General features: G+C 72.2%; 41 protein-coding genes. 13 read left to right on the top strand and 28 right to left on the bottom strand.

The features are described from left to right. Positions 1-187: 187 nt before the first annotated feature. The 7 genes from ACFT41_RS22045 to ACFT41_RS22015 all read right to left on the bottom strand — a co-directional run bounded on the left by ACFT41_RS22045 (position 188) and on the right by ACFT41_RS22015 (position 16,457). On the bottom strand, positions 188-718 hold the full coding sequence (locus ACFT41_RS22045) for a hypothetical protein (RefSeq protein WP_377586845.1): 531 nt from the start codon (positions 716-718) through the stop codon (positions 188-190). Between the two features lie 166 nt (positions 719-884). Beyond that, positions 885-1,154, bottom strand: a complete 270-nt coding sequence (locus ACFT41_RS22040) for a hypothetical protein (RefSeq protein ID WP_377586844.1) — start codon at positions 1,152-1,154, stop codon at positions 885-887. Positions 1,155-1,675: 521 nt separating this feature from the next. Then, positions 1,676-2,266, bottom strand: a complete 591-nt coding sequence (locus ACFT41_RS22035; protein ID WP_377586843.1) for a hypothetical protein — start codon at positions 2,264-2,266, stop codon at positions 1,676-1,678. Continuing rightward, a complete protein-coding gene (locus tag ACFT41_RS22030) occupies positions 2,263-8,874 on the bottom strand; it encodes an RHS repeat-associated core domain-containing protein (RefSeq protein WP_377586847.1) in 6,612 nt (2,203 codons plus the stop codon). The genes ACFT41_RS22035 and ACFT41_RS22030 overlap by 4 nt, the downstream gene beginning before the upstream one ends. Positions 8,875-9,029: 155 nt before the next feature. Next, positions 9,030-15,506: a carboxypeptidase regulatory-like domain-containing protein gene (locus ACFT41_RS22025; protein ID WP_377586842.1), complete on the bottom strand. Its 6,477-nt coding sequence runs from the start codon at positions 15,504-15,506 to the stop codon at positions 9,030-9,032. A 282-nt stretch (positions 15,507-15,788) separates the two neighbouring features. Further along, positions 15,789-16,052: a hypothetical protein gene (locus tag ACFT41_RS22020; RefSeq protein ID WP_377586841.1), complete on the bottom strand. Its 264-nt coding sequence runs from the start codon at positions 16,050-16,052 to the stop codon at positions 15,789-15,791. Between the two features lie 144 nt (positions 16,053-16,196). Continuing rightward, positions 16,197-16,457: a GntR family transcriptional regulator gene (locus tag ACFT41_RS22015; RefSeq protein ID WP_377586840.1), complete on the bottom strand. Its 261-nt coding sequence runs from the start codon at positions 16,455-16,457 to the stop codon at positions 16,197-16,199. A gap of 272 nt (positions 16,458-16,729) precedes the next feature. On the opposite strand from ACFT41_RS22015, the gene ACFT41_RS22010 reads away from it, so the two are divergent. Then, positions 16,730-16,921, top strand: coding sequence for a hypothetical protein (locus tag ACFT41_RS22010; protein ID WP_377586839.1), 192 nt, complete (start codon positions 16,730-16,732; stop codon positions 16,919-16,921). Positions 16,922-16,982: 61 nt separating this feature from the next. Here ACFT41_RS22010 and ACFT41_RS22005 read toward each other — a convergent pair whose 3' ends face one another. The 3 genes from ACFT41_RS22005 to ACFT41_RS21995 form a co-directional block, all read right to left on the bottom strand. Beyond that, entirely contained in the window at positions 16,983-18,650 is a 1,668-nt protein-coding gene (locus ACFT41_RS22005) for a fumarate hydratase (RefSeq protein WP_377586838.1), read from the bottom strand. Between the two features lie 102 nt (positions 18,651-18,752). Next, on the bottom strand, positions 18,753-20,177 hold the full coding sequence (locus ACFT41_RS22000) for a PQQ-binding-like beta-propeller repeat protein (protein WP_377586846.1): 1,425 nt from the start codon (positions 20,175-20,177) through the stop codon (positions 18,753-18,755). Positions 20,178-20,312: 135 nt separating this feature from the next. Then, the gene (locus ACFT41_RS21995) at positions 20,313-20,819 is read right to left on the bottom strand and encodes an Lrp/AsnC family transcriptional regulator (RefSeq protein ID WP_377586837.1); all 507 of its coding nucleotides are present in this window, start codon (positions 20,817-20,819) and stop codon (positions 20,313-20,315) included. Positions 20,820-20,956: 137 nt separating this feature from the next. On the opposite strand from ACFT41_RS21995, the gene hppD reads away from it, so the two are divergent. From hppD to hisC, 4 genes are read left to right on the top strand one after another with little or no spacing between them, the layout of a single operon-like run. Beyond that, positions 20,957-22,162 carry a 4-hydroxyphenylpyruvate dioxygenase gene (hppD, locus tag ACFT41_RS21990; protein WP_377586836.1) on the top strand — a complete coding sequence of 402 codons (1,206 nt, stop codon included), beginning with the start codon at positions 20,957-20,959 and terminating at the stop codon, positions 22,160-22,162. A 21-nt stretch (positions 22,163-22,183) separates the two neighbouring features. Further along, positions 22,184-22,909, top strand: coding sequence for an RDD family protein (locus ACFT41_RS21985; protein ID WP_377586835.1), 726 nt, complete (start codon positions 22,184-22,186; stop codon positions 22,907-22,909). Continuing rightward, the gene (locus ACFT41_RS21980) at positions 22,906-23,904 is read left to right on the top strand and encodes an RDD family protein (protein ID WP_377586834.1); all 999 of its coding nucleotides are present in this window, start codon (positions 22,906-22,908) and stop codon (positions 23,902-23,904) included. The genes ACFT41_RS21985 and ACFT41_RS21980 overlap by 4 nt, the downstream gene beginning before the upstream one ends. Further along, positions 23,901-25,004, top strand: coding sequence for a histidinol-phosphate transaminase (hisC, locus tag ACFT41_RS21975; RefSeq protein ID WP_377586833.1), 1,104 nt, complete (start codon positions 23,901-23,903; stop codon positions 25,002-25,004). The genes ACFT41_RS21980 and hisC overlap by 4 nt, the downstream gene beginning before the upstream one ends. Positions 25,005-25,087: 83 nt before the next feature. On the opposite strand, the gene ACFT41_RS21970 is transcribed toward hisC, so the two are convergent. From ACFT41_RS21970 to ACFT41_RS21935, 8 genes are all read right to left on the bottom strand, one after another. Further along, positions 25,088-26,161 (bottom strand): hypothetical protein, encoded by a 1,074-nt coding sequence (locus ACFT41_RS21970; RefSeq protein ID WP_377586832.1) that lies wholly within the window; start codon positions 26,159-26,161, stop codon positions 25,088-25,090. Between the two features lie 40 nt (positions 26,162-26,201). Continuing rightward, positions 26,202-26,744 carry a hypothetical protein gene (locus ACFT41_RS21965; protein ID WP_377586831.1) on the bottom strand — a complete coding sequence of 181 codons (543 nt, stop codon included), beginning with the start codon at positions 26,742-26,744 and terminating at the stop codon, positions 26,202-26,204. Positions 26,745-26,802: 58 nt separating this feature from the next. Next, complete coding sequence (locus tag ACFT41_RS21960) at positions 26,803-27,336, bottom strand: hypothetical protein (protein ID WP_377586830.1); 534 nt, start codon at positions 27,334-27,336, stop codon at positions 26,803-26,805. A 57-nt stretch (positions 27,337-27,393) separates the two neighbouring features. Next, positions 27,394-28,647, bottom strand: coding sequence for a PQQ-binding-like beta-propeller repeat protein (locus ACFT41_RS21955; protein WP_377586829.1), 1,254 nt, complete (start codon positions 28,645-28,647; stop codon positions 27,394-27,396). Between the two features lie 110 nt (positions 28,648-28,757). Further along, complete coding sequence (locus ACFT41_RS21950; RefSeq protein WP_377586828.1) at positions 28,758-29,240, bottom strand: SRPBCC family protein; 483 nt, start codon at positions 29,238-29,240, stop codon at positions 28,758-28,760. Positions 29,241-29,356: 116 nt separating this feature from the next. Then, a complete protein-coding gene (locus tag ACFT41_RS21945) occupies positions 29,357-29,566 on the bottom strand; it encodes a DUF397 domain-containing protein (RefSeq protein WP_377586827.1) in 210 nt (69 codons plus the stop codon). 180 nt (positions 29,567-29,746) lie between these two features. Beyond that, positions 29,747-30,943, bottom strand: coding sequence for a fumarylacetoacetase (fahA, locus tag ACFT41_RS21940; protein WP_377586826.1), 1,197 nt, complete (start codon positions 30,941-30,943; stop codon positions 29,747-29,749). After that, positions 30,940-31,923: a hypothetical protein gene (locus tag ACFT41_RS21935; protein WP_377586825.1), complete on the bottom strand. Its 984-nt coding sequence runs from the start codon at positions 31,921-31,923 to the stop codon at positions 30,940-30,942. Before ACFT41_RS21935 ends, fahA begins: the two co-directional genes overlap by 4 nt. 149 nt (positions 31,924-32,072) lie before the next feature. On the opposite strand from ACFT41_RS21935, the gene ACFT41_RS21930 reads away from it, so the two are divergent. Together ACFT41_RS21930 and ACFT41_RS21925 are read left to right on the top strand one after the other, a co-directional pair. Next, on the top strand, positions 32,073-33,239 hold the full coding sequence (locus ACFT41_RS21930; protein WP_377586824.1) for a homogentisate 1,2-dioxygenase: 1,167 nt from the start codon (positions 32,073-32,075) through the stop codon (positions 33,237-33,239). Between the two features lie 62 nt (positions 33,240-33,301). Next, a complete protein-coding gene (locus ACFT41_RS21925) occupies positions 33,302-34,240 on the top strand; it encodes a hypothetical protein (RefSeq protein ID WP_377586823.1) in 939 nt (312 codons plus the stop codon). A gap of 117 nt (positions 34,241-34,357) precedes the next feature. Here the strand turns inward: ACFT41_RS21925 and ACFT41_RS21920 are convergent, their stop codons facing one another. From ACFT41_RS21920 to ACFT41_RS21905, 4 genes are read right to left on the bottom strand one after another with little or no spacing between them, the layout of a single operon-like run. Beyond that, positions 34,358-35,389 carry a tetratricopeptide repeat protein gene (locus ACFT41_RS21920; RefSeq protein WP_377586822.1) on the bottom strand — a complete coding sequence of 344 codons (1,032 nt, stop codon included), beginning with the start codon at positions 35,387-35,389 and terminating at the stop codon, positions 34,358-34,360. 11 nt (positions 35,390-35,400) lie between these two features. Beyond that, a complete protein-coding gene (ispF, locus tag ACFT41_RS21915; protein WP_377586821.1) occupies positions 35,401-35,883 on the bottom strand; it encodes a 2-C-methyl-D-erythritol 2,4-cyclodiphosphate synthase in 483 nt (160 codons plus the stop codon). 16 nt (positions 35,884-35,899) lie between these two features. Beyond that, positions 35,900-36,595 (bottom strand): 2-C-methyl-D-erythritol 4-phosphate cytidylyltransferase, encoded by a 696-nt coding sequence (gene ispD, locus ACFT41_RS21910; RefSeq protein WP_377586820.1) that lies wholly within the window; start codon positions 36,593-36,595, stop codon positions 35,900-35,902. 53 nt (positions 36,596-36,648) lie between these two features. Then, positions 36,649-37,134, bottom strand: a complete 486-nt coding sequence (locus tag ACFT41_RS21905) for a CarD family transcriptional regulator (RefSeq protein ID WP_013288937.1) — start codon at positions 37,132-37,134, stop codon at positions 36,649-36,651. Positions 37,135-37,462: 328 nt separating this feature from the next. On the opposite strand from ACFT41_RS21905, the gene ACFT41_RS21900 reads away from it, so the two are divergent. Further along, the gene (locus tag ACFT41_RS21900) at positions 37,463-38,194 is read left to right on the top strand and encodes a hypothetical protein (protein WP_377586819.1); all 732 of its coding nucleotides are present in this window, start codon (positions 37,463-37,465) and stop codon (positions 38,192-38,194) included. Positions 38,195-38,215: 21 nt separating this feature from the next. Here ACFT41_RS21900 and ACFT41_RS21895 read toward each other — a convergent pair whose 3' ends face one another. The 3 genes from ACFT41_RS21895 to ACFT41_RS21885 all read right to left on the bottom strand — a co-directional run bounded on the left by ACFT41_RS21895 (position 38,216) and on the right by ACFT41_RS21885 (position 40,979). Further along, the gene (locus ACFT41_RS21895; protein WP_377586818.1) at positions 38,216-38,869 is read right to left on the bottom strand and encodes a hypothetical protein; all 654 of its coding nucleotides are present in this window, start codon (positions 38,867-38,869) and stop codon (positions 38,216-38,218) included. A gap of 174 nt (positions 38,870-39,043) precedes the next feature. Continuing rightward, positions 39,044-40,102 carry a type III polyketide synthase gene (locus ACFT41_RS21890; protein WP_377586817.1) on the bottom strand — a complete coding sequence of 353 codons (1,059 nt, stop codon included), beginning with the start codon at positions 40,100-40,102 and terminating at the stop codon, positions 39,044-39,046. An 85-nt stretch (positions 40,103-40,187) separates the two neighbouring features. After that, positions 40,188-40,979: a methyltransferase domain-containing protein gene (locus tag ACFT41_RS21885; protein WP_377586816.1), complete on the bottom strand. Its 792-nt coding sequence runs from the start codon at positions 40,977-40,979 to the stop codon at positions 40,188-40,190. On the opposite strand from ACFT41_RS21885, the gene ACFT41_RS21880 reads away from it, so the two are divergent. The 4 genes from ACFT41_RS21880 (at position 40,978) to disA (ending at position 45,596) form a co-directional block, all read left to right on the top strand. Then, positions 40,978-41,868 carry a UbiA family prenyltransferase gene (locus ACFT41_RS21880; protein WP_377586815.1) on the top strand — a complete coding sequence of 297 codons (891 nt, stop codon included), beginning with the start codon at positions 40,978-40,980 and terminating at the stop codon, positions 41,866-41,868. The genes ACFT41_RS21885 and ACFT41_RS21880 overlap by 2 nt on opposite strands. A 135-nt stretch (positions 41,869-42,003) precedes the next feature. Beyond that, positions 42,004-42,735 carry a hypothetical protein gene (locus ACFT41_RS21875; protein WP_377586814.1) on the top strand — a complete coding sequence of 244 codons (732 nt, stop codon included), beginning with the start codon at positions 42,004-42,006 and terminating at the stop codon, positions 42,733-42,735. Positions 42,736-42,826: 91 nt separating this feature from the next. Continuing rightward, positions 42,827-44,269 (top strand): DNA repair protein RadA, encoded by a 1,443-nt coding sequence (gene radA / locus ACFT41_RS21870; protein ID WP_377586813.1) that lies wholly within the window; start codon positions 42,827-42,829, stop codon positions 44,267-44,269. Positions 44,270-44,411: 142 nt separating this feature from the next. After that, positions 44,412-45,596 carry a DNA integrity scanning diadenylate cyclase DisA gene (gene disA, locus ACFT41_RS21865; protein ID WP_377586812.1) on the top strand — a complete coding sequence of 395 codons (1,185 nt, stop codon included), beginning with the start codon at positions 44,412-44,414 and terminating at the stop codon, positions 45,594-45,596. A 70-nt stretch (positions 45,597-45,666) separates the two neighbouring features. On the opposite strand, the gene ACFT41_RS21860 is transcribed toward disA, so the two are convergent. The 3 genes from ACFT41_RS21860 to ACFT41_RS21850 all read right to left on the bottom strand — a co-directional run bounded on the left by ACFT41_RS21860 (position 45,667) and on the right by ACFT41_RS21850 (position 47,641). Beyond that, positions 45,667-46,413 (bottom strand): hypothetical protein, encoded by a 747-nt coding sequence (locus ACFT41_RS21860; protein WP_377586811.1) that lies wholly within the window; start codon positions 46,411-46,413, stop codon positions 45,667-45,669. A 158-nt stretch (positions 46,414-46,571) separates the two neighbouring features. After that, the gene (locus ACFT41_RS21855; protein ID WP_377586810.1) at positions 46,572-47,132 is read right to left on the bottom strand and encodes a peptide deformylase; all 561 of its coding nucleotides are present in this window, start codon (positions 47,130-47,132) and stop codon (positions 46,572-46,574) included. After that, positions 47,129-47,641, bottom strand: a complete 513-nt coding sequence (locus ACFT41_RS21850) for a glycine cleavage system protein R (protein ID WP_377586809.1) — start codon at positions 47,639-47,641, stop codon at positions 47,129-47,131. Before ACFT41_RS21850 ends, ACFT41_RS21855 begins: the two co-directional genes overlap by 4 nt. A 95-nt stretch (positions 47,642-47,736) precedes the next feature. Here ACFT41_RS21850 and ACFT41_RS21845 point away from each other — a divergent pair, with 95 nt between their 5' ends. Then, positions 47,737-48,648: an A/G-specific adenine glycosylase gene (locus ACFT41_RS21845; protein ID WP_377586808.1), complete on the top strand. Its 912-nt coding sequence runs from the start codon at positions 47,737-47,739 to the stop codon at positions 48,646-48,648. Positions 48,649-48,900: the final 252 nt, after the last annotated feature.

Here is a 48,900-nt window from a genome sequence, read left to right as displayed (position 1 = left end):
CGTCTACTCCGGACAGTCGGCCCGGGTCACGGCCACCCCCGCATCTCACCCAACGTGACATCCATGGGCATCGACCGACTTTTGAAAGACCTTCCACCATGCCCAGAACCATTCGACATTGACAAACAGCGATCAGGAACGCCGGGCCGAAGAAGCCGGCGTCAGGCGCGAATCATCGAGGGTAGCACTATGGCAACTGATCCAGAAGCGTCATCCACTTCCCGATAGCTTCCTTGCCAACTGCATCGGAGATTAGGGCCTCGGCACCCACAAGGGGGGTAAGTAGATTCCTAATAGAGCGAAGGCGTCTAATATCTTCCTGGCTTGCCCGGCGCCAATTGGCCACGAGAGCCGATGCCTCATTGAATTCCATCGGCAACGCACCAAGGAATATAGCCATCGCAGCGTCGGGGTTCCGCAACGAATCGGAGGACGGCCCAACGGCGGCCATCAGCGCACTCATCAAATTTATCTGCCTTACCGCCGATTCAGTCGGATCGAGGTCCGCCGACAGCATTGCCCTGTCCAGCGCGCCTGCTAGTCCGTTCCATTCGTCAGGGCCTACATCTTCAGCTTCCTCCACCAGTCGACTAGAGAAAATCTCCACCAACCCGCGGCCTTCTTGCTGACCTAGGTTTACAATGTTGCTTTCAGATCGAATCCATGTAGCCAGAGTCCGCAGGTCCATGTGGACCAGGTCCTCGAAAAGCGGTGTCATCAGAACCCTATCCCGAACATAGCGAACGCATCCTTCCCTATCTGCAAACTAGTAGCCGACGGCAGGAAGTGCCCGCTGTGGAAATTGATATCAAGACCATAGTATCCAGACGAAGACGAACCGGCAATCTCAGCCTCACCAGCGGCTGCCACTGATGCGCCCCGACTTAGGACTGCGTGCGATACTCAATTCCATTCACATACTTCGGAATCACGACGAGGGTTCCGTCTTCCAAGACAACCCACTTTACAGTACCGGATTGGACTGCAGCGTCAAATTCGGGTGTGCCAGGTCGCGCTGGCTTGACACCCAGCTTGTCTGCTTTGGCGAGTTCTTGCAGCAGCGCACCTTTCATTTGATTCGGGAACAATGGCGCATCTGCTACATTTTCCCGCACCTGCCGTTGCCAGATGATGCCGATGATCGCGCGTTCCACCTCATCCCGATCAGTGGGTCTGTCAAACGAACGGCTCTGGCTCACTTTCGGTGGTGACATTCTGTAGCGGCATCGCAGGCACATGCGGGAGCCCCTGACGTCGGAACCTCAGGGCTGGCCGGCTTCGTGTGAAGGCTGCAAACCATGGATTCGCTACGCCTTTTGCCCCAATAATGCAGACTTATACAGGGCTGCCGTCTAGCCGACTGGTCCGCTACTCTCTGCTACCACCGAATATGAGCCAGAGCCGTTCGTTTTACAGTCCCCACGCCCACCAACACCGAACCGCCCAAGCGGGAAGTTCCGGCCCAGCGCTGGGCCGTGACAATCCCTTCACCGCCACCAGCACGGCGACCGCTTCCGGGATCGACCGCACCGCTAACGGCACGCCGCCCAGCGGCCGGGCTTCCCGCTGATCTCGACCGACGGGCGCCCATCGATAAACTTACATGCGAGGCCAGCCGTGACGGCAACCCTGACGGCAACGCAGGCCGACCTTCGCGCACCCGGGGGACCGATGGCTACTCTGCGTGCGGCACAACTTCACCCCACGCAGGTTGAAGACCGTCGGCGATTTCATAGCCTCTAGCTGCAGCCTCGTTCAATATAACGACGATATTGTCCGGCAAGTAACGAATGAAATTGCCCTCGGTCTCACCGAGTGCGACTGTTACTGATGATCCATTCGAGAGTCCGACCCGGACGGACCACGGCCTGACCGATAAGTCGTCGCTATGGATGCAGAAGGAAACGGCGACCATTTCCACAAAACTGCCGATGATGCCCAACCAGTCCTGATGCCCGCTAACATCAACGAGGTCAACGAGGTCACTTGAAATCCGTTCTTCTTCGCGGCCTAGCGTCAGAGATAATCCTTCTTTGCGACCTGGCGTCGCCCACGACAGTTCCAGACCGAGTCCCGTCTCCGTGACTAATTCGACTCCCATGCCGACGTCATGAACACCTTCGATATCACTGTAGTTTGACCAGCCAGTACCGGCCGGAGTCACATACCGCGCACCAACCAGCCGTTGGCCAGCAAGTGTCCCCGCCAGCTCGCTGAGTCGGCCATCATCCGCTCTATGCAACGTGGCTGGCTCTATAGTGATCACGAGAATTTCCCGAAGTACTGGAATACACCGTTACTGTCGAAGGCTGCGCCGGCGCCATCCGGGCGAATGTAATAGTTTCCGCCATTGAAGCTGCCACCATTGATGGGCACACGCCGCGTCCCAGGCGTCGTCAGGATATCGTCCAAATAGTCCTGGCCCGCTGTGTCCAGTTCTTTTCCTGGCACCTTCGGAAGTTCCCCTCTACCCATGTGCTTCTGGTATTCCCGACCGGCGTGGGTCAAACCACCCTTGGCAGGACGCGCCCCAGTTGCCGAGAGATCATCCAGACCGGGCCAGCATCCGTTCGTGTTGTGCACCAACACCGGTACGTTGCCGGCGAGCACATAGTACGTGTGGAGGCCGTTGACGCTGAGGTTGTAGGCAGTGCCGCGCCTCGACAACCCGTCCGCAGGCCTGTCGACCAGCGCTCCGGTGCCGGTGGGCGTCCTCAGCAGATCACCCTTGTCGAGGTCGGCTGCCGGCTGCCACTGTTGGTCGCTGGCGTTCCAGAAGGGGTGATCCTCCGTGGTGGTGAGGTCGGCGCCGTCGACGGACAGTGCGACGAGTTCGTCTTCATGGATCCACAGGTGGGTGACGACTCGTGGGCCCTGCTCACCCGTCACCGGATCAGTCGCCAGGACCTCGTCGCCGACCTTGATCTCCTTGATCGGCTTGACGGTCCCGTCTGCCAGGAGGACGTCCGTGTCCCCGGCAAAACTGCAGAATCCGGATTCCTGCCACGCCGGCGTGACACCTCTCTGCGTCGGCAACTCGGCACCGGGCGGCAGAACCGCACGCCCCAGCGACGTCATGCCCACTGGCAGCGCAAGGCCATCCTCGTCCGGCAGCGGCTCCATGGTGGCCCAGTAGCCGGGCCACAACACGTCCTGTATCCACTTGCGGCAGGCCGCGTCGTCGATGACCCCGCACACCTGCATCGCCAGCTCGAATTCCTGATGCATCACCTGGCCCGGGTCCCACCCCTTGGCGGCGCCTATGACGTCACCATGGGAGTCATTCCAGAGTTGGGTGAACCGGTCGATGTCGATGGCCTCGGGAACCAGGATGACGTGGCCGAGGGTCCTCGGATCGTTCCATTTCATCGTGCTGGAGCACCTGATCGGCCAGCAACTGTTCTTCTGTTTGCTCCTCCGGTTTGCCTGCTCATTGCCTGGCTTGTATTCGGAGCAGCCGCCCGCGACCTTCGCGCAATCCTCGTCGATAAGGCCGCTGGGATCGCTGAACGTCGTTGGGTTGTTGTGGGAGTAGGTGTAGCCGTGCCACTGCTGGGGATCAGCCAGGTCCTGGAGTGGGTCGACGCTAATGAAGCGCCCGGTGGCGGGGTCGTACTCGCGGGCACCGAGGTGGGTCAGCCCGGTGTTGTCGACGGTCCCGCCGACAAAGCCCTTGTCGTTGGGCCAACTCACACCGGTCCCGCGGTCCTGGCCGTACGGCAGCTGCCGGCGGATGGTCGCCTGCTGTGATATAGCGGCCACGCTGACCTGGGCGGTGCCATGGTGGTCGTTGGACAGCCAGTTCAGCCCCGTGGCATTGCGGGAGGCGATCGTGGCGCCCGCGTGGGAGTAGTAACGGGTGCAGGTGGTGGCACCGGTGGCGGTGGTATAGCGGAGTTCCTGGCCGGGCAGGTAGAGGGTGGAGCCGGTGGGATCGCGGCGGATCAGCCGGTTGCCGTCGGCATCGTAGATGTACCTGGTCGTCCCGGTGGTGTCCGTGGAGGTGTCCAGGTGACCTTCAGCGTCCCAGGTCAGGGTCTGGACACCCGAGGAGTTGGTGGGGCGGGTGAGAGTGTTGCCGGTCTGGTCGTAGGTGTAGGAGCCAGTTTGCGCGCCGCTGGTGCCGGTGAGGGTGTGCGGCTGCGGGCTGCCTGCGGCGGGATAGGTGTAGGTGGTGGTGGCATTCCCGGCGCTGGTGTGTTCGGTCTGGGTCTGCCGGTTGCCGACGGTGTCGAAGGTCCAGCTGTGCCAATAGGGCGCTGGGCCACCGAGGGCGGCGACGGTCGACGCGGTGGCGCAGTCCCCAGTGGTGGGGGTCCATGCCTGGGTGAGCCGGCGGAGGTGGTCGTAGCCGAAGCACTGGGTGTCGTCGACCGGGGCCGGCGCAACATCCTGGGCCTTGACGATGTTGCCGGCGGGGTCGTAGGTGTAGCGGACGTCGGCGAGGATGTACGGGGCGGTCGAGTCCCGGTCGGTGCGGATTCCGGTGAGCCGGCCGGTCTCCAACTCCCGGGTGAACGCCTGCTGGACGCGTCCTCCGCTGCCCGTGTACAGGTGGTACTGACTGGTCTGGCCGAGGGCGTTGTAGTCGGTGCCTTCGACATAGGAAAGGTTGCTCGACCCCCCGTAGATCGTGTCGAGGGTGGTGGGCAGGCCGAGGTCGCTGTAGCCGTACTGGAGGGTCTCGCTGGGCAGGTCGCTGTTGGTGGACGAGAAACTGGTCGAGGCCAGCGAGCCGTCGCGGTTCCAGCCGTTGAAGGAGTTGTAGGTGCCGCCGAGCCCGGTTTCGGACGTGGGGATGAGGGCCTGAGTACCGGTGGGCTGGTAGAGGTCCGTGTAACCGGTGACCTTGACCTGGTACATGGCGCCGCCGATGAAGCGGGTGCTGAATGTGAGCTGACCCTTGGCGATGGTGTCATACCCCCACTGGCCCCGAATGGTGCCGCCGATCTGGTCTTCGTAGGCGCCACGCTTGCGGTCCAGCGGGTCGTATAGGTAGGCGAGTTTCTCGCCACGGGCGTCTTCGGTGGCGGTGACGCGACCTGCGTTGTCGTAGGTGAAGGTGGTCACGCCCTTGTCGGGGTCGTCGGTCGTCGTCTTGCGGCCCCGGATGTCGTAGGTGGATGTCCAGTCGTTGCCCGCCGGGTCGGCGAAGGCCACCAGTTGGCCCTTGCGGTCGTAGGTGTAGGTGCTGGTGTCCCAACTGCCGGCGGTCCCCGGGGTCGGCGTCGTCCCGTGGTACTGGCGTAGCTGGACGGTGCGGCCTCGGGCGTCGGTGACGGTCGAGGTGGCGGTGCCGCCAGCCGGTGGTGTGACGTCGGTCCGGTCGCCGGCATAGTAGGTGCTGGTCCGCCAGCGCTCGGTGTCGTAGGGCTGGAAGATCGATGCGGTGGCACGGCCGGCGCCGTCGTAGGCGGTCCTGCTCTGGGTGGGCACGAAGGCCTGCTCCGTCGCGGTCACCAGCGTGGTGCCCGGCGTGCCGGCGGCATGATACGGGTCGAACGCCTTCACCTGCCGCCCGGCGGTGTCGTAGAACGTGTCGGTAAGCAGCCGACCGCCGGACGGCGACGGCGCCTGGGTCTGCCGGGGCCGCAGCAGGCCGTCGTAGAAGGCGTAGGTGGTGACGTAGTTGCCCTGCGCGTTCAGCCTGGCGGTCGTGACGACGGTGGCGGCGTCGTTGCGGACCTGGTACGCGAAGGTCATGTCGGCGCTGTCGGTGCCTTTCGTCCGACCCGGCAGCCACACGGAGGTGAGCCGGCCCAGCCCGTCGTGGGACAGGTCAGTGCGCTTGCCATTCGCGTCGACCGTCGCCGTCGCCGTGCCCCAGGCCGGCTCAAGCGTCGTGGTCGCGACATGCAGCAGGGGGTTGGTCACGGTCGTCGCCGTGACCGGGCCGCCACTGGCCGGGGTGTACGCGGTCTTCGTCTCGTAGTTCATCGCGTTACGCGAGGAGACGACCCGGCCCTGCACGTCGTACCCGGCCTGGACGACGGTGGTGAAGGTCGGCGCGCCAGCGTTCCAGGCCGCCATCACCTCAGTACGCGTGGTCAGGCCCCGGGTGGGTGTCGCCTCGAACGCGTTGCCGTCATACGAGGTCCGGGCCTCGCCGATGACGTCGTCCTCGCCCAGCGAGGTGGGGGTGGCGGCATCGGCGCACTTCACCGCGTAGCTCTGCACCCGGTGGACCCGGTCCATCAACCAGACGCTGGTGTTACGCGGCGTGTAGTCCGTCTTGGCGCACTGCTCATCGCCGGCGACATTGTCGTCACCGAAGTCGTCCACGCTGACGGGCATCCCGTACGCGTCGAAGCTGGTGGTCGTCCTGGTTACCCGCTCCCCACGACCCGCGTCCAGCGCCGTGTAGCTGCGGGTCGTGCCGATCCTGGTGAACCGGGCAGTGACGGTGTCCCCGTTGACCGTCCGGGTGGCGGTCGCCGCGGATGCCCACGGATCGCTGGTCCCCCGGGACACCACCGGGCCGCCCGGCCCGTTGAACGTCTTGGACTCCCGGACCGTGCCGGCATACCAGTCCTCGTCGGCGATCCCGTCGACGGTGACCGACCTGGTGCCGCCCGTCGGCGTCGCCCGGTCGCCGTTCATGCCCCGGAAGTAGCGGGTTTCGGCATAGGTCTGTTCGCCGGGATCACCGACGGTCACCCCGACCCGGCCGTAACCGCGAAAGTCCGACCAGGTCTTGTGCTTGCTGTCGATGATCCCGTCGTCGTCGTTGTAGTGCCACGCCGCACCGTCGAGGTAGCTGTACGAGTAGGCGACGCGCGGGCTGCCCTGTGGGACGACCCCACCGGTGTTGTTGTTCTCGAAGATCGTGGTGACGACATACTTGTGGAACCAGTCCGTCACCGGATCCTGATAGCCCTCCGGGGTCCAGATCACCGGATAGCAGCGGCGGGTGTTCGTGTGCGGCGTGGGCGTCTGCCCGGCGACGCAGTCCGGTGCAGAATAGGTGACACTCGTGGTGCCGCCCGACTCGGTGCGGATCTTCGTGATCCGCATCCAGTTCATCGCTGCGGCGAAGTCCCCCGTGTCGACCCGGTTGGACAGCTGGACCGAAGTGAACTCGATGTCCGGCACGGTGGTGGTGGCACCCACCAGGCCGGTGTGGGAGATGCGGTCGAGCCACAGTCCGGCGCGGGTGCCGTCGCCGGGATCGGGGAAGGTGTGCGTGAGGGTCCATCGCTCGACGTCGCGATAGCTGCTGCCGTCGCGCACCTGCGTGGTGATGGAGGCGAGCCGCTTGGTCGTCCAGAACGTCGGCGCGAAGTTGTCCGTGCAGGAGGTGCCGGTGCATTCGCTGTCCCACGGCGTGTCGGGCCAGTGGGTCTCGTCGTGTGTGGCGCAGCCGCTCAGGCACCGGTCCGCGACGGTGAAGTCGACCCGCAGCGGAGCCGGCGAGTCGAGCGCCGACTCGACGCCGCTGTCTCTCCGGGTGCCGTAGTCGATCCGGTCCAGCCAGCCACCCCGGTCGTAGCTGGCATCATCGTCCGCGTCCCGGTTACGGCCGTACTTGTTGGTCTCCTTGACGTACCAGTACGAGGCCGAGTTGCCGTGCAGGTCCACGATGTAGTCCAGGTTCCACCGCCACGCCTGCACGCAGTCGGAGTCGGCGAACGCGGTCGCGTGACACGGCTCCCCGGGATCGTTGCCGAACACCGGCATCGTCCACGTCGAGTTGGTCACCGGATCGCCAGACGCCCAGCCCGGCAGGCGCTGGGCACCGAACCAGTACTGCATGCCGTCGGTGGTGGTGACCACCCAGTACTCGCCGTCGTTGTCCCCGTTGGCCGCCCCGGTCTTGCGCTCGACGCGGGACCCGTCGTCGTTGCGTAGGTGCCAACGGTCTTCCGACGAGTTGTAGATCAGCTCACCGGAGTGGCCGTTGAGCGACAGCGTGGCGTTGTCGGTCTCCCAGCACCGGTCGCCGGTCTCCAGGTCGTTGTTCGCCGAACCGTCCATGTCCTCGGCGCAGGCCCGGTAGCGCCGCTCGATGTGCCCCCCGGGCCAGGCCTCGAAGCCCTCACCCACCCACGACGGCTGGTTGTTCGACGCCGCGTGTCGGCCGTCGACCGACTGGGACGAGTAGTTCAGTGCCAGCTGCGGCGCGGGCCCGCCGGGTGCCGGGGGCACCCGCATCGGGTAGGACCACGTGAAGGCACCCGAGTTGCCTCCCGCCGACCACGTCGATGACGGCTGCAGCGGCGTGGCCGAATAGTCTCCGGCGGGCCCGGACGGGGCAGCCGTCACCGCGACCAGGCTGGTGGCCGCATCCACCGGCACGGTAGCTGTCACCGTACGGGCAGCGAGATCGTTGCGGGACGGCAGTGGCGTACCCGCGCACTGCCTCTTCTCCGGCGTACGCAGCGCGCACTCCGGCAGTGACACCAGCCGCAGCCGACTCGACCAGTCAGCCCCGTACCCGGTGGCGAAAGAGCGGTAGTCCACCGTGACGTCGACCCGACCGGCACCAGCCGCCCTGTCCGCGCGGCCGATCGACAGCAACACCCCCCGCACCTGAGCGCGATGTGTTGCCGCCCGGTCCAGGACCTCCAGCCGCACCCGCTGCGGATCAGTCGCAGCCGAGCGACCCGTCCCAGATGCTGGCCTGAGCCGTACCGGCGAACCGCCCGCGCGGACCGGCTTGCCCGGCTGCGCGGACGTCAGGTCGACCACGGCCGCGCCCGGCGCCGGCCACACCGGTGCCGGCTTGGCACTCGCCGCCCGGGGTTGTTCGGTCTGATCGTCCGGGCGAGTCTTGACCGCGCTCACGGGCACTGTAGGCACCGATTTGGCTGCTGGTCTGGTGGGCCTAGCGGCCTCCGCAGCCGGGGCTGGAACCCCCATCAGGTTGGCCAGCATGACGACGGCAACACTCACTGCCACACCGGAGCGGCGCACCGTACGACGGCGGACCCGCCGCATCGGCGAGAGATCGGGGACGGCGGGCAGGTTGGACATCACCGAGGGCCTCCGGAGGGTCCGAGATTCAGGGGCTGGGCGCGGTCGAAACAGGGTCATGGCGTGAGCGGGTCGAACCTCAGCCCCAGCCCGGGGCGAAGGACAGGTTGGCGATGTGTGTACTGGATCGCGGAAGTGCCGTCGGCGTTCTCGATGCCGACGGTGGCGGCACCGCCGCGCTCGAGGAAGGTTCCGTCGTTGTCGGTGTAGGCGAAGCTGTAGCCACCGGCTTCGTCGAGGATGGCCTGGAAGGTGATCCGGGTGAGGGGATCCTCGTAGGAGTGGACGTTGCGCCATTCGATGACGAACTGCCGGTTGGGTGCGCTGCCGCGCACGGCGGTGCGGACGCTGGCATTGCTGTCGACGACCCAGTCGTGCCAGAGCGGATAGAGCGCGGCGTTCGGCTCCTCCGGGCTGGCCGGCGAGGGGATCGGCCAGGCGTCGGGCGAGGGTTCGCCGGGGTCGACGAAGCTGACCACGCCGTTGCTGTCCACCCAGCCGGTGCTGTAGCTCTGCCCGTAAAGATTCACGGGGAAGGGCAGGGCGACCGAGGTATACGCGTCGTCCCCCGTGACCGGCAGCACGGTGGTGTTGGCGGGGACGTACGCCACGGCCTGCTCAGCCAGCGTGTACCCACCGCCGGCGGGCGTGGCGGCCCGGGCGAAGTCGGCGGTCGCCTGGGTGCTGGTTCCGACCACGACCTGCCGCACGTCGGAGCCCTTGCAGGTGCCGCTGGGCACGGTGGCGATCGCCGCCCAGGATCCGGCCGGCACGGCGGTGACCTGGTAGGTGCCGTCCGCTGCGGTCGTCGCCGTCGCGCCGGCAACCGCGACGCTCGCCCCGGCGACGGGGGTGCCCTGGCAGGTGATCGTGCCGGTGACGCTGCCCAGGCCCGGCGGGTTGGGCTTGAACGTCACGCCCTGGCCGCTGGCCAGCCAGTTCTCCCGGTGCAGGTACTGGAAGCCGATGGACCCGTCGGCGTTCTCGATGCCGACGGTGGCCTCGCCGCCCCGCTCGATCGGCTTGGTGGGATCGATACCGCTGTACGCCAGGGTGACGTCGCCACCCTCGCTGAAGATCACCTCAAAGGTGGTGCGGGTGTTGGTGTCGCCGTAGGCGTGGACGTTGCGCCACTCCACGACCCACTGCCGGTTGGGGGCGGTGCCGCTGATCTTGGTGGCGATCGCCGCCTGCGTGTCGACCACCCAGTCGTCCCAGTGGACGTAGACGGCGGCGTTCGGGGAGCCCTCGGCGGCCGGCGACGGCAGGGTGCCCGGGATGGAGCCGATCCAGCCGAAGTAGGCCGGGTCCTTGAAACTGATCAGACCGTTGGCGCTGATCCAGGCCGAGGTGTAGGACTCCCCGTAGAGCTTCACCGGGAACGGGGGGTTTTTCTGCCACACCGTCTCGTCGCCGGTCCAGCCCTCCGTCACGTTACCGGTGACGAACGCCGTCGCCCCGGTAGTGCACTTGTAGCCGAACTCGTCGCCGTCGACCATCACCGACAGGTCCACGTCGGACGTACCGCCGGGATGGTCGACGGTTTCCTTGGCGTACTGGCCGGCGCACCGGCTGTCGCCGGTGGCTGCGGCGACCGCGTACTCGCCCACCGGCACGGTGGTGAACTGGTAGCTGCCATCAACGCCCGTGGTGGCGCTGCGGTTGCCCGGGTTCAGGGTGACCGTAGCCCCCGCGACCGGCTGCCCGGTCACGGCGGTGGTGAGGACGCCCCTGACGGTGCCGGTGGGGGCCGGCGTGTAGGTAATGGAAGTGTTGCCGGTGAGCGCTGCCTCCTGGAAGGAATAGAGCGCGGCCACCGTGCCCGAGCCGTTCTCCAGGCCCACGGTCGCGCCCGCGCCCTGCTGGACCGGGGTCGACATGGCACCGTAGTGGAACGCGATCCGCCCGTCCTCGTGGAAGATCACCTCGAAGGTCAGCCGCCCAGTGCTGGGCGGACGGAAGTTGACGTTGCGCCACTCGACCACGTACGACCGGTTCGGGGCCGCGCCGAAGGTCTGCGTCCGCACGCTGGCCGACGCGTCCACCTCGAAGTCGTCCCAGAACGGGGCCACCACGGCGTTGGGGGCCGTCGCCGTCGGCATCGTCGGGTTGGCCCACGTGTCGGGCTCACCCGAGACGCTGCCGAAGCTGACCAGGCCGTTCGTGTGCACCCGGCCGGTGGTGTACGACTGCCCGTGGAACTGCACCGGGAAGGGCAGCGTCACCGACGTCGCGGCGTCGTCGCCGGTCAGGGCAAGGACCGTGGACGCCGCCTGAAAGCCGGACGCGCCGGTGGCGCAGGCATAGCCCAGGCCACCGTAGTCGGGGCCGAGCTGAAGGTTGCGGACGATGTCAACAGAGAGCTCCACCTGGGCGCGGACCGCGACACCGCACCGGCCGGCGAGCTTCGCCGACACGGTGTAGCTGTCCGCGACCAGACCGGTGAAGGTGTACGCCCCGCCAGCGCCGGTGGTGGCGCTCACGCCGGTCGGGTCGAGCGAGACCGTGGCACCCACGACGGGGGTGCCGGCCGCGTCGGTCAGCACGCCGGAGAGGTTGTGCGTCTCCAGCCCACCCGCGACGTCCGGGCGGACGAAGGTGATGGCCCTGGTGCTGGCCAGCACCGGCTCACCGATCGAGTACGACAGGCCGTCCTCGCCCGCGTCCGCCTCGATCCCGACGATCGCGTTGGCGCCCTTCTCCGCATTGCTGTCAAGCTGGTCGTAGTTCGTGGTCACCGTGCCGTCCGGCGCGAGCACCGCCTCGAACGACAGCCGCGCAGTGGTGTCGCCCTTACGGTGCACGTTGCGCCACTCGACGACGAACCGCTGATCCGCGCCAGTGCCGGTGGTCGCGGTCCGCACACTCGCCGACCCGTCGACCACCAGGTCATCCCAGAACGCAGCGACGAGGGCATTCGGGTCCGCCGGGGCCGGCAACTGCCCACCACCGGTGTACGGGTGCGAGCCTCCGGGGTCGGTGAACGACAGCAGACCGTTGGTGTCCACCCAGGCGCTACGGTACGCCCCACCGTAGAACGGGAACGCGAACGGCAACTGCACCGCGGCCACGGCGTCGTCACCAGTCAACGCCAGCGTCGTACCGGCGGCGGTAAACGCCGTGGTCTGCTCGGTACAGATCGTCCCCAGGTCGTCACTGATCGCGGCGAGGAAGATGTCGAGGGTGTGTCCCCCGCCCTCAATCTCGACCGCATCGCTGAACGCCAGGCCACACCGGCCGCCGAAAGCAGCGGTAACCGTGTACGAGCCGGTCGGGAAGTTGGTCAGGGCATAGCTGCCGTCGATCCCGGAGCTGGCCTGGTATCCACCCGGTTCCAGCCGGATGACGGCACCGGCTTGCGGCACGAAGTTGGGATCCCACACGGTGCCCGACAGGCTCGCCGGAGGCGACACTGCGAACGGCTTCTCCGCCACACCGCTGGGCCGGTTGCCATCGTCCACAGCAGCCGCGTAGACGCGCCGCTCACCGGTGACACTGCCCACGTTGATCGTGACGGTCGCCGTGCCACCCGCAGTGGTGGCGTTCACGGTGGCGTTCAGGCCGTCGTCGTTGACGCTGTATTTGAACTGCGTGACGTTCGTGTCGCCGCCCGCGTCGAACGTAACCGTCAGTTGACCACCTGCGAGGGCCTCGGCCCCGTCCGGGAAGGTGATCGTCGGGGGCAGCGGCACGGCCAGCGACGCCAGGTTGGCCGGGGTCTCGATGAAGTTGTAGAACCGCACGTCGTCGACCGCCCCGGTGAAGTAGCTGTCGTACGCGCCGTTCCACTTGCGCTTGCCGACCGCCACCTCGGCGGTGGCGTCGAAGCCACCCGTGATGGTGGTCGTGGCGGTCTGGGCCACGCCGTTGACGTACAAGGTCATCTTCTTCGTCGACCCGTCGTACACGCCCGCGAGGTGGGTCCACTTGCCCGCCGCGGGCGCCGCGTCGGACAGCACGCTGTAGAGCGTGGCGTTGTCCGAGTCGGCGGCGGCCATGGTGAACCGCCAGCGCTGGCTGCTGCCGGCGTAGCCGAGGTGGTATGCGGACATGCGGGAGCCGCTGGTGCTGACCACGGTCTGCACCCCGGCGCCCGCCGTCGAGCTGAGCTTGGCCCATGCGGCGACGGTGAAACTCGCGTCCGTCCGCACCGGGGTGGAGACACCGGTGTCCGGGTGCGGGGTGTTGAGCGTGCCCGTCAGGGTCGCCGCAGTAGTACCGGACAGCGACAACGCCGAGCCCACGCCGGAGCGCCCGGCGACCCGGCTGGCCGAGCCCATGGCCAGGGTGTTGCCGTGGCCGGTGGCATCCGTGGCGGTGGCGCCGGTCTCCTCGAACGTCCACTGCGCCGCCGGGCCGGAGCCCGCGCTGACGCTGAACGTGTACGTCACCGGGGTGGAGAACCGCCCCGCGTGGTCCTTCGACCACACGTACAGCGTGTTCACCCCGTCGTGCAACGGGGGCAGGGTGATCGATGCCCCGTAGTCCGTGGACCGAGCCGGCACGGTCTTCGCCGCGGTCAGCACCCCGGAATCGAGGCTGTAGGCGTACTCCTTCACCTCGTACGGCCGGGTGCCGGGCGCGGTCACGGCGAACGTGCCGGCCAGGCCCACCCCGCCGTGCGCCACCCCGTCATCGGTGTAGTCCGTGGACGCGACGTCCGCCGGCGCCGGCGGCGGTGTCGCGTCGACCGTGAACTCACACGTGCCGGACCAGGCGCTGTTGTGCGAGCCGTCCCACGTCCGGGCCTGCCACACGTAGCTCGCCCCGTCGGTCAGCCTGCCCGCCGGGATCGTCGGCCCCACCGGTCCGGGGTTGCCGTTGGCCTGGGAGATCTTGTCCGTCTCGTTGCGCGAGCCACCCACCGGCCACCAGTAGAACCAGGTGGTCAACGACTGCTGCGACACGTCCGGGTCGGACTGCTTCGCCGCCAGCGCCGGCGTCGTGGTCAACACGTACGGCCGCGACGTGCCGGTGAGGCAACCCTTGCCGTCCGAGCTACGGTCAGCCGGCGCGTTCGGGTCCGTGTTGAAGGTGATCGCAAGCTTCGGCGAGGCGTGGTTGAACCGCTTCCACTGGTCCTTCGTCCCCTCGTCGACCGCGCGCAGACCCACCGTCAGGTTCGACCACTTGCTCGCCGCCGCCTTCGCCACCATCGACGTCACGTTGAACTCGATCGTCCCGGTGCCCAGACAGCCGTGCGCGGCACCGTACTTTCGGTTCCCGACCGCCTGCGAGGTGTAGTTGCTGTACCAGGTCGGCTGATTGTTCCAGGTCGTGCCCGACGAGATCGCCCCCGTCATCCACACCTTCGCGTTCGACTTCGGGCTGCACGTCCACGACCACCGTTGCTCCACCCGGAACTGGGCGCTGAGGATGTGCGTGCCCGCGACCCTGGCGGTGTTCATCCGGAACAGCGACCGGATGATGTGGTCGGCGCAGCCCGAGCAGTCCTCGGTACGCCCCGCACCCGCCGACCCGACCGTCTTGCCGTTGTAGAGCGCCGTGGAGTTCTGCCAGAAGGAGCTCGACTTGTACTTGCTCCACACCGACGTCCACGCGTTGCTCGCGATCCCGCCGGTCCACGACGGGTCGATGTAGATCGGCAGCTTGGCCCGCTGATCGGCCAGCATCGCCTTGTCCGGGACCAGCGTCATCGTGTCGCCGTCGACCCGCACAGGCATCACGGCCCGTCGGGCACCCTCAGGTGCGTCGTCCCGGCCCGCCGCAGTACCGTCGGTCCTGGCACCCACGGCTCCGGCCTCGGCCGCTGTCGGCTTGCGCGACGGGCCGGCAGCCTGCCCCCTGCCCTTCTCCAGAGTTCCACCCACAGGATCCCCGGCCTCGGAGGAGTCCCACATCAAGGGAGCCGGGGCAGCAAAGACGATGCCGCCCTTGTTGTCCCGCGCGGCGAGCCCGCCACCGGAGGACGGGCCGACCGTGACGCCCTTCGTCTCCACACCGAACCGCAGCGTCGCCAGCTTCGGGTTCGCAGCGGCGGCGCGGGTCTTGACGACCAGCACCTCCGAGAAGCCGAGCGGCTGGGCTGTCACCTGGAGGTCCACGTCGGGCAGGACGTCCCGGTAGGTGGCCGTGGAGCCGTTCACGACCGGCGCGGGCAGCTTTCCCGGCCAGGAGACCTCGATTCGACGGGACCCGTCGCGCAGCGTGGCGAACGGACCGTCGCCCCCCTTGGCGGAGAAGACCATCGGCAGCACCGTGGCCCGGGGCGCGATGCCCCCGGCGGTGGCCTTGAGCGTCGTGTCCACCGGCACCCATGACCCGCCCTTACGCACCCGAGTGGGCTCGATCGTCTGCTCGAGCGTCTGCGAGCCGTCGACGTTGGCGAACGTCTGCGACCACTCCGTGCGCTCGGAGAGGATCTCCACCCGCCGACCACAGGTCGCCACCATCCGCCGGGCCGCATTCCCGTTCGGCTGCTCCTCGACACACGCGCCCTTCGGCGGCGCGGCAGCGGCAGCGGCAGCGGCCGGCACGCCGAGAGCGGTGACCACGGAGGCCGCGGCCGTCACCCCTGCCAGCCAGCGCCGGAAGAACCCTGAACGGCCCCGCGAAATGTACGCAGGCGTACGCCAACCAGCCATCGGCCAAACCCCCGTGATCACGCCTGACGGTGCGTTCAGACAGTAGAGATGAGAGTTGTTCGATGTAAAGGTCGACTACAACTTGCCAACACAAGACGGACAACCGCATCGCAAAACAACCGAGCCGACCACCGTGAGTGATTGCTCGTACATGCGGGTTGCGGCGGCGGGAAGGCCAGCGGCGGCTGCGGTGAGTACGGGCTTGGCGACCTAAGCGTCAGGGCTGCCGGTGCCCTCGGACTCCACGCCGTTGGCCCGCAAGATTCGCCGGACCTGCTCACGGCCATAGCCGGCGACTCGGGCGACCTCGCCAACCCGCCGACCGCCCCGGTATGCCGTCACGATCGCGGCGGCCAGCCGCTCGCGCACCTTGGGCACATCAGCACGGGCCGAGGCGACTTCCGCGAGCCCATCCTGTACCCGCTGGAGCGCCGCTCGGTACGCCTCCGACGCCGCCTCAAGGTCGCCCGCCATGTGGCCAACTCTGACACGCGCACCGCATCCCACCTCAAGCCGGCTGCGCCCCGGCCGTCGCTGGCCGACAGTTGATCACCCGAGGCGGCACCTACGCGGGCAGGGTCAGGCAACGCTCGTTCGCTGACGACGTTGCCGTGACTCCTATGCGTCAGGGCTGCCGGTTGCCTCGGGCGGGACGTGCCAGCCCACCCCGGGAACCATGACGGCCAGACGCTCGGCCGCCAGTGCGTCCATTGCCTTGGAGGCGGTCTCGCGCGCCACCCCGTAGGTCTGGGTCAGCGTCTTCTCGGACGGGAGCCGGCTCCCCGGCGGGTAATCGCCGACCTCGATCGCCTTTCGAAGGATCGCGGCGAGTTGCCGGTATCGCGGCACCGGCGACATCGGGTCGATCCTCGCAGTCATGGCTTCATCATGGCGGGCAACAGGAGCACCCACGGCAATAGCGGCGCCCAGGGCACCCTAGGCAGCCTATGCACGAGGACGATAGAGTCCCTGGCATCCCTCGGGGGCTTGGCGGGCCGCACCCCCTCGAAGCGTCCGAGGGCCTCCAAAAGAAGCGGCCCCCGGCAGGCGCAGCCACGCGAACCGGGGGCCTTGATCGGACATCGGAGGTCCGACCCGATGAACAGTTTCCCTGACCGCCTCCAGCCGCCCCGCATCGGAAGGCGCGCCTCATGACGATCCTGGCGATCGGCCCACGGGAGCTACCGGACGGGGACACGGTAGAGGTGTGGTTCGACGCCGGTAGCGGGACGACAGGCCAGCGCGTCATGGTTCCCGTGCAGCGGCTGACCCTCTCCGGCCGGGATCGCGGAGAGGGCGCGACGGCCCTGTACGAGTACGAGTCGCACTACTGCCGGGGCTGACCCGAGCACCCGACACCAAGGAGCCCCGGCCAGCCGACCGGGGCTCCTTGGTCTGCGTGGGTCAGCGGCGGCCGACGGTGAGCACCGGCTTGGTGACCTCGGCGAAGAAGTCGTTGCCCTTGTCGTCGACGACGATGAAGGCCGGGAAGTCCTCCACCTCGATCTTCCAGACCGCCTCCATGCCCAGCTCCGCGTATTCGAGGACCTCGACGTGCCGGATGCAGTCCTGCGCGAGGCGGGCGGCGGGGCCGCCGATGGAGCCGAGGTAGAAGCCGCCGTGCTGCTGGCAGGAGCGGGTCACCTGGGCGGACCGGTTGCCCTTGGCGAGCATCACCAGCGAGCCGCCGGCGGCCTGGAACTGCTCCACGTACGCGTCCATCCGGCCGGCGGTGGTCGGGCCGAACGAGCCGGAGGCGTACCCCTCGGGGGTCTTGGCGGGGCCGGCGTAGTAGACGGCGTGGTCGCGCAGGTACTGCGGCATCGGCTCGCCCGCGTCGAGCCGCTCGGCGATCTTCGCGTGCGCGATGTCCCGGGCGACGACCAGCGGGCCGGTCAGCGACAGCCGGGTCTTCACCGGGTATTTCGACAGCTCGGCGCGGATCTCGGCCATCGGCCGGTTCAGGTCGACGCGCACCACGTCGGAGGCGTCGAGGGTCTCGTCGGTGACGTCGGGGAGGTAGCGCGCCGGGTCGGTTTCGAGGCGCTCCAGCCACACGCCCGACGGGGTGATCTTGGCGACGGCCTGCCGGTCCGCCGAGCAGGACACGGCGATCGCCACCGGGCAGGACGCGCCGTGCCGGGGCAGCCGGACGACCCGCACGTCGTGGCAGAAGTAGCGCCCACCGAACTGCGCCCCGATGCCGAAGTTGCGGGTCAGCTCCAGCACCTCCGCCTCCAGTTCCAGGTCGCGGAAGCCGTGCGCGGTCATCGAGCCCTGCGTGGGCAGCGCGTCCAGGTACTTCGCGGAGGCGTACTTGGCGGTCTTCAGTGCGTATTCCGCGCTGGTGCCGCCGATGACGATCGCCAGGTGGTAGGGCGGGCAGGCGGCGGTGCCGATCAGCCGCAGCTTCTCCTCCAGGAACTGCATCATCCGCGTCGGGTTCAGCAGCGCCTTGGTCTCCTGGTAGAGGTACGACTTGTTGGCCGACCCGCCGCCCTTGGCCATGAACAGGAACTTGTACGCGTCGGGGTGCCCGTCCGGGTCCTCGGCGTAGAGCTCCACCTGCGCCGGCAGATTGCTGCCGGTGTTGCGCTCCTCCCACATGGTCAGCGGGGCGAGCTGCGAGTAGCGCAGGTTCAGCTTCGTGTACGCCTGGTAGACGCCCCGGGAGATCGCCTCCGCGTCGCCGCCGTCGGTCAGCACGTGCCGGCCGCGCTTGCCCATCACGATGGCGGTGCCGGTGTCCTGGCACATCGGCAGCACCCCGCCGGCCGCGATGTTCGCGTTGCGCAGCAGGTCCAGCGCGACGAACCGGTCGTTCGGCGAGGCCGCCGGGTCGTCGATGATCGCCCGGAGCTGGGCCAGGTGGGCGGGGCGGAGAAAGTGGGCGATGTCGTGCATCGCCTCGGCGGTCAGCGCGGTCAGCGCGGCCGGCTCCACGGTGAGGAACCGGCGCCCGCCCGGACCGTTGACGACGTCGACGCCCTCGTCGGTGACCAGGCGATACTCGGTCTGGTCGGCACCGGTCGGCAGCAAGGGGGCGTAGGAGAACGCGGCGGCACTGCTCATGAGCGGAAAGCCTAGGGCAGACCGGTCGATCGATCGCAACCGACGGGGGCCTGAAGGGACCTCGCTCTCCACACCGCTCTCAGCGCCCCGGCCGCACGGCTCTCAGCAGAGCTCCTGCTTCGGGCCGCAGCGGTCCTCGTCGGCCGGCCCGTCGCCACCACCGGGCGTGTCGCCGCCCGGGTCGCCGCCGCTGCTGCCGGGGCCGGGAACACCGGCGTCGCCGCCGGGCGCGGGGGCGGTGCCGCCCGCGCCGAAACGGACGTACCCGATCTCGCGGCCCTCGCCGATGACCATGCCCGCCGGGCCCACGGCCAGGGCGTTGGCCGAGGTCCGCAACACCAACAGCTCCTTTCCGGTACGCGGGTCCAGCGCGATCAGCCGGTTCGGCTTCTCCTGCGTGAGCACCGCCGCGTACGGGGTGAGCGTCGCGCCGTTCTTCTCGCCGGTGGGCCGGGTCCACCGGGTGCGGTCCGCGCCCAACTCCCGGGCGACGATGGAACGCTTGTCGGCGGTACGCAGCAGCGCGTACCGGTCGTCGACGGCGATCAGCTTCTGCCCCTCGCCGTTGACCTGGAGCAGCCGCCCGTCGTACCCGTCGATGACCGCCTCGCGGCCGTCCGGGGCCACACCGATCAGCACGTTCCGCGCGCCCTGCGGGTCCTCCCGCTGCACGCAGCCGACGCTGTCGGCGGTGCGCAGGTTGACGCCGGTGCGCCGCCACACCTCCTTGCCGGTGGTCGGGTCGTGCGCGGTGAGGGTGAACGCGCACGCGCCGTCCTGGCCGACGGCCCTGATCCGCAGCATCCGGCCGCCGACCACGGCGAGCCGCTCGTCCCGGCCCTGCTCGACGTTCTGCAGCACCCGGCCGGTGGCGGTGTCCACCACGTGCACCCGGCCGTCCACGGAGAAGCCGAGCAGCGGCGGCACCGGCTCCGGCCCGGCCACCCCGGCGTCGATCCGGTTGGCGGTGAGCCGGCGGGTGCCGAGCAGGTCGGGGTTGTCGGCGAAGAGGCCGGTGCTGACGCCGGGCAGGAACGCCGTCCACAGCGGCGCGGTGCCGCGCGGGTCCCAGGCGCTCAGCGTGCAGTCGGTCGCCTCGACGCAGTGGGCGTCGAGCAGCAGGTTCCGGTACGTCCACACGGCCACCGCGTCGTCGTCGCGGCGGCGGGTCGCGCCGGTGGTGGGGTCGAGCAGCTCGTACCCCTTGACCAGGAGCTTGCCCACGGCGACGACGGGGTCGCGGTCCCCGCCGGCCACGGCGGCCCAGTCGGCCTTGCGGTCCCACAGCTGTGCGCCGGTGGCGAGGCTGCGTGCCTCGACCCGGGTGCGCTGCTCGACGATCACGGTGTCGCCGGCGATGGTGACGCTCTTCGGGGTGCCGCCGACGCGCTGCTGCCAGATGACGTCGGGCTCGGAGATCGGCTCGCTGCGGTCGACCCAGTCCCACACGCCCGGCCACGGGTTCCACACCCCGGCCACGGCGAGGACGACCACCGTGACGAGGCCGAGCAGGAACCAGCCACGCATCCTGAGGCCGCCCACCTTCGCCACACCGGACACGGTAACGACGATCACCGCCGCCCCGAGCGCCGGTGCGGCCGTGTCGCGGCGCTTTCTCGGTGACCGGCGTGTTAAAAGGGGGCCCTTCTTCTACAAAAAGCGTTAGGAGGGGGCCCTTCCTTCTCCCCGGGCGGCGGAGCGGACCAGGGGGAGCGTCCGGTACGGGATCTGCTGGGCGAGCGCGATGATCGTCGACGCCCGCCGGATCCCCTCGTACGCCACGATCTGGTCGATCACCCGCTGGAGGTCGGCGTTGGATCGGGCGACGATCCGGCAGAGCAGGTCGCTGGAGCCGGTGATGGTGTGCGCCTCCAGCACCTCGGGGATCGCCGCGAGGTGGGCGGTCACCGGGTCGTGCCCGAGCCGCTGACTGATCTCCAGGGTGACGAAGCTGGTCACCGCGAAGCCGATCGCGGCCGGCGAGATGTCCGGCCCGAACCCGCCGATCACCCCCCGGTCGAGGAGCTTGTCGAGGCGGGCCTGGACGGTGCCCCGGGCCACGCCGAGCCGCCGGGAGCACTCCAGGACGCCGATCCGGGGCTCCTCGGCGAAGAGTTCGATCAGTCGCGCGTCCAGCTCGTCGAGCTGGACATCCTGCACAGCGGTCACGGGTGAACACCATACCGAATGCGCAACCTGACCAGGGATATGCGCAACTGTTGCCCAACCCGACCCGGCCCGGCGATCCTCGCGGTACAACCCACCACGGCGGCCCACGAAGCCGGCCGGTACGCGAGGAGGTCACCATGACCCAGGCGATCGACCGACCCAAGCCCACCGAGGAGATCGACGTCGACCGGCTCGTCGGCGCCGTCGACCACGACATCAGCCACGACCCGTTCCCGGTGAAGGCGCTCGACCACGTCCACTTCATGGTCGGCAACGCCAAGCAGGCCGCGCACTACTACTCGACGGCGTTCGGCATGACCTGCGTGGCGTACCGGGGGCCGGAGCAGGGCTTCCGCGACTCCGCCGAGTACGTGCTGACCAGCGGTTCGGCCCGGTTCGTGCTGACCGGCGCGGTACGCCCCGACGCCCCCGGCGCCGAGCACGTGACGAAGCACAGCGACGGCGTGGTGGACATCGCGCTGGAGGTGCCCGACGTGGACGCCGCGTACGCCCACGCCGTCGCCCAGGGCGCGACCGGCCGGACCGGGCCCACCGACCTGAGCGACGAGCACGGCACGGTCCGGTTCGCGGTCATCGACGCGTACGGCGACACCCGGCACACCCTGGTCGACCGGTCCCGCTACACCGGCCCGTTCCTGCCCGGCTTCGTGGCCCGGGGCCCGATCGTGGACCGGCAGCCGATGATCGACGCCGGCCTCCAGCCGAAGCGCTTCTTCCAGGCCGTCGACCACGTCGTCGGCAACGTGGAGCTGGGCCGGATGGACGAGTGGGTCGACTTCTACCAGCGGGTGATGGGCTTCTCCAACATGGCGGAGTTCGTCGGCGACGACATCGCCACCGACTACTCGGCGCTGATGAGCAAGGTCGTCGCCAACGGCACCCGCAAGGTCAAGTTCCCGCTCAACGAGCCGGCCGTGGCCCGCAAGAAGTCGCAGATCGACGAGTACCTGGAGTTCTACCAGGGCCCGGGGGCCCAGCACATCGCCGTGGCCACCAACGACATCCTGGCCAGCGTCGACGCGATGCGCGCGGCCGGCGTCGACTTCCTGGACACCCCCGACTCGTACTACGACGACCCGGAGCTGCGCGCCCGGATCGGCCGGGTGCGGGTGCCGATCGAGGAGCTGAAGGCCCGCAGGATCCTGGTCGACCGGGACGAGGACGGCTACCTGCTCCAGATCTTCACCAAGCCGGTGCAGGACCGTCCGACGGTGTTCTTCGAGCTGATCGAGCGGCACGGCTCGCTCGGCTTCGGCAAGGGCAACTTCAAGGCGCTGTTCGAGGCGATCGAGCGGGAGCAGGAGAAGCGGGGCAACCTGTAGTCACCTGCGACACTGTCGAGCGTGACCCAGCCTCCGACGTACCCGACGCCGCCGGCCGGCGGGCAGCCGCCCGCCGGTGGCGTCGCGCCGCCCTCCGTCCCGGTCCCGCAGGGGTACGCCGTCCCGGCGCAGCCCGGCCCGCCCGGCTATGCCCCACCGGCCGGATACGCCCCACCGGCCGGGTGGGCCCCGCCGCGCCCCGGGTACGCGCCGGTGCCGGTCAGCCCCGGCGGGCAGCCGCTGGCGAGCTTCGGCGACCGCCTGCTGGCCTTCCTGATCGACAGCGCCGTCGCCAGTGTGGTCGTCTTTACGCTGTTCCTGCCGGTCATGGTGTTCATCTGGGTCAGGATGTTCGACCAGTTCACCCGGACCAACCCGGACGGCACGCTCGTCGAGCCCGACCCGAGCACGTTCCTGACCGAGATCATGCTGCCGCTGTTCCTGGCCGAGCTGGGGCTGTTCGTGCTGATGCTCGGGCTCTACTGGCTCTACCACGTCGAGTACCTGCGCCGGTCCGGGCAGACGCTGGGCAAGAAGGTGATGAAGATCCGGGTCGTCCCGCTCGACCCGACCCGGACGCTCGACCGCGGCATGGCCGGGCGGCGCTACCTGGTGCAGTTCGTCGCCGCCGCGGTGGTGCCCGGGCTCAACTACCTCGACGGGCTCTGGCAGCTCTGGGACAAGCCCTGGCAGCAGTGCCTCCACGACAAGTTCGCCCGGACGGTCGTCGTTAAGGTTGCTCCGTGAGCGTGCAACCAGGCTGGTACGTCGACCCCGCCGACCCCGACACCAGGAGATACTGGGACGGTGAGGGCTGGATCGGTACGCCGATCCCGGTCGACGCCACCCCGCCGGAGGGGCCGCCCCCGGTCGAGTCCCCGCCCCCGGCCAGCCCCGCCCCCACGCCGGTCAGCCCAGGCCCGGGCGGGTCGGCCACGCCCACGGCGGCCCCCGGGCCGGCAGGCGGGCCCGCCGCGCCGCCCGCCCCGGGCCCGTTCCTCGGCTGGCCCGGGGCCGGTCAGCCCCCGGTCCCCGGTCAGCCGGGGGCACCCGGCCAGGGATATCCGCCCGGGTGGGCGTACCCGGGGTGGCCGGGGCGTCCGCCCGTGCCCCGCCCGCACGGGCTGCCGCTGGCCTCCTTCGGTGCCCGGTTCGTCGCCCGGCTGATCGACTTCGGCATGGTGTTCCTGCTCAACGCCGTCGTCAACGGCTGGTTCGTCTACCGGTACGTCGAGGAGGTCACCCCGTACTTCCGCGAGGTGCTGCGCCGGAGCATGACCGGCGACACGTCCACCGACGGGCTGCCCCAGCCCGGCGAGCAGGCCGGCGGGCTCCAGGTCGCCATCCTGCTGATCGCCACCGCGCTCTGGTTCGCGTACGAGGTGCCGGCGATGGCCGGCAACGGGCAGACCCTCGGCAAGCGGCTGCTGGGCGTACGGGCCGTGCCGGTCGAGGCCGACCAGCCGCTCGGCTTCGGGCGGGCGCTGCGCCGGTGGAGCACGCTGGGCCTGCCCACCCTGCTCTGGTACTGCTGCGGCTTCGGCCTGCTGCTCCAACTCGTCGACGCCGTGTCGCCGCTGTTCGACCACCCGCTGCGGCAGGCGCTGCACGACAAGCGCGCGCAGACCGTGGTGGTCCGGCTCCCCCCGCGCACCCCCGCCGCCGGCGGCGGCACCGCCCCGCACGACGGCCCCGCCAAGCCGGCCGACGACCCCGCCAACCCCTCGGGAGACACCCCATGACCGACCCCGGACGTCACGAGCCGCCGCTGCGGCTGACCCGCGCCGACCTCGACGCGCTGCCCAACTACGTGCCCGGCCGCAGCCCCGCCGACCTGGCCCGCGAGCTGGGCCTGCCGGAGGCGATCAAACTGGCCAGCAACGAGGTGCCGTACGGGCCGCTGCCCGGCGTGGTGGACGCGGTCACCGAGGCGGTCGCCGGCTCTCACCGGTACCCGGACATGGGCGTCGTCGCCCTCCGCCAGGCGCTCGCCGAGCGGCACGGGGTGCACCCCGACCGGATCGCCACCGGCTGCGGATCGGTGGCGCTGGCCGAGCACCTGGTGCGGGCCACCTGCCTGCCCGGCGACGAGCTGCTCTACTCGTGGCGGTCGTTCGAGGCGTACCCGATCATCGCGGCGACCAGCGGCGCGACCAGCGTGCGGGTGCCCAACGACGCCGGGCACGGGCACGACCTTCAGGCGATGGCCGCGGCGGTGACCGACCGGACCCGGATGGTGCTGGTCTGCAACCCGAACAACCCGACCGGCACGGCTGTGCGCCGGGCGGAGCTGGACCGGTTCCTCGACGCCGTCGGCGAGGACGTGCTGGTGGTCATCGACGAGGCGTACCGGGAGTTCGTCACCGACGCCGACGTGCCGGACGGCCTGACCTACCTCGACCGGCCCAACGTGGTCGTGCTGCGCACCCTGTCCAAGGCGTGGGGGCTGGCGGGCCTGCGGATCGGCTTCCTCGTCGCCGCGCCCGGGGTGGCCGCCGCCGTGCGCAAGGTGGTCACCCCGTTCTCCACCAGCATGGCCGCCCAGGCCGGCGCGCTCGCCGCGCTCGCCCAGGCCGACGAGGTCGGGCGGCGCTGTGCGCTGGTCGTCGCCGAGCGGGACCGGGTCACCGAGGCGCTGCGCAAGTTCGTCCCCGACGTGCCGGCCAGCCAGGCGAACTTCGTGTGGCTGCCGCTGGGCGAGCGGGCGGTCGAGTTCGGCAGGGCGTGCGAGGCGCGCGGCGTGATCGTCCGGCCGTTCCCCGGCGACGGGGTCCGGGTCACCATCGGCACCCCGGCCGAGAACGACGCGTTCCTCGCGGCGGCCGAGTCCGCCTTGGCCTGAACGGGGGCCGCCGCGCGCGGGCGGGACCGGTCCGGTCCGGTCCGGTCCGGTCCGTCAGCGTGCCGAGGACCGGGCCGGACGGCTCAGATGGCGGCCACCGCCGGCCCGCGGGCTCGGCGGCGGTACGCGTAGCAGCCGAGGAGCACCAGCACCAGTCCCGAGGCGACCAGCCCGCCGGTGAGTACCTGCCCGGAGTGGTCCACGGCGCTGGCTACGGCCGGAGCGCCAGCGCCGCCGAACCGGACCGTCCCGTTGGCGGAGCGCTTCGTCCAGCCGCTGGCGAGGTCGAGCCGCACCGTCCAGGGTCCGTCCGGCAGACGGCGGTCCAGTGCCACGCGGATCGTGGTGGCGCCGCCGAGGGCGAGGGTCGTCGTCTCGACCTTGACGGGGGCGACCGAGAGACCGCCGGGCCCTTCGGTCAGCCGCAGGTCGCCGCCGAGGTCGAGCGCCCGCTGGCCGGTGTTGCGCACCTCCGCGGTGACGATGGGGGCGCCGTCCTCGGCCCGTCCGCCGCTGATCGGGCCGATCTCGAAACCGGAGGGTGGCTCGCCGCCCGGCCCGACGGAAAGGTAGACCCGGACGCCGACCCGGCCGACGTTGCGAATGGTCTGCCCTGGGACGCCGGCGACCTCGGCCCAGACGACCGCATACCGCTCGCCGGCCTCGGCCTTGCGCGGTACCTCGATCGTCACCAGGACCTCGGACTCCTCGTCGGGGGCCAGGCGCAGCTCCCCACGGCTGACGTCGATCCAGCTGCTGAGCTCGTTCTCGGTACGGCCCGGGGCGAAGACGAAGCCCTCCTCCGTAACGTCGGCGGCGGCGGCGTAGACCGCGACCGGACGAGGGTCCTCGGACAGATTCTCGACCACGACCCGACGTTTGATCGTCGTGCCGGGACGGACGTGGTCGACGATGTACTTGTGTGCCCGGGGGTCGTCCCGGCGGTTCACCGGTGCGTCGAGCAGCCGGATCCCGACGGCGGAGGCCGGTCCGACCGGTCCCGTGCTCGGGACGGGCGACGGCCGGTCCGGTCCGTCGCGGTGGCCTTGCCCCGCGGGCTGCTCGGCCTCGGGCAGGTCGGGCGCCCCCACCACCGTGCCGGATCGCGCCGGGAGGCCCGACGTGTGCAGCGCGGCCTGCGCCGGCGCCCCGGGCATGACCAGGAGGGTCAGGGCCAGTGCGGCGGCGCGGGCCGGATCAGGCCACAGAATGGGTGATCGTCGCACTGTAGGTTCCGCCCACTGCCGTGGCCGGCACGAAGACGTGGAGGGTCGGGTTCCAGGTGGCCGAGTTGTTGCCGCTGCCGGAGGTCTTCGAGAAGGCCGTATGGGGAACGGAGAGGGTGACCGCCTGGGCCGCGGTGAGCTGCCCGGGGACGAACGTGCCGGTGCCGGTGGTGGCGGTCGCGGGCCCGGACCAGTATTCGATCAGGTTGGGCGTGATGGTCTCCTCGGGGGTGCCGCCGCCGCTGATGAAAGCGGTGGCGCTCACCGTCGCCACCCAGTTGGCGACGAGCGCCGCCCGCTGGTCGACGACCTGCACCGGGCCGATCAGCCCAGTGATGGAGCTGCCGGCGAAGGTGGAACCGAGGTTCACCGCCGGTGGCGCAAAGATCTCCAGGTTCGCGGTGGCCACCGTGAAGGTCACGATGGTGTCGGCGGTGGGTGCGGCGGCGGCGGGCGACGCCAGGGCCACCACCATGCCAGCGGCGGCGGTCAGGGAAAGAAGTGGCTTGTTCATGCCCACCACGCTAGATACCTGAAAGGTCCATCTGTCCACAAACAGGGCAAATCACTCCTTAGGCGACAGAATGGGTGACGGTGCCGGTGTAGGTGCCGGCCACCACGTTCGCGGGGATGACGACCCGGACGGTCGGCGCCCAGCTCACGTTGTTGTTGCCCGAGCCGGAGATCTTCCGAAACGCCTCTCGGGTCACGTCCAGGGCGACCGCCTGGGCCGCGGTGAGCTGACCGGGCACGAGGACCCCGCCGCCGGTGCTGCGCACCACCGGCCCCGACCAGTAGAAGACCGACCCGGCGTCGATGGTCTGGTTCACCCCGCCGGCGCCCGTGACGAAGATGCTGGCGGAGACGGTGGCCACCCAGGTGTTCGGATTCACCGGGCCGCGCTTGTCGGTCACCTCGACGACGCCGAGCGAACCGGTCAGCGTGCCGCCGGCGAAGCCCACGCCCAGATTGACGGCCGCCGGCACGGTGATGTCGACGCCGACCGTCTGGGGCAGCGGGGCGGTCCGGGCGGATGATGCCGCGTCGACCGGCGCTGCGGTGACAAGGGTCAGGAACACGCCCAACAGGGCAGCCACGAGTCGCATCGTGTGACTATAGATAACATATGTCCGGTTTGTCGAGTAGCTGCCGCCCACCGGGCGTCAGGTGGCGGCGAGCAGCACCGGCTCGGACATCAGGAAGTAGCGCTGGTCGTCGGCGGCGGGGGCGACCGGCTCGCGCAGCCGCTCCACCGCCACGTAGCCGCCGCCCGCGTACGCCAGCCCGGCGGCGTAGCCGATGCCGTCGCGGCCCACGGTCAGCGGGAAGCGGGACCGCTGCGCGCCGGTCCTCGGGTCGAGGGTGATCAGATCCCTGGTCTCGGTGAGCAGGTGCACCCGGCCGGGCTGGACGGCCAGGATCCGGGCCGGGCCGAGGTCGGCGCGACGCCACAGCTCCTCGCCGGTGCGGGCCGACCGCGCGATCACCACCCCGCCGGCCGTGCCGACGGCCCGCTCGCCGTCCAGCTCCGACCCGGCCACGTCCAGGCCCGGGGCGACGACCGGATCGTCGGTGCCGACCAGCCAGCCGCGTCCCGCCCCGTCGGCGAAGCCCTCGGTGCGCAGGCCCCGGCACCGGGAGCGGGGGCTCACGCAGCCCACCGGGACGACGGTCAGGTCGGCGGTGGCCCCGGTCGGTGTCAGGCGCACCGCCGGCGTGCCGGTGGCCACGTCGCGGAACTCGACGGCCACCGGGGCGGCGCACCGGTCGACGGCGACGAGCTGCCCCGCCGACGTGGTGGCCACGTCGTCCCGGCACCCGCCGTCCACGTCAGCCGACCAGAGCCGCCGGCCGTCGGCGAGCGCGAAGCCGGCGACCCGCCCCGGGCCGGCGACCACCAGCACGGGCCGGCCGTCGGCCGTGCGGGCGAGGAACAGCCCCGGCGGGGCCCACACCGCGCCGGCCCCGGTGCGGCGGGCGGTCCAGCCGACGGCCGGCTCCGGGCCGTCGGCCTGCCAGGCGACCCGTCCGGTACGCGCGTCCAGCGCCACCAGCTTCCCGTCCGACCAGCGGCTGACGACCGTGGTCCCGTCCGCCACCACCCCACTGACCTCCGCCGGCCAGCGCCGGTACGACCAGTACGGGGTGACCCGGTTGCGGGCGTCGGCGGGCTGGTCGGCGTATACCTGGCGGGTGGCGGCGTAGACGCGCAGCCGGCCGTCCACGATCAGCGGGGCCGCCGGCAACCGGCCCACCACGCCGACCGCCGGGGTGGCCGCAGCCGGGTAGGCGGCCCGGGCGGGGGTCTCGACCCCGGCGGGCGCGAGCACCCGGTGGAGGACGACGGCGACTGCCGCGACGCCGACCAGCGCCGCGAGCGTCATCACGACGCCCCGCCGCCCCTTCGCCAATCCCATGCCGCACCTCCGCCCGGCACCCTACCGAGGCCGGCCCGCTCCGGTGCCGGCCGGCACCGGCCCTTGGCGCACCGGCCCTTGGCGCACCCGTCCTTGGCGCACCAGCCCGGTCAGGCCGCCTCGGCCGACGCCGGGGGCTGGGCGGCGCGGGAGAGATCGGCGAGGTCGCGGCGGAAGGCACCCTCGACCGCGCGGGCCGCCAGGCCGCCGAAGAGCAGGGCGAGAACCCGGCCGTACGGTGCCGTGGCCACCGCCTCCTGCTGGACGGTGACCGCGGTGCAGGCCCGGCGGCGACGTTGGACGGTGCGCAGGGTCCAGGTGGTGCGGTAGGACACGCCGATGCCCGGCGAGGCGAGCACCAGCCGCCGGGGCGGGACGCACTCCACCACGACGAACTCCTCGGCCTGGGTGCCCCCGTCGGGCCGGGTGCGGGTCTCCCGCCAGGCGGTGCCGGGGGCCAGCGGGCCGGGGGTGAGCAGCTCGGCCCCGCCGACCGTGCGGAGCCAGTCGGCGCGGACCGGCAGGTCGACCAGGAGCCGCCAGAGGTCGACGGCGGGCGCCTCGATGAACTCGGTGACCGTGACCGTCGACATGGCACCTCCCGTGTCGTCCACGGTACGACGGGTGACCGCGCGGTGGGGCCCCAGCGGCGGAACTTCCGCCGCTGGCGGCCGATCCGGGGGTGTTGGGAGCACCCGGGCAGGGCAGGTCAGGCCAGGAGGCGCCCGACCCGGATCGCGTCGACGAACGCGGTCCAGCCCGGCGGGCTGACGGTCAGCGCCGGCCCGGCCGGGTCCTTCGAGTCGCGTACGGCGACGACTCCGGCGCTGCCGACCAGGTTGTCCGCCACCTCGACGCACAGCCCCTGGTCGTTCGAGCGGCTGCTGGTGCGCCAGACGGCACCCGCGAGATCGATCATGTTCGTTGCCTCCACTCCGTTGGGACGTCCCACGACGGCCGGGCGGCACCACATGGGAGCCGCCGGCCGGGTTCCGCCACGCGGGGAACCCGGCTCGATCAACGGAGCTGCGCCGAACTCCGGTCGCACCTGATGTGCGACCGGAGTTCCCCGGCTGTCACCGGGTGGAGGGCCACCGGCTCAGCGGGCGGGGCGGATGGTGCCGGTCACCTCGCCGAGGCCGATCGTGGTGCCGTCGGGGCCCGGCGCGGTCGCGGTGATGGTGACCGTGTCGCCGTCGGCCAGGAAGGTCCGCTCCGCCCCACCGACCGTGACCGGATCGGCGCCGCCCCAGGTCAGCTCCAGGAACGAACCGACCTGGTCCCGCTGCGGGCCGGAGACGGTGCCGGAGGCGTACAGGTCGCCGGTGCGCAGGGACGCGCCGTTGACGGTGAGGTGCGCCAGCTGCTGGGCGGGCGTCCAGTACATGGTGGCGAACGGCGGCTCGCTGACCCGCTCCCCGTTCCACTCCACGGCCAGCCGCAGGTCCAGCCCCACGTGCGGCACGTCCCGCAGGTACTCCGCGACCGGCGGGTCCTGCTCGGGCGCGGGCACGAACGCGTCGGCGAGCGCGTCCAGCGGGGTCACCCAGGCCGACACGGAGGTGGCGAAGGACTTGCCGAGGAACGGGCCGAGCGGCTGGTACTCCCAGGCCTGGATGTCCCGGGCGGACCAGTCGTTGACCAGCACCACCCCGAAGACGTGGTCGGTGAAGTCGGCCACGGAGACCGGCTCGCCGAGCGCGCTGGGCACGCCGACGACGAAGCCCACCTCGGCCTCGATGTCGAGGCGTACGGACGGCCCGCAGACCGGCCCGTCCGGGGTGGCCCGCTGCCCGGCGGGGCGGACGATCGGCGTGCCGGACACCACCACCGTGCCGGCCCGGCCGTGGTAACCGATCGGCAGGTGCTTCCAGTTGGGCAGCAGCGGCGGCTGGCCGGGGCGGAAGATCTGCCCGACGTTGCCCGCGTGGTGCTCGGAGGAATAGAAGTCGACGTAGTCGGCCACCTCGAACGGCAGCAGCAGCTCGGCCTCGGCCAGCGGCACCAGCAGCGGCTCGACGGCCGGCCGGTGGGCCTCGTCGGTGAGCAGCTCGGTCACCCGCTGCCGGACGGCGATCCACTGCGGGCGCCCCAGCGCCAGGAACGCGTTGAGCGTCTCCCGGCCCATCGCGCCAGCGGCCAGCACCAGCCCGGCCGCCTCGGCGCCGCCCAGGTCGAGCACGAACTCCCCGATCCGTACGCCGACGCGCGGGTCGCCCCCGCCGGAGCGGAACACCCCGTACGGCAGGTTGCGCACCCCGTACGCCGAGCCCTCGGCACCCGTCACCCAGGTCATGCGTCGTGTCCCCCGTCCGCGTCGTGTCCTGCCTTCACGTCGTGTCCTGCCTTCACGTCGTGTCCCCCGTTCACCAGGCCCAGCCGGATCAGGTCGGTCAGTGGTTCGGTGATGCTGCACGAGCCGTACCCCACCCACAGCGGCCGGTCGGCGGCGCGGGCGGCCCGGGCCCGCTCGACCAGCGGCACCGGGTCGGTGGTGGCGAGCACGGCGGCCACCTCGTCCACCTCGGCCCCGTCGGCGGCGGCGAGGGTCGCGGCGAGCACGTTGCCGAAGCCGTGGTGGGTGAATCCGGTCTCCGGGTCGCGGTGCCGCACGGCGTGGTGCAGCCCGGCGGTCAGCTTGAACGGCAGTTCCCGGTCCCGGCAGGCGCAGATCACGGCGGCCAGCTCGACCGGGGTCGGGAACAGCTCGGCGGCCAGCCCGCCGGTGCGGAACTTCGCCGCGACCGGCACCCCGTCGGCGCGGGCGGCGGCGACCGCGTCCAGCGCCCCCATCAGCCCGAAGGTCAGCGGCAGCTCGGCGTAGACGTCGACGTCGACGGACCGCCCGACCGGCCTCAGCAGCGCGGTCAGCCCCGGCAGGGGGTCCTCGCCGCGCTTGGCGACGGCCACCTCGACCTGGCGGGCGGTGACGCCGGCCGGCAGGGCGGCCAGCGCGGCGGGCAGCCCCTCGACCCCGGTGTCGCCGATCAACCCGACCACGAGGCCGTTGCCGGGGCTCTCGCTACCCGGCGCGGCGGGGCCGGCCGGGCCACCCGGTCCGCCGGCTGAGTCACCCGGCGCGCCGACGAGGCTGGCCAGTTCGCCGGAGGCGACCGCCGAGGCGGGCACGAGCAGCGGGCCGACCAGGGCGGCGTACCAGGAGTCGCGGTGCCGGCGGTGCGCGGCGAGCGCGTCGGGCAGCGTCGCGCTGCCGGGCGGGAAGACGGCGGCGTCGTCGACGAGGCCGGCGAGGAGGCGGGGCACGTGCGTTGACACGGAACAAGAACTTACGGGACGCTACAAGGAACGGACAACATCGTCCGACTATCGGACATCAGCGGCCGGTGAACGGGATGATGGCCGGTGAACGGGACGATGGCCGCCAATGGGACGATGGTCGTCAAGGGGACGGATCGGGAGGCGACATGCCGTACTACCGCAGCGTCGGCGAGGTGCCCCGCAAGCGGCACACCCAGTTCCGCCAGCCCGACGGCACCCTCTACACCGAGGAGCTGATGGGCCAGGAGGGCTTCTCCGCCGACTCGTCCCTGCTCTACCACCGGCACGCCCCCACCGCGATCGTCGCCGCCGAGGCGTTCGACCCGCCGGCCGTGACCCGGGCGCCCAACCTGCCGCTCAAGCCCCGCCACCTGCGCACCCACCAGCTCGACGGCACCGGGGCCGACCCTATCCTGGGCCGGCGCTATCTGCTCGCCAACGACGACGTGCGCATCGCGTACGTGTCGGCCGACCGGCCGTCCCCGCTGTTCCGCGACGCCACCGGCGACCACTGCCTCTACCTGGAGTCCGGGGCGCTGCGGGTCGAATCCCCGTTCGGCGCGCTGGACGCGGTGGCCGGCGACTACGTGATCATCCCGACGTCGACCATCCACCGGCTCGTCCCCACCGGCGACGAGCCGGCCCGGCTGCTGGCCGTCGAGGCCGCCGGGCACGTCGGCCCGCCCAAGCGCTACCTGTCGGCGCGCGGCCAGCTCCTGGAGCACTCGCCCTACTGCGAGCGCGACGTCCGGGGGCCGGACGCCCCGCTGCTCGTCGACGGCTCCGACGTCGAGGTCCTGGTCCGGCACCAACGCGGTTGGACGAGGTACGTCTACGCGCACCACCCGTTCGACGTCGTCGGCTGGGACGGCCACCTCTACCCGTGGGCGTTCTCCATCCACGACTTCGAGCCGATCACCGGCCGCATCCACCAGCCGCCGCCCGTGCACCAGACGTTCGAGGGCCCCAACTTCGTGATCTGCTCCTTCGTGCCCCGCAAGGTGGACTACCACCCCGACGCCGTCCCGGTGCCCTACCACCACCACAACGTCGACTCCGACGAGATGCTCTTCTACACCGGCGGCAACTACGAGGCCCGGCGCGGCTCCGGCATCGGACAGGGCTCCATCTCGCTGCACCCGTCCGGCTTCACCCACGGCCCCCAGCCGGGCGCGGCCGAGCGCTCGATCGGCGTCGACTTCTTCGACGAGCTGGCCGTCATGGTCGACACGTTCCGCCCCCTCGACCTGTGCGACGCGGCCGACGAGTGCGAGGACCCCGCGTACGCCTGGACCTGGGCCCGGCGCGGCTAGCGGCCGTTACGGCCGGGGCAAGTCGGTGGACCGGACCGTCCCGCATCGGCCATCGTGACCGGATGAGCGGTGCCAGGATGTCGGACGCCGAGCGGCGGGTGTGGGCGGCGCTGCCGGGCGACGTACGCGAGACGTTGGAGGCCCTGCCGGCGGCGGACCTGACCACGCTCCTGCTCTCCGTGGCCCGGACGCGGGCCGCGCGGGTGCGGCCCGCGGAGGTGCTGCGCCGCTGGCGGGACGATCGGTTCGTCCGTCCGGCCGACGGCGACCCGCGAGCAAGCGCCGTTGTGCAGGCGCTGCTGTGGGACCTGCTGCCCGCCGAGGTGGCGGGCGTGGAGCTGTCCCCCGTCGCGCCGCTGGGCACCTGCGCGGCCGTCGGCCCGGAGAGCCAGAACCGCATCGTCACCGCCATCCGCCCGGTGGAGGTCGTCAGCGACCCCACCAACGCGCTGGCCGTCGAGGCCGCCGACCGGCGGCGACGCGGGAACGGGCGGGGCGCGGTGCACCTCGCGGCCAGCCACCGGGTGCTGCGGGCGCAGCAGTTCGGCGCGGGCATGCAGGCGCACTTCCGGCTCTTCGCGCTGGTGTCCAGCGCCCGCGACACCGGCTCGGGCCGCACCGAGGCCCGGCTGCTGACGCTGCACCTCGCCTACTGGCAGCGGGTCCTCGCCCGCCTGGCGCCGTCGGCCGCGCCAGGGCTGCGGTTCACCGTCCTCGGCTCCCCCGTGCTGCGGGAACGCCTCGACGACACGGTCCGCCCCGCCCTCGCGGCCGGCGGCGTGCCGCTCGCCGAGGAACCCGACCGCACCCGTGGGCGGGGCTACTACGTCGCCGCCGCGCTGCGGATCACCGCGACGCCCGGCGGCGAGCCCGTCGAGCTCGGCGACGGCGGCTTCACCACCTGGACGGCCCAGCTCACCAACGACGCCAAGGAACGCTGCCTGACCTCCTGCATCTCCATAGACCGCCTGACCGCCCTAGCCGCCGAAATGGTCACGTAGATCTTGGAAAGATCCGGCCCCTGGAGGGGCCGTTTGCCACCAAGATCTCTGGGCTCCCCGGCGGACCCCACCACGACGCACCGCAACGAACGCGGCCCCAAAGCACCAGGACAGCGCTCAGCGCACCGTCCGGGAGAACACCGCCAGCTCGGCCACCGCGGCCACCGCGATCGCCGCCACGAGCGGCCACGGCGTCCCCACCACCGCGTAGACCAGCAACAGCACCGGCCCGGCGGCCACCGCGTACACCGCCAGGGCCAGCGAGCGGTCCGAGCGCAGCAGGCCCGGCAGCACCGTACGGGTCAGCCCCGGCACCCGCGCCGCGAGCAGCCAGCCCAGCAGCGCCCCGCTCACCCCCACCAGCACCGCGAGGAACCTCGACGGGCCCGACGACGCGCCGGCCGCCGCGACCGCCACCAGCACGGCCCCCACGAGCGTCCAGCCCGCCCCGTACAGCACCAACCGGCGCAGGTCGTCGACGACGCCCCGGGGCGAGTCGGGCGCGACCGGACCGACCTGGGCCGCCTGGACGGCCGGTACGCTCTCCGCCAGCTCGGCGAGGGCCGACGCGTACCAGCGCCGTTCCAGCCGGACGATCCCCGGCTCGTCGCCGGCCCGTTCCAGCTCCGGGTCGAGCCGCAGCGCCTCCCGGTACGCCCGCTCGGCCAGGTCGTACAGCCGCAGCCGGGCGGCGACGAGGGCGAGCACCAGGTGCGCCTGGGACTCCTGCGGGGTCAGCTCGACGCCCCGCCAGGCGGCGTTGAGGGCCGGCTGCCCGTTGCGGGAGCCGGACAGGATCGCGGCGGCGCTGCGCTGGGCGTACGCGTCGGCGGGGCCGACGGCGAGCAGCCGCTCGGCGGTGCCGGCCGCCTCGGCGTACTCGCCCTGGTCGACCAGGGCCAGCCCCCGGGCGACCAGCGGGGCGGCCGCGTCCGGGGCGACGGCCAGGGCCGCGTCGGCGGCGGCGCGCGCCTCGGCGGGCCGGCCGGCGGCCAGGTGCACCCGGGCGAGGGTGGTCAGCGCGTCGGCGTTCGCCTGCTCCAGCGCGAGGGCGAGACCGACCTCCCCGGCGGCCTCGTCGTACCGGCCGAGGTCGGCCAGGAGCTGGGCGCGCTGGAGGTACCCCTCGGCGGTGGCGTCGCTCGACATCGGGGGCGGCCCTACGCGGGCAGGACCGGGTGGACCAGGGCCACCGCGATGCCGGCGAGCCCCTCGCCGCGCCCGGTGAAGCCGAGCCCGTCGGTGGTGGCGGCGGAGACGGTCACCGGCGCGCCGACCGCCTCGGAGAGCACCGCCTCCGCCTCGGCGCGACGTGGCCCGATCTTCGGCCGGTTGCCGACGACCTGCACGGAGACGTTGCCGATCTCGAAGCCGGCCGTCCGGACCCGGCGGGCGGTCTCGGTGAGCAGCGCCACCCCCGGCGCGCCCACCCATTCGGGCTCGGCCACACCGAAGTTGGCGCCGAGGTCGCCGAGGCCGGCGGCGGAGAGCAGCGCGTTGCAGGCGGCGTGCGCGGCCACGTCGGCGTCGGAGTGCCCGGCCAGGCCGTCCTGGTCGGGCCAGAGCAGGCCGGCCAGCCAGCAGGGCCGGCCCGCCTCGAAGGCGTGCACGTCGGTGCCGATGGCCACCCGAGGAACGATCATGAACCGAGGGTACGCGTCACGCGCCGCCGGCCAGCAGGTGCTCGGCCAGCGCAAGGTCGAACGGGCGGGTCACCTTGAGGGCGTACTCGGAGCCGGGGACGCAGACCACCGGTACGCCCTGCTTCTCGACGAGGCCCGCGTCGTCGGTGAGCGGGTCACCGGCTGCCGCGTGGGCGGCGGCCAGCGCCGCGCGGCGGAAGCCCTGCGGGGTCTGCACGGCGCGCAGGGCGGACCGGTCGACGGTGCCGAGGACCACCTCGCCGGGGCCGACCTCCTTGATCGTGTCGACGACGGGGAGGACGGGGATCACCGCGTCGTGCCCGGAGCGGACCGCCGCGGCGACGGACTCGACCAGCCCGGGCGGGGTGAGCGCGCGGGCCGCATCGTGCACCAGGACGATCTCCGGGCCGGCGGGGACGGCGGCCAGCGCGGCGGCCACGGACGCCTGGCGTTCGGCCCCGCCGGGGACGACCGTCACCGGGGCGACCGGGGCGAGCAGGTCGCGGACCGCCTCGACCTCGGCCGCCGGGGCGGCCACCACGATCGTGTGCACGGACGCGGCGGCGGCGATCCGGCGCACGGCGTGCACGAGCAGCGGCTCGCCGGCGAGTGGGCGCAGGGCCTTGGGCGCGCCCGGGCCGAGGCGTACCCCGGCACCGGCCGCAGGCACGAGGACCGCGACGTCACCGCGCGGATTGAGCTGCGCGGTCACGTCGCGGTCCTCGGGTTTCTCTGCTGCGGATCGGGCCGATGGTGCGGTGGGGATCAGGCCTCGGTCAACACCTTGTCGAGCAGCGTCTCCGCCTCGTCCTTGGTGCTCTTCTCGGCCAGCGCGACCTCGCCGACGAGAATGTCCCGCGCCTTGGCGAGCATGCGCTTCTCGCCCGCCGACAGGCCCCGCTCCCGCTCCCGGCGCCACAGGTCGCGCACGACCTCGGCCACCTTCAGCGGGTTGCCGGAGGCCAGCTTCTCCAGATTCGCCTTATAACGCCGCGACCAGTTGGTCGGCTCCTCGGTGTGCGGAGCCCGGAGGACGTCGAAGACCTTGCCCAGGCCCTCTTCGCCGACCACCTCGCGCACGCCCACGATCTCGGCGTTCTCAGCGGGCACCCGGACCGTCAGGTCACCCTGCGCGACCCTCAGGACGAGGTATTCCCTGGGCTCGCCCTTGATGACCCGAGTCTCGATTGCCTCGATGAGTGCGGCCCCGTGGTGGGGGTAAACAACGGTCTCGCCGACACTGAAAACCATAGGTTCGAAACCCCTTTCGCTGTGTCTAGGGTAACACGCTCAGGCACCGATGTCCCACCGATGTCCTGACCGTTGGCGCAGCTCAGGGGCCCTGTGAGAGGTCTTTCTTCGGCTTGACAGGAGGCCAAACCAGTGGTTTGAACACGCTCCGTGATTGGCGGATGACACCCCGACGCGGGTGATCGGAGCGTGGATTTCTCGGGCGATGCGCTGTTCCCATGGTATCCCGGTCGCGCCAGCCGCGCCCAGGTGTAGCGGGAGGACCCGGCGGTGCGGGACCCTGGAGGCGCACCGCTGTCCGCGCGCCGAGACGGTTGCAGGGGGTCCGATGGGCATGCCCGACGCAGACGACCAGGGCCCGGCCGACGGCCTTCCCGGCCTGCCACCGGAGTGGGGCCGCATCGTCGTGCCGGACGACCCGTCCGCGCTCGCCGAGGAGGCCGCGCTGGTCCGCCGCGAGCTGCGCCGCCGGGCCAACGAGGCCCGCTGGCAACGCCGCCTCGGCCTGTTCCCCCACGCCGGCGGCCGGCCCCCGCTCCGCCTCCCGCTGCTCGTCCTGCTGCTGGCCGTGCTGACCACGCTCGCCGGCCTGTTCGCCGTCACCTGGCCCCGGCCGCCCCGGGGCGGCGACCGGCCCACCGTCGTGCCGTACCCGACGGCGACCGACCTGAGCGGCCGGGCCCTGCCGGCGCTGGACCTGGTCGACGCCGAGAACTCGGCCGTCTCGCTGCGCGCCCTGACGCCCGCCGTGATCATCCTGGTCGACGCCTGCCCCTGCCCCGAGCGGGTGGCCGAGGCCGCCGCGCTCGCGCCGCCCGGCGTGACCGTGGTCACCGTCGAGGGCGGCCGCACGGTCCGCGCCACCCCGGCGTCGCCCACCGCGACCGTACGCCCGCTCGCCGACCCGGCCGGCGGCCTGCGCACCTTCCTGCGGCTGCCGGCGCGGCCCGGGGCGGCCACCGCGCTGCTGGTCGACCGCGCCGGCGTGCTGGTCCGGGTGGTGCCCGAGCTGCGCTCCGCCGAGGACTACCGCGCCGACCTGAGCCGCCTCGGCACCTGACTGGGGTCTGTGTACGGCGGCTCAGCCGGCCAGGGCCAGAGCCGCCAGCCGGGCGTCCACGACGATCGGGGTGCCGCCGGAGGCGGCGAAGGCGATCCGGATCGGGCCCGTCCCGCCGTACAGCCACACCGAGGCGACCGAGCCGTCGCACGCCACCCGGCGGCTCTCCCGCCGACCGGAACGGACCGTCGTCAGCAGCAGCTCCCCCGCGCCGACGCACCGGTGCTGGAGCAGGTGCGGTCGGGACCCGGCGGCGGTGACGGTGCGCTGCTGCGGCGGCAGGCCGGGGCGCAGGGTCAGCCGGGCCTCCCACAGGCTGCCGAACCCGCCCACGTCGCCGCCCAGGCCCTCGCCCTCGCGGGGCCCGGCCACGGCGGGGTGTTGGGTGAGCACCCGGGCGGTGGCGGCGTCGATGACGACGGTGCGGCCAGCGGCTGGGTCGACGACGAAGGTCCGGCCGGTGGCGGCATCGACGAAGAACGTCCCGCCGGAGTCCGTCCCGCCGGACGGCGGACGGACGAGGACGGCGTCCACGCCGGACGGCCGGCTCGGCCCACCCGTCGGGCCGACCGTGGGTGCCGCAGCCCGCCACCACGCGCCACCGGCAACCACGACGAGCACAGCCAGCCCCGCCAACACCCCACCCCGCAGCCGATCCACCCCCACCCCACCCACACCGCCGAGCCTAACCCGCCCCGGCCGGACTCGGTGATCAAGAGCTTTGCGTCATCGTCGAGATCAACTATGACGCTTTCCTCTTGATCACCGCGCCGAACCGGGGCCGGAACCAGGGGGGTGGGGTGGGGGGTGGGGTGGGGTGGGGGTGGGGGGTGGGGGTGGGGTGGGGGGTTAGTCGGTGTGGTCCAGGAGGGCGGCGTAGAGGGTCAGGCCGGGGCCGAAGGCGAGCAGCAGGATCCGCTCGGCCGGCCGTTGCGCCCGCAGCAGCCGGTCCAGGATCAGCAGGACCGTCGCCGAGGAGCAGTTGCCGTGGGCGTCCAGGGTGGCCCGGGCCGCGTCCAGCGCCTGCGGCGGCAGCGCCAGCTCGCGTTCCACCACGTCCAGGATGCGCGGGCCGCCCGGGTGCACCGCCCAGCCGCCCACCTCCGACAGCACGGCACCGTGCCGGGCCAGCAGGTCGTCGACCAGCCCCCGGACGTGGCGGGAGAGCACCTGCGGGACCTTCGGGGACAGCCCCATCCGAAAGCCGGTGTCGGTGACGTCCCAGGTCATGTGGTCCGCCGTGGACGTGTCGGTGATCGAGGTGACCTCGCGCAGCGCGTACCCCCGGCCGCCGGGGACGACCACGGCGGCGACGGCGGCGTCCGAGAAGAGGGCGTGGGAGACGATCTGCTGGGTGTCCAGCCGGGCCGTGGCGGGCTGGATGTGCAGGCTGGTCAGCTCCGCGCAGAGCAGCAGCGCCGGCCGCTGCCGGGCGGTGACGAAGTCGCCGGCCGCGCCGAGCCCCGGCAGGGCCGCGTAGCAGCCCATGTGGCCGACGACCATGCGCTGGGTGTGCGGGGCCATGCCCAGGTCCCGGGCGAGCAGGATGTCCAGCCCGGGGGTGGCGTACCCGGTGCACGAACAGACGATGAACAGGCCGACGTCCCCGGCGTCCAGGCCGGCGGCGGTGAGCGCCCGCCCGACCGCCTCCTTGCCCAGTGGCAGCGCCTCGACCTGGTAGCGGCGCATCCGGCGCTCGGTCGGCCAGTCCGAGACGTCCTCCAGCAGCGGGTTGACCGCCGCCTGCCGCCGCGTCACACCCGAGTTGGCGAAGATCCGCTGCGCGAGCGCCCGCGTGGCGCCGGGAAAGTGGCCCGCGAAGAAGCCCGACCAGAGCTCGTCCTGCGTGGCCCCCGGCGGCTGCGCCGCGCCCAGACCCGCGATCACCGGTACGGCCACGTTCCCCACCTCTCGTTCGCGTACCCCACGTCGTCACCAACGAGAGGCGGAGCTGTCGCGGTCCGGTCCCACCTGCGCCCCGGCGCGGGCCCGGTCATCCGCGCCGGACGCCGCGACCCTGGTAGAGCACCGCCTTCGACCAGGTCGGCCGGATCCGGGGCTCCCGCCCGGCCGGCGGCGGACCGCTGCCCACCGGCGGTGACGGCGGCCGACCGGCGGCCCGCAGCCGGCGGAGCAGCCAGCGCAGGGTGCCGCCCAGCTCCGGCCGGACGCCTCGGACCCGCAGGTCGACGCCGCGCCGGGCGCACTCGGCGACCAGCGCCCGGTCGTCCACGAACAACCGTGGATCGTGGATGCCCCGGGGCACCGTCGGCAGCCGCTCGCCGATCTCCACGGCGACCAGCCGGCTCAGCGCGGTGTCGTTGAGCGTGTCCAGCACCAGCAGGCCGCCCGGCCGGAGCAGCCGGCACGCCTCCGCCGCGGCGGCCCGCCAGTCCGGCACGTGCTCCAGCAGCTCACCGGCGGCGACCACGTCTGCGCAGCCGTCGGCCAGCGGCACGGCGGTGGCGTCGCCGTTGACCGGCGTCACCCCGTGCGCGGTGGCCTGCGCCAGAGCGGAGCGGGTGAGGTCGACGCCGACGTGCCGGTAGCCCTTGCCGGCCAGGTGCGGGGCGAGCAGGCCGGCGCCGCAGCCCAGGTCGACCAGGAGGGCGTGGGGCCGGGTGGCCGGCGGCACCAGGGCGGCCCGGGCGCGGGCGAGCCAGTGCAGCATCGCGAACGCCCCGTCCGGGCGCCACCACTCGTCGACCAGGTCGTCGTACTGCCGGGGATCGTTGGGTGGCAGCACGCGCGGGCGGTCGGACACCGGGGACGATCCGTCACGCATGGCACCGAGCGTGGCACGACCGGGCGGTAACGACCAGACTTCCCTTATGTCGACGACGGTGTTAGGGCTGTTCAGGGCGAGCCACCCGGAGCCGGCCGCAGCGGTGACGGTGGTGGCGGGGCTGCTCGCTCTGGGAGTGGGGCACCACCCGGCCGGGGTCGCCGCGGTGGCGCTCACGGTGCTCGCCAGCCAGCTCGCCGTCGGCTGGTCCAACGACCACCTGGACGCCGACCGGGACGCGGCGGTGGGGCGTACCGACAAACCGGTCGCCGCCGGCGCGGTGAGCCGGCGCGCGGTGGGTCTGGCGACGCGGGCCGCGACCCTGGCCACGGTGCTGCTCGCGGCGGCGACGACCAACCGGACGGCGGCGGTCTGGGCGACCGTGGCCCTGGTCTCCGCGCTGGCCTACAACTGGCCGCTGAAGTCGACGCCGTTCTCCGTGCTGCCCTACGCGGTCTCGTTCGGCGCGCTGCCCGCCTTCGTGGTGCTCGCGCTGCCCGGCGCCCCCGCCCCGCCGGTCTGGCTGGTGGCCGCCGCCGCCCTGCTGGGGGCCGGGGCGCACTTCGCCAACGTGCTGCCCGACCTCGCCGACGACGCCCGGACCGGGGTACGCGGGCTGCCGCACCTCCTCCGCGCGGCCGGCAGCGGGGTGGCCGCCGCCGGGCTGCTGCTCGCCGCGACCGTCACCCTGGTCGCCGGGCCGCCCGGGCCGCCGTCGTGGTTCGGGCTGTCGGCGGTCGCCACCGCCGCGCTGGTCCCGCCCCTGACCTGGTACGCCGGCCGCAACGCCCGCCGGGCCGGCGACCGGGGGGTGGCCGCGTTCCGGGCGGTGCTGCTGGTGGCCCTGATCGACGTGGTGTTGCTGGTCGCCGGCGGTCGGGTGGTCTGAGCGCCCCCGGAAGGTGGTGGTACCGGGTCGGCGTGCGGGTCCCGATCAACCCCAACTACCCTGAAGCCGGTCTGCGCGGGTATGGCCACCGTGCCCGGCGACGGCCGGGTGGGGATCGTGACGAGGAGGACCGACGTGACGCGCTCGATCAGGGGTTCCCGGCGGGCGGCCCTGCTGCTGTCCGGCGTGGCGGCGGCGACCGGGCTGCTGGCGACCGGTTGCGGCGCCGGCCAGGTGGCCGAGACCGCGATGAAGGAGCCGTCGGTCCAGGGCGTCAACATCCAGACTCCGGACAACGCCTACAAGGTGCGCGGGCTGTACGTCGAGTACCCGGGCGCCGAGGGCTACCAGGCCGGCGCGAACGCCGCCGTCAACGCGGTGCTCTACAACGACACGCAGAGCCCGGTGACGGTGACCGTCACCACGGACAGCGCGCGGGACATCGTGATCAGCGGCGGCGCGTCCGCCTCGGCGAGCCCGTCGGCGTCGGCCAGCGAATCGCCGTCGGAGAACGCGTCGCCGTCCGGGTCGGCCAGCCCGTCGGAGGGCGCGGCGGAGAGCCCGTCCGCCTCGCCGAGCCCGTCGGCCCCGGCCGGTGAGCCGGCCCGGTTCGAGATCCCCGCCCTCGGCTACGTCCAGCTCAACGTGCAGGGCGGCCGGCCGCTCCAGCTCGTCGGCCTCAACCAGGCGCTGCTGGCCGGCCAGCAGGTCAACCTGACCTTCGACTTCGGCAACGGCCGCGTCCTCACCACCCCGGCCCCGGTCGGCGTCCCGCTGACCCCGCTCCCGCAGCCGTCCCAGATCGTGCAGCGCGAGGGCGCGCACGGCGCGGAGGGCGGCACCGAGGGCTCCGGCCACGGGGGCTGACCGCCGCCCGGGAAACAGCTCGACCGCACCGCCGGCATGGCACCCGCCATGCCGGCGGTGTTTCGTCGTACGGGGGGACTAGCGTTCCGGTGTGACGACGCCCCGATCGACACCCTCCCGGGCGACCCCGCGCGGCCGGGCCGCCCGCGAGCCCCGCCCCGCCTACGAGTGCGACGCCTGCGGCCACCAGCCACCCAAGTGGGTGGGACGCTGCCCCGAGTGCGGTGAGTGGGGCTCGGTGGTCGAGTGCACGGTGACCGGCCCGACCGTCTCCGGGCGGGTGGTCAGCTCCCGGATGCCGGCCGAGCCGGCCCGGCCGATCGCCACCATCAGCGCCGCACCGGCCAAGGCCCGCCCCACCGGCGTGAGCGAGCTCGACCGGGTGCTCGGCGGCGGCCTGGTGCCCGGCGCGGTGGTGCTGCTCGCCGGCGAGCCGGGGGTGGGCAAGTCCACGTTGCTGCTCGACGTCGCCCAGCAGTGGGCGGCCACCGCCGGCAGCCCGTCGCTGGTCGTCAGCGGCGAGGAGTCGGTCAGCCAGGTGCGACTGCGCGCCGAGCGGATGAACGCCCTGCACGACCAGCTCTGGCTGGCCGCCGAAAGCGACCTCGGCGCGGTCCTCGGCCACCTCGACGCGGTGAAGCCGGGACTGCTGGTGCTCGACTCGGTGCAGACCATCTCCACCCCCGGCACCGAGGGGGTCCCGGGCGGGGTGACCCAGGTGCGGGCGGTCACCGCCGCCCTGGTCGCCGTGGCCAAGGAGCGGGGGGTCGCCACCGTCCTGGTCGGCCACGTCACCAAGGACGGCCAGGTGGCCGGGCCCCGGGTGCTGGAGCATCTGGTCGACGTGGTGCTGCACTTCGAGGGCGACAAGCACTCCTCGCTGCGGATGGTGCGCGGCGTGAAGAACCGGTTCGGCGCCGCCGACGAGGTCGGCTGCTTCGAGATGCACGAGGGCGGCATCAGCAGCCTCGCCGACCCGTCCGGGCTGTTCCTCACCCGCTACTCGGAGCCGGTGCCGGGCACCTGCGTCACGGTGGCGATGGAGGGGCGGCGGGCGCTGGTCACCGAGGTCCAGGCGCTGATCGGGGCGACCGTGGCGGGTTCGCCCCGGCGCACGGTGTCGGGGCTGGACGGGGCCCGGCTGGCGATGGTCCTGGCGGTGCTCCAGCGCCGCGCCGAGCGGCTGACCCTGCACGACCGGGAGGTCTTCGCCGCCACGGTCGGCGGCATCCGGGTGGTGGAACCGGCCGCCGACCTGGCGGTCGCCCTCGCGGTCGCCTCCGGCGGCCTCAACCTCGCCATCAACCCGCACCTGGTGGCGATCGGCGAGGTCGGGCTGACCGGCGAGGTGCGCCGGGTCGGCGCGGTGCCCCGTCGGCTCGCCGAGGCGGCCCGGCTCGGCTTCCGGGTGGCCCTCGTGCCCCCCGGGTGCGGCCCGGACAGCGCCGGGGCGGGCCCGGAGAACATGCGCGTGATGGAGGTCACCGACGTGCGCTCGGCGCTCCAGTGTGCCGCCCGCGCATCGGCGGAGTGACCGACGGTGGCCGCCGGGTCGGACCGCCGGTGCGATTCCGGACAAGCGCGGCGGGCCACCCGGCGCGGTCGGCAGGGGGCATCGTGACACATCACAGTAACCACGACAGCACCCACCGCACGCCAGTCCGTAGACTGTGCGCGTGCCGATCGACCGCGATGCCAGCAGAACCGCCGGCGCGACACCCCACGCCCGCACCGGCGCCGTGGGCTCGCCCGCCCGTCCGATCAGCGTCAGCGTGACCGGGAGTGTCGGCGGCGCGAGCGGTGACCCGTTGCGGGCCAATCTCGCCCTCATGGCCCCGGGCACCGCGCTGCGTGACGGCCTGGAGCGGATCCTGCGGGGCCGCACGGGTGCGCTGATCGTCCTGGGCTACGACAAGGTCGTCGAGGGGCTGTGCACCGGCGGCTTCCCGCTCGACGTGGAGTTCTCGGCGACCCGGGTCCGGGAGCTGTGCAAGATGGACGGCGCGGTGGTGCTCTCCAGCGACGGCACCAGGATCGTCCGGGCGGCCGTGCACCTGATGCCGGACCCGTCGATTCCCACCGAGGAGTCCGGCACCCGGCACCGCACCGCCGAGCGGGTGGCCCGGCAGACCGGCTACCCGGTCATCTCCGTCAGCCAGTCGATGCGGATCATCAGCCTCTACGTCAACGGCCAGCGGCACGTGCTGGACGACTCGGCGGCCATCCTGTCCCGGGCCAACCAGGCCCTGGCCACCCTGGAGCGCTACAAGCTGCGCCTCGACGAGGTCTCCGGCACCCTCTCCGCCCTGGAGATCGAGGACCTGGTGACGGTCCGGGACGCGGTGGCCGTGGTGCAGCGGCTGGAGATGGTCCGCCGGATCGCCGACGAGATCGCCGGCTACGTGGTGGAGCTGGGCACCGACGGCCGCCTGCTGGCGCTCCAGCTCGACGAGCTGATGGCCGGCGTGGACGCCGACCGCACCCTGGTCATCCGCGACTACCTGCCCACCGGCCGCAAGTCCCGCACCCTCGACGAGGCGCTGGTGGAGCTGGACCTGCTGAGCGCCACCGAGCTGATCGACCTGGTCGCGGTGGCCAAGGCCATCGGCTACCCGGCCGCCTCCGACGCGCTGGACGCGGCGGTCAGCCCGCGCGGCTTCCGGCTGCTGGCCAAGGTCCCCCGGCTGCCGGTGGCCATCGTCGACCGGCTGGTGCTGCACTTCGGCAGCCTCCAGCGGCTGCTCGGGGCCACCGTGGAGGACCTGCAGGCCGTCGAGGGCGTCGGCGACGCCCGCGCCCGGGGAGTCCGGGAAGGGCTGTCCAGGCTCGCCGAGGCCTCCATCCTGGAACGCTACGTCTGACACTCACGGCGGCCCGGCGGCAGCGTGACCCGGCCGTCGGGTGTCGGGGCTGGCCGAGCGGTGGGGCGGGTCAGCCGGTGACGGTGAGCTTCACCGGCGCGCTGAGCTTGGTGTCGAGCCGCCCGAAGACCTGGTACGCCCCGGCCGGCGGGAACGGGCCACTGGCGAGCCCGTTCTTGCAACGGCTGGTGTCCCGCCCGTTCCAGTCCACCTGGTACGACCGTTCGAAGCCGGGCGTGAACGACTGCACGTCCGAGCCCTTGACGTTGCCGCAGGTGTCGGAGGACCACACCTTCTCCGCGCCCGACTTGACGAACAACTCCTGGAAGTCGGCGCCCACGTCGCGGCTACAGGTGCGGTCCGACTTGTTCTTGATCTTCAGCTGGAGGCTGACCACGGTGCCCCGCTGCGCCGACGTCGGCAGCACCACCGGCGTCACCGAGATCTCCGCGTCGGTGCACGTCCCGGCGTCCGCGCCGGGCCCGGCCGGAGCGCCGTCGCCGGAGGGGTCGTTCGACCCGCCCTGGTCGTCCCCCGGCGAGCCCGGGTCGCCGGCGGGTTCGTCCGACCCGCCCGGCGGCAGGCCGGTCTGCGGAGTCAGCACCGAGCCGCTCGGGGCGGGTGCCGCCGACGGGTCGCCGGCACCCGGGGTCGCCGTCGGAGTCGGAGTCGACTGCGACTGCGGGGTGGTGCCGGTGTTGCCCGCGCCGTTGCAGGAGTAGAGCAGGACAATCAGGAAGAGAAGCCCCGCTCCGAGTACGACGGCGCGACGCCGCCAGTACACGGCGGGTGGCAGGGGGCCGACCGTCAGACGCATGATGCCCCCACCGTAGCGGCGCGACGTACCGTCGTCGGGCGCGACGCGCCGGAGCGCCCTCGGCTCACCGTGACGACCCTCCACTCACGACATCCGCCGTCCCGCCGACGGCGGCGAACCCGCCGGTGACCAGCCCGGCCCGGCGGGGCCGGGACCGATCACTGGTAGACCTGGCGCTGGTAGACCGCGTGCGCTCCGGCCACCCGGTCCAGGAAGAGCAGACCGAGGCAGTGGTCGATCTCGTGCTGCAACGCGCGCGCCTCGAACCCGTCGGTGACCAGCCGCACCGGCGCACCGCTGCCCGGCAACAGCCCCTCGACGACCAGCCGGCTGGCCCGCTTGACGTCACCGGTGAGATCGGGCACCGACATGCAGCCCTCGCGGCCGCCCTTCCACCGGGTCGCCTCCACCACCCGGGCGTTGCACAGGACGAACGTGCCGTGCACGGTGACCGCCTTCGGGTGGCCGGTGACGTCCACCGCGAACACCTGCGCGCCCACACCGACCTGCGGGGCGGCGAGGCCCACGCAACCCGGCGAGACCCGCATCGTGGCGATCAGGTCGGCGGCGAGGCGGACCACCTCGTCCGACGTCGGGTCCACCTCCGGCCCCGGCCGGCTGAGCACCGGGTCGGGGGCGGAGACCACCGGGCGCACCTCGCCCGGCACCGGCAGCGACTCCGGGGTCCAGCCGGCGAGGCCCGCGTAGTCCGCCGTCACAGCAGGTCCGTGTCCGCCGGGCGGAGGCTGACCCCCACGCCCAGCTCCGCGGCGGTACGCGCCAACCGGCCGGCCACCTCGTCGAAGGTGCCCGGCGGCAGATCGACCTCCGCGACCACCACGTAGAGGGATCCGGTCAGCCGGGTGCTCAGGTCGGTGACGTTGCCGCCCGCGTCGGTCAGCACCCGCGTCATCGCCGCGACGATGCCCATCCGGTCCGCACCGTGCACCGCCAGCACGTACGGCTCGCCGCTCGGCGCCGTCGCGCCGTCGGGGGTGACCGCCCGTACGGTGGCCAAAAGCTGGCCGTCGGCGGCGAGCGGGGCCAGCGCGGCCTCGACGTCGACGGCGGCCGGGCCCACGCAGATCAGGGTCATCGCGAAGTGGCCCCGCAGCCGGGTCATGGTGGAGTCGGTGAGGTTCGCGCCGAGCCGGGCGAGCACCTCGGCGACGTCGGCCACGATGCCTGGCCGGTCCCGGCCGATGACGGTGATCGCGAGCTCGTTCATCCGGGCATTCTGCCCGATCGTGGGCCGGCCTCCGCGTCGCCCCGCCCGGCCCGTCCAACCTGCGGGAAGACGGCCCGTGACATGATCGACGCGCGATGTCCGAGCACACTTTCGCCACCCTCGTCAGCCGGTGGTACGAGCGCAACGCCCGCGACCTGCCGTGGCGCGTGCCCGGCGTGGGCGCGTGGGCGATCCTCGTCAGCGAGGTCATGCTCCAGCAGACGCCCGTGGTGCGGGTGCTGCCGGCCTACGAGGCGTGGCTGGCCCGCTGGCCCACGCCCGCCGCGCTCGCCGCCGACACGCCCGCCGAGGCGATCCGGATGTGGGGACGGCTGGGCTACCCGCGCCGGGCGATGCGGCTGCGCGACTGCGCGGTGGCGATCGTCGAGCGGCACGGCGGCGAGGTGCCGGACCGGCTGGACCAGTTGCTCGCCCTGCCGGGGGTCGGCACGTACACGGCGCGCGCGGTGGCCGCCTTCGCGTACGGGCAGCGGCACCCGGTGGTGGACACCAACGTGCGGCGGGTGGTCTGCCGGGCGGTTGCCGGGGAGCCGGACGCCGGCCCGGCCACCCGCCCCGCCGACCTGGTGGCCACCGAGGAACTGCTGCCGGTGGAGCCGGCCGAGGCTGCACTGGCCAGCGCCGCGTTCATGGAGCTGGGGGCCGTCGTCTGCACCGCCCGGTCGCCCCGGTGCGCGGCCTGCCCCGTGGAGTCGATCTGCGCCTGGCGGGCCTCCGGCCAGGCGGCGCCGGCGGGCCCGACGCGGCGTCCCCAGCGGTACGCGGGCACGGACCGCCAGGTCCGCGGGCTGCTGCTGGCGGTGCTGCGGGAGGCCAGCGGCCCCGTGCCGCGCCAGCGGCTGGACCAGGTGTGGACCGACGACGTGCAGCGCTCCCGGGCGCTGGCCGGGCTGGTCACCGACGGCCTGGTGGAACCGGTCGGTGGGGGGACGTTCCGCCTCGCGGGTGACGGCCCGGCGATCCCGGCACCGGCCCTGGACGGCTGACCGGTCCACCCGGCTCCGGCCCGGCCGGCGTGCCTCGAACCGCCCGCCCCGCCCGCCCACCCCGCCCGCTCGCGGCCAGCCCCCGGAAACCGCCATGTCGCCGACATCACGGTTTCCGCCCACCCTGATACCGCCACATGGCCGGCATGGGCGCTGCCGCCCGCCCCCTGGCACCGTTATGTCGCCGACGTGACGGCGAACTGGCGGGCCGGCCGGTGGACGCGAACGGGCGACGGCCCGGCGGCTTTCGCC

Source organism: Micromonospora sp. NPDC057141 (genome assembly GCF_042670805.1).
Taxonomy (GTDB): Bacteria; Actinomycetota; Actinomycetes; order Mycobacteriales; family Micromonosporaceae; genus Micromonospora.
Note: the sequence above shows the minus strand (reverse complement) of the source record. Positions and strands in the feature narration are given on the sequence as shown.

Bases quoted from the DNA above. Each gene is read 5' to 3' on its own strand.
- ispF (WP_377586821.1), bottom strand. From the start codon at position 35,883: ATGATCGTTCCTCGGGTGGCCATCGGCACCGACGTGCACGCCTTCGAG.
- ACFT41_RS21970 (WP_377586832.1), bottom strand. From the start codon at position 26,161: ATGCCCGGGGCGCCGGCGCAGGCCGCGCTGCACACGTCGGGCCTCCCG.
- ACFT41_RS21905 (WP_013288937.1), bottom strand. From the start codon at position 37,134: ATGGTTTTCAGTGTCGGCGAGACCGTTGTTTACCCCCACCACGGGGCC.
- ACFT41_RS21925 (WP_377586823.1), top strand. From the start codon at position 33,302: ATGAGCGGTGCCAGGATGTCGGACGCCGAGCGGCGGGTGTGGGCGGCG.
- ACFT41_RS22005 (WP_377586838.1), bottom strand. From the start codon at position 18,650: ATGAGCAGTGCCGCCGCGTTCTCCTACGCCCCCTTGCTGCCGACCGGT.
- ACFT41_RS22015 (WP_377586840.1), bottom strand. From the start codon at position 16,457: ATGACTGCGAGGATCGACCCGATGTCGCCGGTGCCGCGATACCGGCAA.
- ACFT41_RS21880 (WP_377586815.1), top strand. From the start codon at position 40,978: ATGGCACCGAGCGTGGCACGACCGGGCGGTAACGACCAGACTTCCCTT.
- ACFT41_RS21900 (WP_377586819.1), top strand. From the start codon at position 37,463: ATGGGCATGCCCGACGCAGACGACCAGGGCCCGGCCGACGGCCTTCCC.
- ACFT41_RS21965 (WP_377586831.1), bottom strand. From the start codon at position 26,744: ATGAACAAGCCACTTCTTTCCCTGACCGCCGCCGCTGGCATGGTGGTG.
- ACFT41_RS21885 (WP_377586816.1), bottom strand. From the start codon at position 40,979: ATGCGTGACGGATCGTCCCCGGTGTCCGACCGCCCGCGCGTGCTGCCA.
- ACFT41_RS21945 (WP_377586827.1), bottom strand. From the start codon at position 29,566: ATGATCGATCTCGCGGGTGCCGTCTGGCGCACCAGCAGCCGCTCGAAC.
- fahA (WP_377586826.1), bottom strand. From the start codon at position 30,943: ATGACCTGGGTGACGGGTGCCGAGGGCTCGGCGTACGGGGTGCGCAAC.
- ACFT41_RS21920 (WP_377586822.1), bottom strand. From the start codon at position 35,389: ATGTCGAGCGACGCCACCGCCGAGGGGTACCTCCAGCGCGCCCAGCTC.
- ACFT41_RS22030 (WP_377586847.1), bottom strand. From the start codon at position 8,874: ATGCTGGCCAACCTGATGGGGGTTCCAGCCCCGGCTGCGGAGGCCGCT.
- ACFT41_RS21930 (WP_377586824.1), top strand. From the start codon at position 32,073: ATGCCGTACTACCGCAGCGTCGGCGAGGTGCCCCGCAAGCGGCACACC.
- ACFT41_RS22000 (WP_377586846.1), bottom strand. From the start codon at position 20,177: ATGCGTGGCTGGTTCCTGCTCGGCCTCGTCACGGTGGTCGTCCTCGCC.
- ACFT41_RS21845 (WP_377586808.1), top strand. From the start codon at position 47,737: ATGTCCGAGCACACTTTCGCCACCCTCGTCAGCCGGTGGTACGAGCGC.
- ACFT41_RS22020 (WP_377586841.1), bottom strand. From the start codon at position 16,052: ATGGCGGGCGACCTTGAGGCGGCGTCGGAGGCGTACCGAGCGGCGCTC.
- ACFT41_RS21950 (WP_377586828.1), bottom strand. From the start codon at position 29,240: ATGTCGACGGTCACGGTCACCGAGTTCATCGAGGCGCCCGCCGTCGAC.
- ACFT41_RS21960 (WP_377586830.1), bottom strand. From the start codon at position 27,336: ATGCGACTCGTGGCTGCCCTGTTGGGCGTGTTCCTGACCCTTGTCACC.
- ACFT41_RS21860 (WP_377586811.1), bottom strand. From the start codon at position 46,413: ATGCGTCTGACGGTCGGCCCCCTGCCACCCGCCGTGTACTGGCGGCGT.
- hppD (WP_377586836.1), top strand. From the start codon at position 20,957: ATGACCCAGGCGATCGACCGACCCAAGCCCACCGAGGAGATCGACGTC.
- ACFT41_RS22045 (WP_377586845.1), bottom strand. From the start codon at position 718: ATGACACCGCTTTTCGAGGACCTGGTCCACATGGACCTGCGGACTCTG.
- ACFT41_RS21955 (WP_377586829.1), bottom strand. From the start codon at position 28,647: ATGGGATTGGCGAAGGGGCGGCGGGGCGTCGTGATGACGCTCGCGGCG.
- ACFT41_RS21850 (WP_377586809.1), bottom strand. From the start codon at position 47,641: ATGAACGAGCTCGCGATCACCGTCATCGGCCGGGACCGGCCAGGCATC.
- ACFT41_RS22010 (WP_377586839.1), top strand. From the start codon at position 16,730: ATGACGATCCTGGCGATCGGCCCACGGGAGCTACCGGACGGGGACACG.
- hisC (WP_377586833.1), top strand. From the start codon at position 23,901: ATGACCGACCCCGGACGTCACGAGCCGCCGCTGCGGCTGACCCGCGCC.